Origin of the sequence: Dethiosulfovibrio faecalis (genome assembly GCF_021568795.1) — a bacterium.
Lineage (GTDB): Bacteria > Synergistota > Synergistia > Synergistales > Dethiosulfovibrionaceae > Dethiosulfovibrio > Dethiosulfovibrio faecalis.
In genome coordinates this window covers 1-57,643 of sequence record NZ_JAKGUE010000019.1, presented here as the reverse complement: position 1 = coordinate 57,643, position 57,643 = coordinate 1, and the positions used below count along the sequence as shown (strand labels likewise).

General features: G+C 56.0%; 48 protein-coding genes. 20 read left to right on the top strand and 28 right to left on the bottom strand.

What is annotated here, in order from left to right; translation table 11 throughout:
* Positions 1-1,107: SEL1-like repeat protein (locus L2W58_RS11345; protein ID WP_236103481.1), on the top strand; the 1,107-nt coding region annotated here is incomplete at its 5' end.
* A gap of 51 nt (positions 1,108-1,158) precedes the next feature.
* On the opposite strand, the gene L2W58_RS11340 is transcribed toward L2W58_RS11345, so the two are convergent.
* The 12 genes from L2W58_RS11340 to L2W58_RS11285 form a co-directional block, all read right to left on the bottom strand.
* On the bottom strand, positions 1,159-1,956 hold the full coding sequence (locus L2W58_RS11340; RefSeq protein WP_236103479.1) for a putative hydro-lyase: 798 nt from the start codon (positions 1,954-1,956) through the stop codon (positions 1,159-1,161).
* The gene (locus L2W58_RS11335; protein ID WP_236103477.1) at positions 1,953-2,726 is read right to left on the bottom strand and encodes a LamB/YcsF family protein; all 774 of its coding nucleotides are present in this window, start codon (positions 2,724-2,726) and stop codon (positions 1,953-1,955) included. The genes L2W58_RS11340 and L2W58_RS11335 overlap by 4 nt, the downstream gene beginning before the upstream one ends.
* 16 nt (positions 2,727-2,742) lie before the next feature.
* Complete coding sequence (locus L2W58_RS11330; protein ID WP_236103475.1) at positions 2,743-3,807, bottom strand: 5-oxoprolinase subunit C family protein; 1,065 nt, start codon at positions 3,805-3,807, stop codon at positions 2,743-2,745.
* Entirely contained in the window at positions 3,804-4,547 is a 744-nt protein-coding gene (gene pxpB / locus L2W58_RS11325; RefSeq protein ID WP_236103473.1) for a 5-oxoprolinase subunit PxpB, read from the bottom strand. The genes L2W58_RS11330 and pxpB overlap by 4 nt, the downstream gene beginning before the upstream one ends.
* A gap of 81 nt (positions 4,548-4,628) precedes the next feature.
* Positions 4,629-5,852 (bottom strand): NRAMP family divalent metal transporter, encoded by a 1,224-nt coding sequence (locus L2W58_RS11320; protein WP_236103471.1) that lies wholly within the window; start codon positions 5,850-5,852, stop codon positions 4,629-4,631.
* A gap of 218 nt (positions 5,853-6,070) precedes the next feature.
* On the bottom strand, positions 6,071-7,126 hold the full coding sequence (locus L2W58_RS11315) for a response regulator (protein ID WP_236103469.1): 1,056 nt from the start codon (positions 7,124-7,126) through the stop codon (positions 6,071-6,073).
* Positions 7,123-11,049, bottom strand: coding sequence for an ABC transporter substrate binding protein (locus L2W58_RS11310; protein WP_236103460.1), 3,927 nt, complete (start codon positions 11,047-11,049; stop codon positions 7,123-7,125). Before L2W58_RS11310 ends, L2W58_RS11315 begins: the two co-directional genes overlap by 4 nt.
* Before the next feature lie 91 nt (positions 11,050-11,140).
* Positions 11,141-12,316 carry an RNA polymerase factor sigma-54 gene (locus L2W58_RS11305; protein WP_236103458.1) on the bottom strand — a complete coding sequence of 392 codons (1,176 nt, stop codon included), beginning with the start codon at positions 12,314-12,316 and terminating at the stop codon, positions 11,141-11,143.
* Entirely contained in the window at positions 12,303-13,658 is a 1,356-nt protein-coding gene (locus L2W58_RS11300) for a sigma-54-dependent transcriptional regulator (RefSeq protein ID WP_236103456.1), read from the bottom strand. Before L2W58_RS11300 ends, L2W58_RS11305 begins: the two co-directional genes overlap by 14 nt.
* Positions 13,655-14,908: a sensor histidine kinase gene (locus L2W58_RS11295; RefSeq protein ID WP_236103454.1), complete on the bottom strand. Its 1,254-nt coding sequence runs from the start codon at positions 14,906-14,908 to the stop codon at positions 13,655-13,657. The genes L2W58_RS11300 and L2W58_RS11295 overlap by 4 nt, the downstream gene beginning before the upstream one ends.
* Complete coding sequence (locus L2W58_RS11290) at positions 14,905-16,296, bottom strand: sodium:solute symporter family protein (RefSeq protein ID WP_236103452.1); 1,392 nt, start codon at positions 16,294-16,296, stop codon at positions 14,905-14,907. Before L2W58_RS11290 ends, L2W58_RS11295 begins: the two co-directional genes overlap by 4 nt.
* A gap of 397 nt (positions 16,297-16,693) precedes the next feature.
* Positions 16,694-18,586, bottom strand: coding sequence for a S9 family peptidase (locus L2W58_RS11285; protein ID WP_236103450.1), 1,893 nt, complete (start codon positions 18,584-18,586; stop codon positions 16,694-16,696).
* A 117-nt stretch (positions 18,587-18,703) separates the two neighbouring features.
* On the opposite strand from L2W58_RS11285, the gene L2W58_RS11280 reads away from it, so the two are divergent.
* From L2W58_RS11280 to nagZ, 5 genes are read left to right on the top strand one after another with little or no spacing between them, the layout of a single operon-like run.
* Positions 18,704-19,771: a hypothetical protein gene (locus tag L2W58_RS11280; protein WP_236103448.1), complete on the top strand. Its 1,068-nt coding sequence runs from the start codon at positions 18,704-18,706 to the stop codon at positions 19,769-19,771.
* Positions 19,768-21,879, top strand: coding sequence for an HD-GYP domain-containing protein (locus L2W58_RS11275; RefSeq protein WP_236103447.1), 2,112 nt, complete (start codon positions 19,768-19,770; stop codon positions 21,877-21,879). The genes L2W58_RS11280 and L2W58_RS11275 overlap by 4 nt, the downstream gene beginning before the upstream one ends.
* A gap of 45 nt (positions 21,880-21,924) precedes the next feature.
* On the top strand, positions 21,925-22,446 hold the full coding sequence (locus tag L2W58_RS11270; RefSeq protein ID WP_236103445.1) for a YeeE/YedE thiosulfate transporter family protein: 522 nt from the start codon (positions 21,925-21,927) through the stop codon (positions 22,444-22,446).
* Between the two features lie 5 nt (positions 22,447-22,451).
* Positions 22,452-22,979: a DUF6691 family protein gene (locus tag L2W58_RS11265; protein WP_236103443.1), complete on the top strand. Its 528-nt coding sequence runs from the start codon at positions 22,452-22,454 to the stop codon at positions 22,977-22,979.
* A 2-nt stretch (positions 22,980-22,981) separates the two neighbouring features.
* Positions 22,982-24,598, top strand: coding sequence for a beta-N-acetylhexosaminidase (nagZ, locus tag L2W58_RS11260; protein WP_236103483.1), 1,617 nt, complete (start codon positions 22,982-22,984; stop codon positions 24,596-24,598).
* Here nagZ and L2W58_RS11255 read toward each other — a convergent pair.
* Entirely contained in the window at positions 24,559-26,745 is a 2,187-nt protein-coding gene (locus L2W58_RS11255) for an HD-GYP domain-containing protein (protein WP_236103440.1), read from the bottom strand. The genes nagZ and L2W58_RS11255 overlap by 40 nt on opposite strands.
* A 177-nt stretch (positions 26,746-26,922) precedes the next feature.
* Between L2W58_RS11255 and L2W58_RS11250 the strand changes: the two genes are divergently transcribed.
* The 3 genes from L2W58_RS11250 to L2W58_RS11240 all read left to right on the top strand — a co-directional run bounded on the left by L2W58_RS11250 (position 26,923) and on the right by L2W58_RS11240 (position 31,875).
* Entirely contained in the window at positions 26,923-28,710 is a 1,788-nt protein-coding gene (locus L2W58_RS11250) for a coiled-coil domain-containing protein (RefSeq protein ID WP_236103439.1), read from the top strand.
* A gap of 176 nt (positions 28,711-28,886) precedes the next feature.
* A complete protein-coding gene (locus tag L2W58_RS11245) occupies positions 28,887-29,888 on the top strand; it encodes a TAXI family TRAP transporter solute-binding subunit (RefSeq protein ID WP_236103438.1) in 1,002 nt (333 codons plus the stop codon).
* 76 nt (positions 29,889-29,964) lie between these two features.
* Positions 29,965-31,875 (top strand): TRAP transporter permease, encoded by a 1,911-nt coding sequence (locus L2W58_RS11240; protein WP_236103437.1) that lies wholly within the window; start codon positions 29,965-29,967, stop codon positions 31,873-31,875.
* Between the two features lie 62 nt (positions 31,876-31,937).
* Here L2W58_RS11240 and L2W58_RS11235 read toward each other — a convergent pair whose 3' ends face one another.
* Complete coding sequence (locus L2W58_RS11235; RefSeq protein WP_236103436.1) at positions 31,938-32,900, bottom strand: SLAC1 anion channel family protein; 963 nt, start codon at positions 32,898-32,900, stop codon at positions 31,938-31,940.
* Entirely contained in the window at positions 32,893-33,288 is a 396-nt protein-coding gene (locus tag L2W58_RS11230) for a 4Fe-4S binding protein (RefSeq protein ID WP_236103435.1), read from the bottom strand. Before L2W58_RS11230 ends, L2W58_RS11235 begins: the two co-directional genes overlap by 8 nt.
* A 194-nt stretch (positions 33,289-33,482) precedes the next feature.
* Here L2W58_RS11230 and L2W58_RS11225 point away from each other — a divergent pair, with 194 nt between their 5' ends.
* The 5 genes from L2W58_RS11225 (at position 33,483) to L2W58_RS11205 (ending at position 40,847) form a co-directional block, all read left to right on the top strand.
* The gene (locus tag L2W58_RS11225) at positions 33,483-33,776 is read left to right on the top strand and encodes a DUF3870 domain-containing protein (protein WP_236103434.1); all 294 of its coding nucleotides are present in this window, start codon (positions 33,483-33,485) and stop codon (positions 33,774-33,776) included.
* 145 nt (positions 33,777-33,921) lie between these two features.
* Positions 33,922-35,010, top strand: coding sequence for a dipeptide epimerase (locus tag L2W58_RS13180; RefSeq protein ID WP_236103433.1), 1,089 nt, complete (start codon positions 33,922-33,924; stop codon positions 35,008-35,010).
* A 42-nt stretch (positions 35,011-35,052) separates the two neighbouring features.
* Positions 35,053-36,213: a DUF819 family protein gene (locus L2W58_RS11215; RefSeq protein ID WP_236103432.1), complete on the top strand. Its 1,161-nt coding sequence runs from the start codon at positions 35,053-35,055 to the stop codon at positions 36,211-36,213.
* Positions 36,214-36,409: 196 nt separating this feature from the next.
* Positions 36,410-38,413, top strand: coding sequence for a methyl-accepting chemotaxis protein (locus L2W58_RS11210; RefSeq protein WP_236103431.1), 2,004 nt, complete (start codon positions 36,410-36,412; stop codon positions 38,411-38,413).
* A 109-nt stretch (positions 38,414-38,522) separates the two neighbouring features.
* Positions 38,523-40,847, top strand: coding sequence for a hydratase (locus L2W58_RS11205; RefSeq protein ID WP_236103430.1), 2,325 nt, complete (start codon positions 38,523-38,525; stop codon positions 40,845-40,847).
* 4 nt (positions 40,848-40,851) lie between these two features.
* Here the strand turns inward: L2W58_RS11205 and L2W58_RS11200 are convergent, their stop codons facing one another.
* Positions 40,852-41,736, bottom strand: coding sequence for a LysR family transcriptional regulator (locus L2W58_RS11200; protein WP_236103429.1), 885 nt, complete (start codon positions 41,734-41,736; stop codon positions 40,852-40,854).
* A gap of 161 nt (positions 41,737-41,897) precedes the next feature.
* Between L2W58_RS11200 and L2W58_RS11195 the strand changes: the two genes are divergently transcribed.
* The 3 genes from L2W58_RS11195 to L2W58_RS11185 all read left to right on the top strand — a co-directional run bounded on the left by L2W58_RS11195 (position 41,898) and on the right by L2W58_RS11185 (position 45,898).
* Positions 41,898-42,779, top strand: coding sequence for a phosphate/phosphite/phosphonate ABC transporter substrate-binding protein (locus tag L2W58_RS11195; RefSeq protein WP_236103428.1), 882 nt, complete (start codon positions 41,898-41,900; stop codon positions 42,777-42,779).
* Between the two features lie 22 nt (positions 42,780-42,801).
* Entirely contained in the window at positions 42,802-44,250 is a 1,449-nt protein-coding gene (locus L2W58_RS11190; RefSeq protein ID WP_236103427.1) for a GGDEF domain-containing protein, read from the top strand.
* A 163-nt stretch (positions 44,251-44,413) separates the two neighbouring features.
* A complete protein-coding gene (locus L2W58_RS11185; RefSeq protein ID WP_236103426.1) occupies positions 44,414-45,898 on the top strand; it encodes a sensor domain-containing diguanylate cyclase in 1,485 nt (494 codons plus the stop codon).
* A gap of 7 nt (positions 45,899-45,905) precedes the next feature.
* On the opposite strand, the gene L2W58_RS11180 is transcribed toward L2W58_RS11185, so the two are convergent.
* The 10 genes from L2W58_RS11180 to L2W58_RS11135 form a co-directional block, all read right to left on the bottom strand.
* Positions 45,906-46,655: a sulfite exporter TauE/SafE family protein gene (locus tag L2W58_RS11180; protein WP_236103425.1), complete on the bottom strand. Its 750-nt coding sequence runs from the start codon at positions 46,653-46,655 to the stop codon at positions 45,906-45,908.
* Positions 46,656-46,727: 72 nt separating this feature from the next.
* The gene (locus L2W58_RS11175; RefSeq protein ID WP_236103424.1) at positions 46,728-47,567 is read right to left on the bottom strand and encodes a uroporphyrinogen decarboxylase family protein; all 840 of its coding nucleotides are present in this window, start codon (positions 47,565-47,567) and stop codon (positions 46,728-46,730) included.
* Positions 47,564-49,333 carry an ASKHA domain-containing protein gene (locus tag L2W58_RS11170; RefSeq protein ID WP_236103423.1) on the bottom strand — a complete coding sequence of 590 codons (1,770 nt, stop codon included), beginning with the start codon at positions 49,331-49,333 and terminating at the stop codon, positions 47,564-47,566. Before L2W58_RS11170 ends, L2W58_RS11175 begins: the two co-directional genes overlap by 4 nt.
* Entirely contained in the window at positions 49,330-50,361 is a 1,032-nt protein-coding gene (locus tag L2W58_RS11165) for a uroporphyrinogen decarboxylase family protein (RefSeq protein ID WP_236103422.1), read from the bottom strand. Before L2W58_RS11165 ends, L2W58_RS11170 begins: the two co-directional genes overlap by 4 nt.
* Positions 50,351-51,445: a uroporphyrinogen decarboxylase family protein gene (locus L2W58_RS11160; RefSeq protein ID WP_236103421.1), complete on the bottom strand. Its 1,095-nt coding sequence runs from the start codon at positions 51,443-51,445 to the stop codon at positions 50,351-50,353. Before L2W58_RS11160 ends, L2W58_RS11165 begins: the two co-directional genes overlap by 11 nt.
* On the bottom strand, positions 51,432-52,106 hold the full coding sequence (locus tag L2W58_RS11155) for a corrinoid protein (protein ID WP_236103420.1): 675 nt from the start codon (positions 52,104-52,106) through the stop codon (positions 51,432-51,434). The genes L2W58_RS11160 and L2W58_RS11155 overlap by 14 nt, the downstream gene beginning before the upstream one ends.
* A 97-nt stretch (positions 52,107-52,203) precedes the next feature.
* Positions 52,204-53,028, bottom strand: a complete 825-nt coding sequence (locus L2W58_RS11150; protein ID WP_236103419.1) for a substrate-binding domain-containing protein — start codon at positions 53,026-53,028, stop codon at positions 52,204-52,206.
* Positions 53,029-53,031: 3 nt separating this feature from the next.
* Positions 53,032-54,048 (bottom strand): sugar ABC transporter substrate-binding protein, encoded by a 1,017-nt coding sequence (locus L2W58_RS11145; RefSeq protein ID WP_236103418.1) that lies wholly within the window; start codon positions 54,046-54,048, stop codon positions 53,032-53,034.
* A 21-nt stretch (positions 54,049-54,069) separates the two neighbouring features.
* Positions 54,070-54,972 carry an ABC transporter permease gene (locus L2W58_RS11140; protein WP_236103417.1) on the bottom strand — a complete coding sequence of 301 codons (903 nt, stop codon included), beginning with the start codon at positions 54,970-54,972 and terminating at the stop codon, positions 54,070-54,072.
* A 20-nt stretch (positions 54,973-54,992) separates the two neighbouring features.
* A complete protein-coding gene (locus L2W58_RS11135) occupies positions 54,993-55,730 on the bottom strand; it encodes an ATP-binding cassette domain-containing protein (RefSeq protein ID WP_236103416.1) in 738 nt (245 codons plus the stop codon).
* 123 nt (positions 55,731-55,853) lie between these two features.
* Here L2W58_RS11135 and L2W58_RS11130 point away from each other — a divergent pair, with 123 nt between their 5' ends.
* Positions 55,854-55,970 (top strand): helix-turn-helix domain-containing protein, encoded by a 117-nt coding sequence (locus L2W58_RS11130; RefSeq protein ID WP_236103415.1) that lies wholly within the window; start codon positions 55,854-55,856, stop codon positions 55,968-55,970.
* A 41-nt stretch (positions 55,971-56,011) separates the two neighbouring features.
* Positions 56,012-56,206 (top strand): DUF2000 family protein, encoded by a 195-nt coding sequence (locus L2W58_RS11125; protein WP_236103414.1) that lies wholly within the window; start codon positions 56,012-56,014, stop codon positions 56,204-56,206.
* A 215-nt stretch (positions 56,207-56,421) separates the two neighbouring features.
* On the opposite strand, the gene L2W58_RS13105 is transcribed toward L2W58_RS11125, so the two are convergent.
* Both L2W58_RS13105 and L2W58_RS13100 read right to left on the bottom strand, forming a co-directional pair.
* A complete protein-coding gene (locus L2W58_RS13105; RefSeq protein WP_255700525.1) occupies positions 56,422-56,691 on the bottom strand; it encodes a tyrosine-type recombinase/integrase in 270 nt (89 codons plus the stop codon).
* A 19-nt stretch (positions 56,692-56,710) separates the two neighbouring features.
* The gene (locus L2W58_RS13100) at positions 56,711-56,977 is read right to left on the bottom strand and encodes a site-specific integrase (protein WP_255700524.1); all 267 of its coding nucleotides are present in this window, start codon (positions 56,975-56,977) and stop codon (positions 56,711-56,713) included.
* A 223-nt stretch (positions 56,978-57,200) separates the two neighbouring features.
* Here L2W58_RS13100 and L2W58_RS11115 point away from each other — a divergent pair, with 223 nt between their 5' ends.
* On the top strand, positions 57,201-57,581 hold the full coding sequence (locus tag L2W58_RS11115; protein WP_236103413.1) for a hypothetical protein: 381 nt from the start codon (positions 57,201-57,203) through the stop codon (positions 57,579-57,581).
* The last annotated feature ends 62 nt before the right edge of the window (positions 57,582-57,643 follow it).

The following is a 57,643-nucleotide window of genomic DNA, read 5'->3' as shown; positions in this document are numbered from 1 at the left end:
CATTATGTCCCCCTCTTTCTGAGACCTATGATACAGCAGCCTGTTCTTGACCTTAACCTAGCAACTTACTCGGTGGTCCATTTTTCCGGGTCCACTATAGAGACTTCAGCGGAAAAAGGCGAGCTTACTGCTCAATATAAAACTGGAAAATGTTACCAGATGGGTTATGGCACAGCAAAAGACGAGGAAAAAGCTGTCAAATGGTACAGTGAATCGGCAAAAGGTAACTGTAACGAAGGACAATTCTCTTTAGGAAAGTGTTACTATAGCGGTTTCGGGGTAGAAAAAGATTACGAAAAGGCTGTCCGTTGGTTCCGCAAGGCCGCTGATCAAAAAGATAGTAGGGCAGAAATTTTGCTGGGATTGTGCTACGAATACGGCGACGGTGTGACAAAAGATCCAAGAGAGGCTGTGATGTGGTACCGCAAAGCGGCTGAAAACGGATATGCCACGGGACAATGTAACCTGGGATACTGTTATTATTGCGGCTTCGGGGCAGAAAAAGACTATGAAAAGGCTGTCCGTTGGTTCCGCAAGGCCGCCGATCAAGGACACAGTAGGGCAGATGCTTGGCTGGGAATGTGCTACGAATACGGCTACGGTGTGACAAAAGATCCAAGAGAGGCTGTGATGTGGTACCGCAAAGCGGCTGAAAACGGATATGCCACGGGACAATGTAACCTGGGATACTGTTATTATAACGGTTTCGGGGTAGAAAAAGATTACGAAAGGGCTGTCAGTTGGTTTCGCAAGGCCGCTTATCAAGAAGATAGTAGGGCACAAAATATCCTTGGTATATGCTGTGAAAATGGTCTCGGATTAAAGAAAGATTATTATATGGCCTTCTACTGGTATCGTAGATCAGCTAAAAACGGAAATGCCTGGGGACAATATAACCTGGGGGAATGCTACAGAGACGGAAAATGGGTAGATAAAAACGTTGTGCAGGCCTATAGGTGGTTTTATCTGGCCAGTAAAAACGGTGATGGTAGGTGTATAGAGAGTAGCCGCGAAGCCATGGACGGTATGTTGGGCAAGGGGCTCTTGAGCTTTAGATCGATTTCGGACGAACAGGTCCAAGAAGCGATGCGTCAAGCAAATCAATGAATTAGATAAATGCTGAGGGACCTCGCTTGCGAGGTCCCTCTTTTCAAGAGATCAGAACACCGCCAGATCGGCGTCCTTGGGGTCCAGTATCATCATGTGTCCCGGAGCGTGGGTTATCGCGAAGGGAGGTTTGCTGGCCATCAGCGCCGCCTGGGGCGTCACTCCGCATCCCCAGAATACCGGGACCTCGCCGGGACGGATCGTGACCGAGTCGCCGAAGTCGGGCTTGGAGATGTCCTTTATCCCTATCGCCTCAGGGTCTCCTACGTGAACCGGGGCTCCGTGTACTTCCGGGAAGCGTCCTGTGCACAGAACCGCCTTGGGAACCTGTCTCGCCGGGATGGGTCTCATGCTGACCACCATAGGCCCCGACAGCCTACCGGCCGGACGGCACTTCATGGAGGTGATGTACATGGGGACGTTGCGGTTTTCCTCGATGTGCCTTATCGGAATATCCGCCTCCATTAGGGCGCTCTCGAAGGAGAAGGAACAGCCCAGAAGGAAGCCGACCAGGTCGTCCCGCCAGTAGGAGCTGACGTCGGTGGGCTCGTCGATATTGACGCCGTTTTCCCAGACCACGTATCTCGGAATATCCTTGGATATGTCCGAGCCGGGGGCCATTATCCTGGCCTCGGTGTCGCCCGGTTCGGTGATGTCCAGTATGGGGCAGGGGGTCGGGTTTCTCTGGGCGAAGACGAGGAAGTCGTAGGCCCAGTCCTTGGGGAGGACTATCAGATTGGCTTGAACCCTTCCCTTGCACATCCCCGGGGTGGGCTTGGTCCATTCCCCTCTTCTGATTATTTCCCTGACCTCTTGAGGCGTAGATCCGCCGTAGTCCGTGGCTTTCATAGTTTCAGCACCTCCCTGAGATTGGCTATCTCTATTCCCTCCGCCTCCAGCGTCTTTCTGAGTTCTCTGGACATCTCCACCGCCTCGGCGGTGTCGCCGTGCAGACAGATCGAGTGGGGGCTAAGCTCTATATCCTCTCCGGACAGGGTCGTGACGATGCCCTCTTTTATCATCCTGACCACCCTGGACGCCGCCTCGTCGGAGTCGTGTATGACCGCTCCCTCCATGCTCCTGGGGACGAGGGTCCCGTCGGCCATGTAGGCTCGATCGGCGAAGGCCTCCGAAGCGAAGGGAACGCTTGTTTCCTCCGCCGCCTTCTGGAACAGCGATCCCGACAGCCCCATGAGAATCAGGTTATCCCCTCCGTCCTTCACGGCGCAGGCTATGGCCCTGGCCATCTCTAGATCCTTGGCCGCGGTGTTGTACATGGCTCCGTGGGGTTTGACGTGCTGTAGCGAGGTTCCCGTAGCCCTGCAGGCCGCGGAAATGGCCCCTATCTGGTAGAGGCAGTCGGCGTAGACCTGGTCGGGGGTGCACTTCAGGTTTCTCCGTCCGAACCCGACCAGGTCGGGATAGCCCGGATGGGCCCCTATGGCGACGCCTCTGGACGAGGCCATCTTCACGGTCTCGACCATGACCGACGGGTCTCCTGCGTGAAAGCCGCAGGCCACGTTGGCGGAGGAGACGCTTTCCAGGACCTGGCCGTCCTTTCCCATGGTGTAGGCGCCGAAACTCTCGCCCAGATCGCTGTTCAGATCTATCTTGTACATCTACGTCATGCCTCCTCTAGATTTTCTCCCATTGGACCTCGTAGGTTTCGCCGTCGACGGTGATGCGACATTGTCCCTCCGTTGCCGGTTCGACCCGTTCCTTTTCGTCTTTCGTCGGATCGGCTATCCAGCTTTCGAGGGCCAGTCTGAGGGACTCCAGTCGACCTCTTTCCTCCCTGGCCTCGATTATGGCCTGATCCTGGCTCATGGCGGAGAAGCGTACCGGTTGTCCCGGGAGCCTCTGGGCAAGTCTTGCCACCGAGTTGGCTGTGAGGACCGCTATCTTCGTGTAGCCCCCGGTGGTCTGTCTGTCCGCCATCATCACGATCGGTTGACCGTGTCCCGGAACCTGAACCGCCCCGAGACATATGGCGTCGGAGACTATGTCCGCTCCGTCGACGTGTTCTATGGTCGGTCCCTCCATGCGGTAGCCCATTCGGTCCGCCGCGGCGGAGACGACGTATTCCTCGGATAGGAAGGTCTTTATTCCCTCGTCGGTGAAGAGGTCGTCCTGAGGGCCGGGAACCACGTCCATCGGTCGGGAGGGAGAGTAGTCCGGCCTGAGATCCTCGGGACACACGAAGCCGACGCATCTCTCTCTCAAGATGTAGGGGGACCCTGTATCCAGCTCGTCTCCCGCCTTGAGGGCTCTGCCCTGAAGGCCGCCTATCTTCCCCCTCAGGTAGGTGGAGCGGCTTCCCATGAGAGGCGGTACGTCTATTCCTCCGGAGACGCATAGATAGCCTCTGCACAGGCCGTCTTTCATGCCGGAGAATGAGATAACGTCGCCGTCCTCAACCGCATGGGTCGTCCAGGGTTGTACGTCGGTTCCGTTGACCGTCATGCCCAGGTCTCCCCCGGCGAGGGCCACGATTCCACTTCCCTGAACCGCCAGCTTCGGGCCCACGACGGTTATCTCCAGGGCGGCAGCCCCGGGGTCGTTGTGGACCATGATGTTTCCTCTGCGAAGCGCCATTGGGTCCATCGCTCCAGCTACTGGCATGCCTATGGCCTGATGTCCCCATCTGCCCAGGTCCTGCACGGTGGTCAATATGCCCGGAGATCGGACGAGCAGCTTCATAGTGTCCCATCTCCCTTCTCGACTATCTCCAGCTCGTAGGCGTTTTTAACCGCCTTTTCCCTGATGTCCAGATATTCGTCCTCTCCGACCGGGCGGAATCGAATCCAGAGCCCTGCGTCGAGAAGGGTGGCGGGCTCTCTGGTCGGGTCGTACATCACCAGGGGAGTGCGCCCTATGAGCTGCCAGCCTCCGGGGCTGTCTATGGGGTAGATCCCGGTCTGTTTGCCCGCTATGCCGACGCTGCCCGCCGGTATCAGCTCTCTGGGGGTCTCCAGCCTGGGGGTGGCTATGGATTCGTCCATGCCTCCCAGATAGGAGAATCCGGGGGTGAAGCCCAGCATGTAGCAGTAGCAGCTGTTGGAGCAGTGACGGCGTATGACCTCTTCCTCGGATATCCCGTGGTGTATCGCCACCGATTCGAGATCCGGTCCGTATTCGCCGCCGTAGCATACCGGAATGACGGCCTCTTTGGATCCTATCTCTACTTGCTCGTCTATCGATCCGATCCCGGCCGAGATAACCGCTCGGAGCCTCTCCAGGTCCGTCTCCACTGGGTCGAAGTAGACGGCCAGAGATCGATATGTCGGCATGAGCTCCATGATGCCGGGAACGGGACGGGCCTCCAGACTGGATCTGAGGGCCTGCACCTTGGCGTTTATCTCCAGAGCTATGGCGTTTCCGAAATCGACGACCAGGCAGGAATCTCCGGCCGGTCGTATCCTTGGTTCTGTCTCTTTCATCGGCGTCTCCTCCTAATCGACGTGGCCGGGAGCGTCGTCGGCTCCCGGCTTCATTATAGTCCTACGGTCGATTGCGTCCTATCAGGAGAACAGCGCCATGATCTTGCTGAGGGATTTGACCCCCATCCACATGGTGAAGGCCGCCATGATGTAGCCTATGAGGGACATCCACATGGGGTGTCTGTAGGTTCCTACGATGTCCTTTCTATGCGCCGCAAGAAGCACCGATATCAGGGCCAGAGGCAGTATGAGACCGTTGATCGATCCGGCGAAGATCAACAGAGCCACCGGTTTGCCTATCGTAGCGAGTATGGCGGTGGAGAACACTATGAACCCTATCATCCAGGCCCTGTAGTGATCGCCTACCGATTTGAAAAGGGTCCTAAGGAAGGATATGGACGTGTAGGAGGCCCCTATGACAGAGGTGATCCCGGCGGCCCAGAGGATTATTCCGAAGATCTTGTAGCCCAGATCTCCCGCTCCGATCTGGAATGCCGACGCAGGGGGATTGGTCGGGTCGAGGGGGTGCCCCATCATGACGACTCCCAGGATCGCCAGGAAGAGGAGGAACCTCATGATGCCGGTTATGGCGACGGCGTTGATGGAGCCCTTGCTTATGGCCCCGATGTTCTCCTCGCCGGTGAGGCCGGCGTCTATTATCCTGTGGGCTCCGGCGAAGGAGATGTATCCTCCGACGGTTCCTCCGACAAGGGTGAGGACGATCATCCAGTCGATATGGGAGGGTAGCACGGCCTCTTTAAGAGTGGCTCCTACGGGAGGATGAGTCCTGAAGACCATGAACAGCACCATGGCGATCATGACGAAGCCCAAGATCTGGGTGAACTTGTCCATGGCGTTGCCCATCTCCTTGCGGAGGAAGATGAATATGGCTATGAGGGCGCTGATACTGGCTCCGACCGGTATGGGAAGGCCGGTCAGGACGTTGACTCCCATGGCCGCCCCTCCTACGTTGCCTATGTTGAACACCAGACCGCCCAGGGCTACGGCGAAGGCGATGAAGTATCCCAGACCGGGCAGCACCTTGTTCGCCACGTCCTGGGCCCTCATTCCCGATACGGCCAGTATCCTCCAGATGTTCATCTGGACCACTATGTCGATCAGCACCGACGCCAGAATGGCGAATGCGAAGGCCAGCTGCATCTTCTCCGTGAACACCGCCGTCTGGGTCAGGAATCCCGGGCCTATGGCGGAAGTCGCCATGAGGAAGGCCGCCCCCATCAGTACGCTTAAAGTGCTGCCCTGTTTCGCCTTTTCGTCTCCTAAAGTGATCTTTTCCGTGGACATAAAAGCACCTCCGATATAAAGATAATGGCTCTCTGTAAAAGATAAAAGCAAAAAAGTTGCCAGATGCTACTTTTTTCTCAAGATGAAAAAATGTGGCTATTCCAGCGTTTTTCCGTCTTCTGCTCTGTGTGCCCGAGATCCGTTCGGTTCGAGTGGGTGCGAAAAGCGCACCGACCGTGCGTTTTTCGCACGGTCGGTCTATGGCTGGGGGGGTGAAGCTATTTCGTCTGTCTGGAGATCCTGTCGAACTGATCTTGCAGCTCGAAAAATCTCTCTATCAGGACGGGGTCGAAATGTCCCTCCGATTCCTCTGTCATTATGCATACAGCCTTGCAGTGTGAAAAAGCTTCCTTATAGGGGCGAACGCTTCTCAGTGCGTCGTACACGTCGGCGACGGCCATTATCCTCGCCGATAGCGGGATCTGCGGTCCGGACAGACCTCTGGGATAGCCCGATCCATCCCATTTTTCGTGGTGATTTTCCGCTATTTCCCTGGCCATCACCAGAAAGGGCACGGAGCCCATTTCCCTCTCGACGTTTCGCAGGATGTCTCCCCCGTATATGGTATGTAGTTTCATCTCGTCGAACTCCTTGGGGGTCAGTTTGCCCGGTTTCAACAGGATTCTGTCCGGTAGGCCGATCTTACCTACGTCGTGTAGGGGAGACGCCTGGGCCATTAGGTCGACCTCTCTTTTCGTGATCCGTCTATCTATCCTGTTCGTTTTCACAAGGTCGTTGCCCAGAAGCAGGACGTATTTTCTAGTTCTCTGTATATGGGCTCCTGTGTCGCTGTCTCTCGCCTCGGCCAGAGTCGCCATACAGTGGACCGAGGCAAGCTGAGCTATCTGAAGGTCCTTTGTCCTCTCCCTGACCAGCCTTTCCAGGTTGTTTCTGTGTCTCTCCAGTTCCAGATGGTTTCTTATCCTGGCCATCACGAGAGGAGGGCTGAAGGGCCTGGTTATGTAGTCCACCGCGCCCAGTTCCAAGCCCCGGGCTTCGTCCATCTCCTGGTTGAGGGCGGTCACGAAGATCACCGGTATTCGATCGGTCCTTCCGTCGGCCTTGAGTCGTCTGCATACCTCGAAACCGTCCAGGTCGGGAAGCATGACATCCAGCAGAATCAGGTCGGGATGGACCTCACGGGCCAGACTCAGCGCAGTCTCTCCGTCCATGGCGACGCTTATCTGGTATTCATCGGACAGGAAGGAGAGCAGTATGTCTATGTTGATCTCCCTGTCGTCGACCACCAAAAGGGTCTTTCTGTCGTCGATCATGGGAGCCCTCCTTCAGAGGGGGCCTTGAGCTTTTCGCTCAGCCTTTCCACCATGGGGATGGCCTCCTCGAAACGATATCTCTTTACGGAACTCGATATCCTTTCGATCTCCTCTTTTATCTCTTCGGGCCAGACGGTTTCCTCCAGTATGGAGAGGGCCGGTTGAGGCTGTCTCCTGTCGAGCAGCGATTTCAGCTCCTCTAGCATCAACGCTCCGTTGGTCGAGGCGTTGTGGTCGCTCTTCTTTTTCCTTTCGTCCGTTTCAGGGGGTATCGCCTTCTGAAGATCCTCTAGAGTTCTTCGATGTACCCCTTCGAAAGCCTCAAGTATGGGCGGTACGTTTTCCCTGTCCTTTCGGATCGCCGACTCCAGCAGTTCCGATATCTCTTGGAGCTCTATCAGCCCCAGGTTGCCGGCGGTCCCCTTTAGGGAGTGAAGTTCCCAGGTGGCCTTGTCGTAATCGGCGGCGTCGATGGCTTTCGCTACGTCGGAGGCGGTGTCGTGGAATTGCTCCACGAACTTTCGGAGGAACCGAACGTAGCCCTCTAGGTCCGATCCCGTTCGGTATATCCCCATCCCTGGGTCTATTCCCTTTATCCGGAGTTTCTCCGGGATCTCCTTGTCGGCAGGGGCGTTGGGAGAGTCCTTCCCCTTAGAAGATTTTCCGAATATCCACCGACAGGACGTGTCTATCAGGATATCCCGGTCTATAGGCTTGGTGACGTAGTCGTCCATGCCTGCCTCTATACATATCTCTCTGTCTCCCGACATGGCATGGGCTGTCATGGCCACTATGGGGGTTCTCTTCCGTTCCGTCTCCTCGCTTTCTTTTTCTCTGATCCTCTCCGTTGTCTCGAAACCGTCCATCTCCGGCATCTGAACGTCCATGAGTATCAGGTCTAAGTGGTCTTTCGAGAAGATCTCAATCGCTTTTAGTCCGTTCTTAGCGGATATTACCATCGCTCCCGCCTGTTGAAGAATTCCGGCGGCGACCTCCAGGTTCAGATCGTTGTCCTCCACCAGGAGAATCTTGGCTCCCCGGAGTTTTTCCTCGGAAAAGTCCGCCGGTCCTTCATCGTTGCCGTAGGTTCTGTCGGGGTGCCCTTTCGATATGGACTCCATTATGGAGTCCAACAGGGAGGAGGGCTGGACGGGCTTGGACAGGACGTCGATGAACCCATACGATCTGGCCTTTTCCACTATCTCGGCTCTACGATGACCTGTCACCATGAGAAGCTTCGGAGATTTGTTCAACCCGGATTCCGATATTTTTATGGCCGTCTCTATTCCGTCCATCCGGGGCATCTTCCAGTCCATTATTACTACGTCGAAGGAGATGTCCTCCTCTTCGGAGGCTTTAAGTCTGGCTATAGCGTCCTCTCCGGAGGAGACCGTCTCAACGTCGAAGGTCATGGACTTTAGCATTTCCCGGAGGATCTTTCTCGCTATGGGGTTGTCGTCCACGACGAGTATCCTAAGGTCCGTCAACGCCGACCGGGTTTTATCCTGAGGCCTGTATATCGTTCCGTTCTCTCCGTCCGTAATGCCTACCGTGACGGAGAATGTGAAAGCGCTGCCCTCTCCGAGACGGCTCTCTGCTCTTATCTTCCCTCCCATGAGCTCGCATAATTTATGGGATATGGAGAGGCCGAGGCCCGTTCCCCTGTATTTCCTGGTGGTAGAGCTGTCGGCCTGTATGAACGGGTCGAAAATTCGATCCAGCTGTTCGTCCGTCATGCCGATCCCTGTGTCGGAGACGGAGAATATCAGCTCCATCTCGTCCTCATATCGGCTGCCCTTCTTTAGGGATACGATAATGTCTCCCTCTTCGGTGAACTTGATGGCATTGCTTATGAGGTTGTTCAGTATCTGTCTTATCCTGAAGGGATCTCCCAGGACGGACGACGGGAGGTCCGGAGAGATCTCCAGGTGTAATTCCACCCGTTTTCCCTCCGCCTCCACTGAGAAAGCCTCCACCGTCTCGGAGACGGTTCTCTCCAGGGAGAAGGGAATCCTCTCTATCTCGAGCTTGCCCGCCTCTATCTTAGAGAAGTCCAATATATCGTCTATTATGGCCAGCAGAGTCTTGCCGGACGAGTCTATCTTGGCTATCCTGTCTCGGTGTCTCTCCGAGATGTCCTCCCTTAACAGGAGTTGACTGAGGCCTATGATGGCGTTGAGAGGGGTCCTTATCTCGTGACTCATGGTAGCCAGAAAGTCGCTCTTGGCCCTGTTGGCCTCGTCGGCGGCGTCCTTGGCGTCTATGAGCATCTTTTCCGATCTGGCCAGTTTCTCCAGGGTCTCGTTGGCCTTTATGTTCTCTTCCTGAGCTCTGGCGGCTAGAGACAGCGCGTCCACCTTGGCCTGCTCGAGTTCCGTCGTCCTCTCCTTTACCGTCCGTTCCAGTTCGTCTCTGTGTTTTCTAAGCTCCTCGTCAATCCTGCGTCTATCCGTGATGTCCGTCACGAATCCCAGAAGGGCGGGTTTGCCGTCGATGGCTATCTTGGTCCAGTTTTCCTCGGCGACGAATACCGATCCGTCGGATCTCATGAAGTCGATCTCTGCTTTGCCGGGCTTGCCGTGAGGGTCGACTCCGGTTGAGCGGTCGGGGTGGATCTCCGATTCGTTTTTGCCCCTTATTCCCATGTAGGGGTAGCCCAACATCTCGGTCATGGCAGGGTTAGCGTACAGTATCTCTCTGTCCGGCAGGGCCGTCACCAGTATTCCCTCCGAGGCGTTCTTTATGAGTGATCTGTATCGTTTTTCGCTTTCCCTCAGAGCTAGTGAGTCCTTTTTGCCTTTTAGAAACAGATAGGTGGTTAGAAGCGAGATAGGGGTTAGTAGACCGGCAAATCCTAGAATAGCCCAGAACACGATGGGCTCGCATTCATAAAACGGAACGGGTTTTCCGATGACGATGGAGTCTTCAGGCAGCCTGTAGGATGGGATGTCGAAACGTTCGAGCTGGGCGTGGTCGAATAGGTAGCTGTTCGGGCTCTCCGTGAGTACCGGTATATCCTTCGGAGAGGTCCCCTTAAGTATCTGGACGACCATCTTGGCGGCGTTTCGGCCCTGTTGTTTCTGGGAGATTATCCGTCCGCCCAGAAGGCCCTTCCCTATGCCGTGGGCCCAGAGGTGGTAAACGGGGATATTAAGTCCGTCCGTGAGGTATTCAAGGCCCTCCTCGAAGGATTTGGAGATCCCTTCGGAGTCGAGGTAAGCCGACAGGAGCAGGACGGCAGTCTCGTCGTCGAAGGACCTCAGCCTTTCGCGGGCCTCTTTCCAGGACAGGTCCTTGAGGGAGATAAGGGAGAACTCCACCCCTTCCAGGGCGAAGCCTATGGGGCGGAATTTCCTGGCGTCCGCGATTCCCGATACCGTTCCGTCCGATATGGCCACGATCTCCTTGACCTCCGGCTGTAGGAGTTTGGTCAGTTCCAGCGTACCCCTCATGGAGACGTCCTCGACGACCCCTGTGACCATGGGGTCTGAGTTTTGCTTCAAGGCCAGGTCGATGTCGTTGACCCCGCAGAACACCACGGGGATCTCCGGAAAGAGGTCTTTCCCGTGCTCCAGGACGAACCTCAAAGCGGCGTCGTCCGCGGTAAGGACCGCGTCATACCGGGGAAGCCGCTCCAGTTTTGCCTCGATGAGAGAGCGGAATCTCGCCAGGTTCCCCTCGTCCTCGAACCTTTTTGTATCCATGAATTCGACGTCCAGGGCGATCCCTTCCGGGTCCAACACGGACTTGACTCCCTCTACCTGGGGGAAGAATGTGGTGAAACCCGGATGGTAGGAGCTTATCATCAGCACTCTTTTGCCCTCCAGGTAGGGATCTCCCCTTGTCTGACCTGGAGAGGGGCAGGTAAAACTCAAAATTGACGCGAGACACAACGCCAGATACAGCATGAGAGCTTTTTTCATGGCACCCTCCGTGATCCTTCCGTATGATTAAATCTTGTACTTTGATCATACATCAAAGGGAGGGTTTGTAAAGCGTCCGTTCCGGTCCGTCCTATCTTTGTCTCTGTCTATGCCATGTTATCGTCCTTCTCGGTATTCCCAGGGTTCGAGACAGCTCCAAGTCGGACATTCCTTCTCTATTCGCCTCCTCTATCCTCGACCTCAGCTGTGCCACCGACATGTCCGGACGGGATCTCAGAGGACGGCTGAAGAGACGGTCCAGAGGCAGGGTTCCCACCGGGGTCACAGCCCAGGTGGTGGAGGCGATTCTCTGCACCGTCGAGACCGATCTGTCCAGTCTGTCGGCCATCTCCGTCATGGTCAGAGGAGAGGGGGCCTGCTCCCGGGACATGAGGTAGCCTCTCTGTCTTTTCGCCACCTCTATGGCCAGGGAGAGTTTGGACGCGTTCCTCCTGGCTATGGACCGGATTATGTGAAGTCCTCTATCCTTCATGGATGCCACTCTGTCGTCCTCCCAGGTCAGAGGGGTCATGTATATCCTGGGAAGGTTTTCGGCCAGGACGACCGCAGGTCTGTCCTGGTCGGGATAGAGTACCAGCTCGGGGATCACTGCCTGTGCCGTCGTGCGGCGGCCCGGGGCTGGGTCGAGGTGCGATAATTCCTCCATGGCTCGGTCGAATCTGCTTCGGTTCCATCCGAGTCTCTCCATCGCATCCTTGGGGTCTCCCTTTCCCAGCAGGTCCACCGCCATCTCAAGGATCTTCGCTCCGTCCGACTCTCCTTTTCCCGATCTGATCAGCTGCAGCGACAGGCAATGGATCAGATCTCTTGCGAACAGCCCAGGGGGTTCCACTATATTCCTGACTCTCTCCAGCAGGAGGTCGAATCTCTCTGCGGTCAGATCCAGCTGGTCGGCAATGGCCTCCTGGTCGTCGGTCAGATAGCCTCTGCGATCCAGGTAGCGGACCAGTTCATACGGCAGAGAGTCCCTTTCCTCCCGAAGGGGACGACACTGGGCCATCTGACGGATAAGGTCTTCCTCCAGGGACGGTTCTTCCGAGAGGTCGTCCAGTATGCCCGACTCCCGCCACGATCGGGGAGGGCTCACCTCGTAGAGGGGGTTGTCGGTCAGTTCGCCTATGGCCGTGTCCACCAGCTCCTGTACCGGCATGGTCAGGAGCCTGAGGTTTTGGATGAGGACGGGCAGGTGAAGCAGCTCGGTCCTTAACTGCTGGGTCAGCCTCGGAGAGTCGTCAGTCCAGGCCATGTTTCTGAAGTCGTCTCAAAAGGGCGTATCGGGACAGTCCCAGAGAGGAGGCCGCCCTGGTCCTGTTGCCCCCCGAGTCGGACAGCGCCTGGGTCAGAAGCTCTTTCTCCACGTCGTCCAGCTGTCGTTGAAGGGGCCTGCCGTCGGTCTCGTGCCTCGATTCGGCCTCCCTGTCGGTGGGCATGGCGTCCAGCATCTCTTGGGGAAGGTCCTTCAGAGATATGGTGCGGTCCCTCTGGTCTTTTAGTATGAAAAGCCGCTCCACCAGGTTCTTGAGCTCCCTGACGTTTCCCGGCCATCTGTAGGACAGGAAGACTTCCTCCACGTCGGAGGAGGGGATCAGAGGCGCCCGCCCGAGCCTGTCGCTGTACAGGACGATGAAGTGTTCCAGGAGCTCCAGAGCGTCTCGGCCTCTTTCTCTAAGAGGGGGGAGCTCTATCGGTAACATGGCTATCCTGTAGTACAGGTCCTTTCTGAAGGCTCCGGAGGATATCCTGTCCTCCAGGTCTGCGCAGGTGGCGCACACCACCCTCAGGGATACCTGGATTTCCCTGGAGGATCCCAGAGGCCTGAGGGACCGGGAGTCCAGAAAGCGGAGCATCTTGCTCTGGAGAGAGGTCGGCATGTCTCCTATTTCGTCCAGAAAGAGGGTGCCTCCGTCGGCCAGCTCCACCAGCCCTCTCTTGTCGGCGGAAGCCCCGGTGTAGGCTCCTTTTCTCGACCCGAACAGCTCCGCCTCCAGAAGGCTTTCCGGTATGGCGGCGCAGTTTATGGCGACGAACTCGCCGGAGCTTCCCGAGGCGCCGTGGATCATCCTGGCCACGACCTCCTTCCCCGTGCCGCTTTCTCCCCTTATCAGGACGTTGACGTCTTCGTGTCTCGAGACTTTTTCGACGAAACCGCCGATCTCTTGAACCGCCCGGGACGAGCCTATCAGGGAGACCGCCCTGGACGTCTCCATTCGGGAGACCCTCCTGGCAAGGGCTATGGCCTCCGACGCCCTTTGGGCCATGTTCATGGCGGCCTCCAGGGGGAAGGGCTTGTCCAGATAGTTGAAAGCTCCCTCCCTTATGGCCCGTACCACCAGGGCAGAGTCGCCGAAGGCTGTCATAACTATCACCTTGGCCTCCGGAGACGCCTGAAGTATGTGGGGAAGTCCCTTGAGGCCGTCCCCGTCGTCGAGCCTGACGTCGAGGAAGACTATCTCCGGGGATTCCTGCTCCATCATGGAGTTCAGCCCCTTGAGCCCCGATGCCGTGCGGGACTCGTAGCCCTTTCTCTCGAAGGCGGTCTTGAGTCCCTGGGCCAGGGCTCTTTCGTCCTCTATTATCCAGACTTTCATATTTCATCCTCCTCGTTGTCCTTATCGGTCGGACCGGGAAACCAGAGGTCCAGTCTGGTGCCATCGGGGGATGTCTCCAGGTCCATTGTCCCTCGATGGTCCTCCACTATCCTGTAGACGACCGATAGGCCGAGCCCGGTGCCGTCCGGTTTCGAAGTCACGAAGGGGTCGAAGATCCTATCCGCCACACGGTCCGGCACGCCGCCGCCGGTGTCCTCGACGGACATAGAGGTACCTTTGCCGGATCTACGGCATGAAACGTACAGATCTCCCTCTTCGTCCATGGCCTCTATGCCGTTCAAGACAAGGTTCAACAGCAGCTGCTGCATCTGCCCTCTGTCTCCCCAAAGCTCGGTGCCGTTGTCGACCGCTTCATGCCAGCCGATCGATTTTCGGGAGAGTCGGACCCTCACCATACTGTGACACCAGCGGAAAAGCTCCCTCGGTTCTATCGGGCCCGGCACGGTCGGGGTAGGTCTGGCGAAGGATAGTAGCTGGGTCACCACACGGTTGAGTCGGTCCAGCTCCGAGCTGAGGACCTGTAGGGATTCCTCGTCCTCCGTCTCTCCGCTTCTTGCGCCGCTCAACAGGTCCAGATGAATTCTCATGGCCGCCAGGGGGTTCTTTATCTCGTGGGATACCCCGGCCACGACCTGTCCCAGGGCGGCCAGCCTCTCCATCCTGGAGATCCGACGCTCCAGGCTCTGCCTTTCCCTCAGACCTCTGACCATTGCGTTGAACGCGTCCTGAAGTATCTCCAGTTCGTAGGAGCCGGATCTCTCGACGGGAAGATCCGATAGGTCTCCTCTGCCGACCTTGGCACATCCCCAGGCAAGCCTCTTGAGGGGCCTCGTCAGCCAGTAGGCCAGAAAGACGGCCATCTCCGCCGAGAGGAGCAGGCATATCATCCCCGCCACCAGAAGATGGCGTCGTCTGTGCAGTATGGCGGTCAGAACGTGTTTTCCGTTCAGGCTCACCTTCCAGCTCGCTCCGTCGGAGGTCGTCACGGAGGTGCCGTCTCCCTCGGAGGTTATCCGCCAGGCCTCTCCCTCTCTGTCTATGATCTCCATGACCTGTCGAGACGTCAGATCGCTCGATCGACCGGATAGCTCGTCTATCTTTCCCTGTTCGGACATGTAGGTTTCGTGAAAGTCTATCGAGAGGGACATGGCTATCAGGATGACCGTGAGGCAGAAGGTCAGGCCAGTTACGACCGCCTTTACCCTGGTCTCCAGATCTGGGCCTATCATCGTCTGGCTCCCAGGATCCACCATAGGATCCCCTCTATCAAAAGGGACGGAAGCATCGCCGTCTCGGGGGACATGCCGGAAAACCATACCAGGAGGTTGTAGACGATCAGGGCGGTGGACATGGCTCCGAACAGCCCTCCTCTGCCCTTCGTCCTGGGAAGGTACAGGGGAAGCAGAAAGCACAGTGCAACCATACTCCAGCTGTAGCGACCGAGCTGGAGTATGCCGGGAAGGGGCATGTAGCTGAGAAACAGCGTCACTGTGGCTATTATCGCCACCGCGATCCTGTTCTTGAAGAGAAAGCCGTCCTCCTCCAGGGGGTCTTTGGACGGTATGCGACCCTCTCCCTGAAGGTCGTAACAAAAGGAGCAGGCGGCCAGCAGCAGCTGGGAGTTGGCGGTGCTGACGGCTGCGGCGAGGACTCCCACCATCAACAGGGCCAGAGGAAGAGGCGAAAGGCCTGCCTCCATGAGACGAGAGAACAGTATCTCCTGAGATCCTCCGGTTACGAAGGGATGAAGGGTCTTGGTCCCCAGCCCCAGGGCGGTGAGGCAGATGTAGATCCAGGATACGGTTAAAGAAGTTATCGCCAGGGTCAGCCAGGCGGTCCATCTGTCTTTGCAGGATATTATCCTTATGCAGTACTGAGGGTTGGCCGCCACCCCCAGCCCCCAGCCCAGGGCCATCGCCATGGAGGCCAATATCCCCTCTTTCGGCCAGGGCTGGAGCAGCTCCGGCCTTAGGTCCAGCAGCCTCTCGTGTATGGAGGGAAAGCCTCCGGTCTGAGATGTTATGCTCCAGGCCGCCACGGTGACGGAGGCCACTATTACCATGAGGTTGAGGCCGTCGCTTCTTACCACCGACGGAAGGCCTCCGAAGGTGGTGTAGAGCACGAAGAGGTAGACCAGGATGGAGGCCATGAAGCCCTCTATGTCCAGCATGGAGCCGACGATGGCTCCGAAGGCCCTGAACTGTATTATCAGGTAGACCGTGTAGACCACCAGAAGGCAGAGGGCCGACAGGGATCGGAGCCTGTCGTCCGAGTAACGTTCCTCCAGCCACTGGGGAAGGGACAGGGCCCGGCTCTTTCTCAGCCTTATCACCGCCAGAGGGAGCAGGGGAAGTCCCAGCATCCACCCTATGACCGATCCTGTGAAGGCGGCGTATCCCTCCTGATACAGCAGCACCGTGTAGCCCAACAGCGACGCCGCGCTCATCCAGGTGGCTCCGAAGGTGCCTACCGAGGGCCAGAGGGCGATTCCTCTGCCCCCCAGGTAGAAGGATCGTCTCGTCTCGTTCCACTGGAAGGCTCGACCGGCCAGCAGGATGAGGGCCATCCCGTAGCCTCCGAAGGCCACCAGCCGGTACAGAAGGGATTGCAGGGTCATCTTCCGTTCCTCCTGCGGCAGTAGAGGTAGATCCAGGGCAGAGCGGCGAGGACCGCGAAGGCCCCCCATACCAGTAGATAGGGGCGACGGGACAGTGTCTGAGCGAAGAACATGGGCAGTTTTCCTCCTCTTCGGTAGTCCCGTCACTTTATCACAAGTCCTCGGCGAGGAGCCCGACGGGGCCCTGTCTCGCCCGAGCGTATTTTCGACCTGCCTGTTCCGAACGGACCGCCTCGGAGGGCACGTCCTGTGCCCCCTCGGCTTGGGGCGACGTCCTGTCGCCCCATCCATTCTACACGACGGCAGGTCGAAAATACGGGCTCAAACGGGCCCCGTCGGACTCCTCGCCGAGGGGACTCGGATGTGAGTTTTTAGAGGTTCTATCTTGTCGGTCTTTTTACTCCAGCTCGAGGTGTTCCGTCAGGAATTTTTCCATGGCCCGATAGAAGTCGAAGCGGTTTTCCTGGTTGTGAAAGCCGTGTCCCTCGTCGCCCTTCACCATGTACTGTACCGTGACGCCCCTTTTCTTCATCGCCTCCACCATCTGGTCCGACTCGGCCTTCTTCACCCTGGGATCGTTGGCTCCTTGAGCTATGAACAGGGGGGCCTTTATTTCGTCGGCGTGGAAGACCGGGGATATCTCTTTGAATAGCTCTGCGTCCTTTTCCGGATGCCCTATTGTCTCGTACATCTTCTGTCTGGCGAGTTCCCAGTAGGGAGGTATGGATTCCAGAAGGGTGAATAGGTTGGCGACTCCGACGTAGTCTATGCCGCAACGGTACAGGTCGGGGTTCCGTATCAGCCCCATTAGGGTGGCGTATCCTCCGTAAGAGGCGCCGTATATGGCTATCCTGTCGGGATCGGCGATCCCTCGATCTATGAGCCAGTTTACTCCGGCGGTTATGTCGTCCTGCTGCTTTCTTCCCCACTGTTTGAAGCCCGCCATCCAGAACTTCTTGCCGTATCCGGTAGATACCCGGTAGTTTACTTGGAGCACCGCCACCCCTCGGTTAGCCAGAAACTGCACCTCCGGGTTGTAACCCCAGGTGTCCCGGACCTCCGGTCCGCCGTGGGGGTTGACCACTACGGGAAGCCCCTTCTCCGGCAGTCCCACCGGCAGGGTGAGGTAGCCCTGTATGGTGAGGCCGTCCTCGGTCTCGTAGCTGATCGGTTTCATCGGAGCCATCTGTTTTTCGTCTATCCATGGGTACAGGTCTGCCACAAGCTCGAACTCTTCCGGTTTGTCCAGGTCGTGATAGTAGAGTTTTCCTGGCATTCTGTCGCTTGCCACGGCTATTATCGTTTTTCTCTCGTCTTTGCTCATGCTGGAGATCCCCACCGAGTAGTCTGGAAAGCGCTTCTTCAGTCTGTCGAAGAGTCTCTCCGTCTCCTCGTCGAAGAAGTGGCGCTGCCTTTTGTCGGTGTAGTAGGAAACTCCAAGCAGCTTCTTTCTGGCCCTGGACCAGATTATTCCCGAGAGGTCCACGTCGTCTCTCTGGTAGATCATGTCCTCGAAGTTCCCGCTTTTCGGGTCGAATAGGTAGAGGGCGGTGGTGTTTCTATCCAGGTTGGACATGACGTAGAGTTTTTCGTCGTCTCCGGTGAATCCCGCCGGAATGACCGAGTCGGTGAAGTCGGTGGAGAATATGGGACGGAAGGGATCTTCCTCGTCGTCTCTGTAGAGGATGGTCCGCTTCAGCCCCTCCATGGCGTAGGCTATGCGGATTCTTCCCCTGTGGTCTGTCATCCACCCTCCTACCGTGCCGGGGTTTTCGGCGACCATCTCCATCTCGCCGGATAAGATATTTACCTTGTAGACGTCGAAGAACCTGGGGTCCCTGCGGTTCATCTCTATCAGGACGTGGGTATCGTCGTCCTCCAGATCGTCCAGAAGGCCCGCCCTGACCCCTTCGAAGGGAGTCAGGTCTCTGACGTCCGTTCCGTCCGTAGACAGGGAGTAGACGTGGTAGTTTTCGTCGCCCCCCTTGTCCTGAAGGTAGACCAGCATGTCGTCGTTTACCCAGGTGTAGGCCCGTATATCCCTCTCGGTGGAGGAAGTTATCCGCTTTGCCTCGCCTCCGACCGGGGCGACGTGTATATTGAGCCTGTTCTTCCAGGGCTGGAGAAAGGAGTAGCGTTTCCCGTCGGGAGAGAGGCGGTAGGCCGTTTTGGTGGGAAGCCTGAAGAAGTCCTCCATCGGAATTTTGGGCGGTCGTCCATCGGCCCATAGAGGGGAGGTCATAAGTATGGCTGCCGTGGAAGCCAGAGCCATGGCGATAGATGCTTTCAATGTGGTATCCTCCTTATGTAGAGTGTGTTTTTCCTCGCCATTATATGCTATGTCGTTTTCACTGGCTCCCGTGAAATTGCCTATTCCGATCTGTTTCGGTCGAGGAGGAGGTGTATCGTGAAAAAGGGCCTTTGGATGTCGATCGTAGGGGTTGTCGCGATCTTCGGACTTTTGTTCTATAAATTCTCGACCCCCGTGGTGATTATAGGCGTGGCGGTCAACGAGAAGGTCGCTTTTTCCGCCCCGGAAGGGGTGATGCTCTCGGTCGTAAGGAGCTACGTTCTCTGGCATAACTCCTCGAAGGACCGAGCCTACCGCCTTCAGGTCGAGGTCGCGACCTTCGGCGACGACGTCGCCGAAGCGATGGCGGATCTGTCTCGAAGAGGAGCCGCCGTGGTGGTGGGGTTCCCGCTTTCTTGGGAGGCGGCCGCTGCGGCAGAGGCGGCGGAGAGGTTCGAGATCCCCGTGGTCTCTCCCGCAGCCTCGTCTTCAGTTATGTCGGGAAGGGACGATTGGTTTTTTCGTGTGGTAACGGATACCGACGAGGAAGGAAAGGCCATGGCCATGCTGATGTCCTTCTTAGGCGTGGAAGAACCTATCGTCTACAGGTCTCCCTACAACGATGCCTACGTGAACAATCTCGTGGGAGATATGAAGAGGCTATCCGATTCGGTCCCATCCGGCTTGATCGTTTATCCCGAGGTGGCAGGAGACTATCTGTCCGGGGACGGGGTGGTCATAATAGCCGAGCCATCCAGGAGTTACTGGATATTGCAGGATGTCCTGCTTCACTATCCTCCTGTGCCCATATTCCTCTCACGATGGAGCCAGGTCTCCGATTTTCATTACTTTTTCGATATCGCCGGGGCGGATTTCTATTTTTCATCGGCCTACGATCCGACATCGATACCGGAGGACGATTTCGTTCGATTCCTGTTGAACGAAAGAGAGGTGGATATGGGTGTCTTCTCCCGCTACACCGTCGCCGCCATGACTTATCTTGCCTCCGTCCTGGATGAGGATCCTAGGGCCAGGGGCGAAGAACTTCGTGTCATGCTCTCCCGCCCCAGGACGGTGGAGGGGCCCGGGTGGACCCTCAAGCTGAACCGCTATGGCGACGTGGAGTCGGAGATCAGGGTCTACCGCTTCAACGACGGTTCGGTGGAAGAGGTGATCCTGCCTTGAGATCGTTGAGAAGCTACGGACGCCTCCTAGGCGCCATAATGGTGGGGCTCGCCCTGATCGGCGGAGCCACCGCCTTCTGGTTTCAGTTGAACTCCTTTCAAGAGATCTACGAGGATTCGATAATGAGCCGGTTCAACTACCTCTCCCAGTTTCTGGATGATAAGCTGTCTACCTACAGGAACACGATGCGTTACTGGGGAGTCTCCGGCATGACCAAGGGGGTGGAGGATTTTATGATGTCCTCCCCGGAGCTCAGAGGGCTTCTGTTCTGCGACAGGAACGGTACGGTCCGTTGGAGCAATCTTCCCTACGTCCAGGGCGGCATGTCAGTCTCCCCTAAGTTTCTTTCTGGCGAGTGGGTTCCGTCGGTTCTTTTCGGAGACATGGATTCCCCTGGGTTCATGTTGTCCGTGCCCCTTCCGGACGGGTGGCTTCTGTGCGATGTTAATACGTCTATATTGCTGGAGTCCGTGAGGTTAAGATCCAAAGGCAGAAGCGTAATGGCCCTGGCCGGTGCCGACGGCAGGGTCATCCATAACTGGGGAAAAACCGAACTCGCCTCCGTCGGCATGGTGCTCCCTAAGGTCTTGTTGAGGGACAGATATCAGGAGGTCGTCCTATCCATGGGGAAGGTGAATGCCTTCTCCAGGCGGTTGGTGGGAGCCCTTTTCCTGGTCGCCTTCTACCCACAAAAGGTCCTTATAGAGAGCGCCCTTTCCCAGGCCGTCGTCGTAGCTGCTCTGATTTTTTTGGGAGGTTCGGCGATGTTTCTGGTCTTTTGGATAGGACACGATAGGATCAGCCGATCCTTCGGGAGGTGGGTCGACTTTCTGGCCGGTGCCTCCGACAGGATCGGATCCTGCCAATCCTCCTTCACCCTTGCCGAGTATCTGGTGGATTTCGAGGGACAGATGGGTGCTCTGGACCATCATTTCGAGGAGGAGGCTCGTCTGGGAGACGCCTTTCAGCGGCTCATAGGGACCATCGGCGACAAGGAAGAATCCCTTATGGCCCTTCTGGAGGAGACCACCGCCATGGAGGAAAGCCTCAAACAGACCAACGACGAACTGGAGCTCGTCATGGCCCAGCTGGAGAACATAATGAGCCTTGCCGAGGGGGCCTCGGACGGTAAGACCCTTCAAGGGGTTGCCGAGTCGATAGCCTCCAACCTGCGTAGAACCTTCCGCTGCGGTTACGTGGCTTTCGTCGCCTTCAATAGATCGTCCCCCTACATATGGGGGGAATCGGGAGAGCGCCGTTCTCCGTTGCTTTCTACCGATTTGGCATACCTTAGGGAGGACCCCTTCTTCGAGGAGGGCCGCCTTTCCATGCCGGTATCCTTCATGGGAAGGGTCCAGGGTTACGTTGTCATGGAGGGAATATCGAGCTACGGGAACGAGAAGGTGGTGGAGGTGCTGAGGAGGTTCGGTCTTACCCTGGGAGGGCTTCTCCACGCCAACGAGCTGCTCATAGAGGTCAGATCGTCCTTTCACTACTTTGCCCTCAGGATGCAGGCCTTCACGGAGATATATCACGAAGAGACCGGGGAGCACATAGCCAGGGTTGGGGAGTTCGCCGCCTTCTTTGCCAGACAGCTGGGATTTTCGGAGGGGTTCGTGGAGGATATAAGGATATACGCCCAGCTTCACGACATAGGCAAGCTGAGGGTCCCCAAGGAGATACTGGTAAAGCCTGGATCTTTATCGGATTCGGAGTTCGAGGAGATAAAAAAACACACGATCTTCGGTGCGGAGGTTATTGGCGATTCCTCGTGGCTCGATATGGCTAGAAACATCTGTCTCTGCCATCATGAGAGATGGGACGGAACCGGATATCCCCGTGGGTTGGTCGGAACGGATATCCCCATAGAGGGGAGGATAGTGGCCCTTTGCGATGTTTACGATGCGCTCAGAGGGGAGAGATGCTACAAGCCTCCCTTTTCCCACGAGAAGGCCCGGAGGATAATGTTGGAGGGAGACGGCAGGGTCATGCCCGGGCATTTCGATCCGGAGGTACTGGATATCTTCAGGGAGAACGATGGCTTTTTCGAGAGGATCTACGGGGCTTTTTCAAACGAGGAGTTCAGTGGGTCCATGAGGTCGTCCTAGATCAACGTCTAAAAAACGACGGTTATAACGGAAGGAGGTCTTTTTGTGTATTCATTCGAGAAGGGGCAGCGTCCCCTTAACCCCTATCTGGCCGGAGCTATCACCGGAGGTCTGGTGGCCTTGTCCGTAGTGGCGACGGGAAAGTTCTTCGGGGCTTCCACTACCTTCGCCAGGGGCGGAGCGGCTTTAGTAAATATGATTTCCCCCGAGCACGGCGCGTCTTTGGATTATTTCGCTAAATATCCCTTCGCGGTGGACTGGCAGTTGTTTTTTCTCGTGGGGATCTTCATAGGGTCTCTGCTTTCCTCCACGGTCAACGGAACCTTCTTCGTAGATGCCGTCCCCGAGCTCTGGAGAGAGCGTTTCGGGGCCAGAACATGGCCCAGGCTCTGTACCGCTTTTCTCGGAGGGATCCTGGTGGCTTTCGGGGCCAGAATGGCAGGCGGCTGCCCCTCGGGGCACGGCCTCAGCGGGATGATGCAGCTCTCCATGAGCGGTTTCGTATCGTTGGCGGCGTTCTTCGTAGGCGGTGTCGCCATGGCTCGGATAATATACGGAAGGAGCTGAGACGCATGTTCGTGTCGATAATGGCGCTGGTGACCGGAGCGGTCTTCGGTGTCCTGATGCAGCGGTCGGAGGTGCTCAGATACGACCGGCAGCTGGGGGCTCTCCTGCTGGAGGACATGACCATCGTCAAATTTATGCTGTCCGCCATAGTGGTGGGGTCCGTCTGTATATACGCTCTTCTCGGCATGGGGCTGGTGTCCCTGTCGATAAAATCAACCGTACTGGGGACAAACCTAGTCGGCGGGGTAGTGTTCGGCATAGGCTGGGCTTTTCTTGGTTACTGTCCCGGCACGGCGGTAGGAGCTCTCGGCGAGGGGAAAGTCGACGCGTTGGTCGGTATGATAGGCATGGTCTTCGGAGCGGTTCTTTTCGCCGAGCTCTATCCTTTCACCAAGTTGTCCCTCTTTTCCTGGGGAAACATAGGCAAGGTAACGATGCCGGGATTCACAGGTACCGGCCCGTGGATATGGATAATCGGGCTTGCGGCTGTGGCGGCAGGTCTGTTTTTCCTGTTCGAGAGGAACGACCTGTGACGATGACGTTTCGGCGAATCGTCGCGGCGTTGGGGGCCTTGGCCTTGCTGGCGTCCTCTCCTGTCTTTGCCATGACCCTGGAGGAGAAGGCGGGGCAGGTTCTGGCCCTTTCCTTTTCGGGAACCTCCCTCGACGGGGAGACCAGATCACGATTGGAGGAGATTAAGCCCGGAGGTCTCATTCTGTATGGGAAAAACGTCGAATCCCTTTCGCAGGTCAGATCTCTCCTGTCCTGCATCAGGGAGACTATCCGCTTGGACGTTCCCTTGATGGTCGCAGTGGATCAGGAAGGAGGAACGGTCGCCAGGATAAGGGGACACGGTGCGGACTTCCCGGGGAACATGGCTCTCGGGGCTACCGGCGATCACGATCTGGCGGAAAGACAGGGTTTTATCATGGGGCGGCAGCTCAAGAGCCTGGGGATCGACCTGGACTACGCTCCCGTCGTGGATGTAAACAGCAACCCCTCTAACCCCATAATAGGGTTACGTTCCTTCGGCGACGATGTCGCCGTGGTCTCCTCAATGGGAGCCTCTATGATAAAGGGTTTCTCGAGGGCCCAAATGGGATGCAGCGCCAAGCATTTCCCCGGGCACGGAGACGTCGATATCGACTCCCATCTGGGGCTTCCGGTTCTGGATCGTTCGCTCGACTCGATGAGGGCTCTCGAGCTTCCACCTTTTCGAAACGCCGTCGAGGCCGGAATTCCTGCCGTCATGACCGCCCACATAGTGGTTCCCTCCCTGACCGGAGAGCTTCCGGCGACACTGTCTTTCGAGGCGATATCGCTTCTTCGAGAAGAGTTGGGCTTTGAGGGAGTGGTGCTGTCTGATTCCATGGGAATGAGGGCTATCTCCAACGGATGGGGAGTTCCCGATGCTGTGGTGATGGCTCTGAGGGCCGGTGTGGATTTCGTCCTTCTGGGGGCGGATCCCGCCTTCCCTCCCGAAGGGCATAGGGAGGTTCGAGACAGGATCGTAGAGGCGGTCCATTCCGGCGAGCTGGATAAGGCCAGATTGGACGATGCGGTGGAGAGGATCCTGCGCTGGAAAGACGATATGGGGCTATCCTCCGGGGAGGATCGTCCCGATTGGGTGGACGGCTCCGCCCTGGCGGAGGAGATAGCCTCCAGGAGCGTGACTCTTATCAGGTCGGATGGCCCCCCTCCCCTGAGGAAGGGAGACCATGTCACGTTGATATGGCCGGAGAAGAAGGCCGTTGCGGCGGAGATCCTTCTGAAACGGCTGTCCGACCTGGGTGTGTCCGGTCGGATCGTTAAGTTTGGAGGTCGGATACTTCCAGAAGTCGAGGCGGATGAGATAAGGGGCCCAGTGTTGATGGGCTGTTACGACCTCGTCAGGGACGAAGCTTCCGCTTCGTTTCTGAGGGAGATCCTCGAGGAGAGGCCCGACTGCGTTTCCCTTTCGATGAAGACTCCCTACGACCTCACGGTGTTGCCCGAGGCAAAGACGGCCCTGGCCTGTTACGGAGATACCCCACCTACGTTGAAGGCTCTGGCCGCTATACTTTTAGGGGAGATCCGTCCTTCCGGACGGTTGCCGGTGGAGTTGCCCGGCCTCTATCCCAGAGGATGGGGCGCCTCCTGGTCGTCCAGATAGGGAGCGACCTTTTCGAGAAAGGTGGAGACGAGCCCCGGATCCAGCTGGGTTCCGGCGCTCCTCTCCATCTCGAGGCTTGCCTCCTCGGGGGTGAGCCTTTTTCTGTAGGGTCTGTCGTCGGTTATCGAGTCGTAAACGTCGCAGACCGAGATTATCCTGGCCAAAAGGGGGATGTTGGCTCCTCTCAGTCCCTCGGGGTATCCCTTGCCGTCCCACCTCTCGTGGTGATATCTTATGGGCTCCGCCATGTCGGAGAGGGTCTTCGACTTGGTTACGGCGGAGGCTCCCGCCTCGGAGTGTCTCTTCACTATAGAGTATTCCTCCTCCGAGAGAGGTCCCGGTTTCATTATTATCTCTCTGGGGATTGCGAGTTTGCCGATGTCGTGTAGCAGTCCGGCCCAGTAAAGCCTGGTGATCTCCTCCTTGGAAAGGCCTATGGCCTCGGCGGTCCTTCTGCACAGGTTCGCCACGGATTTCGAGTGGTCCCTCGTGCAGGAGTCGTAGTCGTCCATAAATTCGGCCAAAACCATGATGACCTGTTCCAGAAGGTCTTGGTTGGCCTTGTACACCCTCCTCATGGAAAAGAACATTCCGGCTATGTGTCCCAAGGACTCAAGTGTCTGAGCTGTCGACTCGGGGAACTTCGCGTCGGTCTTTCCACATATGTCCAGGGTCAGGTGTCCCACCACCTCTCCGTCGCAACGGATGGTATAACGGCAGGAGCTCGTCGCCGGTAGGGTCAATCGCCTCATCTCGTCGGCTATCTCCTTGGGAATTCCGATAAGTCTGTCCGAGGGACGGTTCACCACGATAGGCCTGTCCTCCGTCGACACGTAGCGGCTCTGCAGTTTGAGCCTGTTGAGACCTTCCAGGTCGTGCCCCACCGCGTCGACGAACCTCCAACGGTCGTTCTCTATCACCGATATGCAGCCGGCGTTTGCCTCCGGTATCAGAGACATGGCGCTTCTGAAAAGATGGGACAGAAAGGACTCGTCGTCCTTCAGGGCGCTTTCGGTCAGCTCCGTCCCTAGAGATATGATCCTGTCCAGGGTCTCGCTCAGGGCTCTCTGGGAGGAGTAGAGTTCGTCTATCTTCCCTCTCGTGTAATTTTGGTCGCTTATGGACTTGGATACCTCCCGAGACATATGATCGAAGCTGTCCGACAGACTTTCGATCTCATCTATATCGGTGTTCACCGGTTCCGTCTGTTCCTGTTTTTTCGTGGCAGCGAAGTTGTCGATCCTTTTCGTCATGGCGACGATGGCTCTCGATATACCGTCCGAGGCCCTGCCAGCCGCTGAGAAAGCCGCCCATACTATGAGAGCCATAGACGCTATTATCGAGAAGATCATGATTCCGACCAGTGCGAATATCGGTCTGAAGTTCAGAAGGATGGACAGCACCAGGTTGGGGCTCAAGGATTTTTCGGAGCTTCCCCTGTCGTCCACCAAGAGCCTTTGAACCACGGCCTTTTGGCCCCATGCCGTCTTCGTGCCGGTCCCCTGTATAAGGGAAGGGTCGTCTGGGTCGATCAGGTGGACCTCCTCCACCGAGGGCAGAATGGTTAATCCCCGGACGATGCTTCTCAGATCTGAGACTCCCCCTATGGCCGCCTCCTCCGTCTCTATGATCAGATATATACCGTCCCCCATAGAGGTGGCTATCGTGAGGTGCAGCGGGTCCATCAGGGTCTCGCCTTTGTCCAGAAGACGCAGCCTGGACGAGAATCGAGATGACATGCGAGGGGACGAGTTGCCCTTTTCTGTAGAGGCTACGGTGTTTTCTTTGTGCAGAATCCAGGCCTTTATATCGGCTCCGTAGGGGAACAGATATGGGTCTTCCGAGATCTTCTCCCTCAGGATGTCCCTCAGTCGTAGATCGCCGTAGTCCCCGGAGTCCAGTTCGTCCGAGACGGAACGGATCAAGGCCGAAAGGTGCATGCCCCAATGGGCTTCGATGAAGGCGTATGTCTGGTAGGCCAGGTCGGAGTAACCTGAGATCGACTGGGAGATGAGATTTTCCCTCTCCTTCATCAGGTGCCCCGTCAGTCTGGAAAACATAAAGACGGCGAGAACCGCCAATATCGCAATCGCCGGGACGCATCCTCTGAGAGCTTTTTTTCGGATTTCTTTTCTCATAGACGCCATATCTAGACACCTCCCTACATCCCGATAATACCACCTCCTCTCGCCGTTTTTGGAAAATTTCTTCTTAGCCCGGAGGTGGTAAGGTTCGAAATGGTAAAATAAAGCGTATAGTGGTAAGCTGTACGGGACGTTTTAGACAATCATCTGTAGCAGAGGACGGAAGGAGGAGAGTTCTCGTTGAAAAAGGACAAAAACGACGGTCTTGACGGGAAGAAGGGAACTCAGCAAGAAGGGGCACAGGAAAAGAAAGCTTCTAAGGGCATGTCCAGCGACTCTTTTCAGGAGTCCGTTTGGGAGGAGCAGGATAGCGTCCCCACCTCGCAGGAGAGCGGCGAGGAGGTCTCCCAGGGGGAGGAGTCTCCGCTTGCCTCCATCACTAACTGGTTCAGCGGCCTCAAATGGCTGAATGGCGGTGACGATGGCGAAGGGAAGGGATGTTGCTCCGGCAACTCCAAGGACGACGGAACTGGAGAGAATGGTATGCCTGATTTCAAAAAACATTGGAAAAAATACGCTGTAGTAGGTCTTGTCCTTTTGATTCTTTTCAACGTGGTCTGGACGTTGATGGATAGCCGTATAGGCTCGGTGTCCGGCGATATCTCAAAGCAGTCTGCCGAGATAGAGGCCCTCAAGAAGGACGTGGAGGCCATGAAGTCCTCCATGACCGACAAGATCGCCGCGATGGACGAGGCCCTCAAGGGCGCCGGATCGGCTATAGAGGGAATCCAGGGAGTCGTCTCCGGCTTCGAAAATGATATGGCCCAGCTGGAGGGCAAGGTCAGCGACGACCGTTTCCTTCTGGCCAGACACGAGGAATATCTGCGTAAATCCATCGCGGACAAGAAGAGCGAGATTCGCAAGTACGCCAGGGATCTCAGGGTGTACGAGGCTCTCCTTACCGAGGGCGGTTCCGTGGCTTTGCCCAAGATCCCCGTCGTGACTGCGGCGGTCTCTCAGGGCGACGCCGAGCCGGTCGGTCCGGTCAAGAGCACTCTCCAGCTTACCCAGGACAGTCTCTCCATCACCAGGGACACCTTGGCCATAACCAGGGACTCCCTCGAGAAGGCCCGAGTCGACCTTGTGAAGAAGGAAAAGGACAACGCCGCCCTTACCTCCGATCTCAGGATGGCTAGAAAAGAGCTGCTCGAGATGGAGGCCAAACTCGCCGAGATGGAGAGAAAGTACAAGGATCAGTCTCTCGACCTGTCTCAGACGAAAGCCGACCTTGCGGTAAGCCAGAAGGCGGCCTCTGACCTTAAGCTAGAGATCTCCAAGACCCAGGGTTCTCTGAGGGAGGAGATCGAGAAGACCAAGAAGGTCCTCACGGAGAAGACCGCCGAGCTCGATCGTTTCCGCGCTTCCCTGGCCGAGAAAGAGCAGCAGGTCAAGGACCTGGAGGCCAAGGTCGCCGGACTTGAGAAGTCTCTCGAGGAAAAAGACGGTGTTATCTCATCTGTCAAGGAAGAGCTGACCAAGGTAAAGAACCAGGCGGTGATCAAGGCCAAGGAGCTTTCCGAGAAGTCCGGTCTTCTGGAGGGCGCCAGAAAGACCCTTGAGGAGATGAAGGGCGCTTCCGCCAAGATGAAGGAGCAGCTCGAAAAGGCGGTCGCCGAGAAGGACAAGCTTATCGCCGATTCCAAGGCCAAGATAGACGCCTTCGCAGGAAAGCTCAAGAACGCCGACGAGCTCTCCGTAAAGGCCGGTGACGAGATCGAGGCTCTCAAGCAGGCCGTGGAGGCCAAGCAGGCAGAGCTCGTGGAGGCGGTGCACAGCATCAAGGCCCACGAGGAGAGGCAGAAGGCTCTCGAGCAGAAGCTCGTGGTCATGGAGAAAGAGGTTGCCCAGGCCCGTGCCGAGCTGGAAGAGGTGAAGTCCGAAGCTGTCTCCTCCGACGTGGAGAAGCCCGCCGTCGAAGAGGCTGTATCCTCGGAGGACAAGACGACCGAAGAGGCCAAGACGGAGTAATCGGTTTTTTTCCCGAAAGACAGACCATCGTGAAGGTGGGCCCTTGTGGCCCACCTTCGTTTTTTATCGGAAGACCTTGGTATTCTTTATAATGGTTGACATCCCATACGACGGGAATGTATCATAAAAACAGGGTGTTTCACCCTGTGAGATCAACTTCAAGGAGGGGTTTCATGATGAGAAAGGGAATCATTGCAGCGGTGCTGGCCGTCTTTGCGTTGTCCGCCGCCGTAGCGGGAACGGCTCAGGCCGTCGAGTTCGTGACGATCGTCACCGGTTCCACCGGCGGCACCTACTATCCGGTAGGGACCATAATCGCCAACAGCATGAACAAGGAGATGATGTCCAAGGGAGTCAAGGCCTCGGCTCAGAGTTCCGGCGGTACCATCGAGAACCTCAAGATGCTCAAGAACGACGAGGCGGAGATGGCGATAGCCATGTCCAACCTCACCGGCTTCGCCTACAAGGGCGTAGGTACCTACGAGGGAAAACAGATCCCGTCCCTTCGCTACGTTATGGGGCTCTGGCCCGACGTCACCCAGATCGTTGTCCGCAAAGAGGCGGGGATCGAGACCTGGGGAGACCTCAAGGGCAAGAGGATGGCGGTAGGACCTCCCGCCTCCGGGACCGAGTTCACCAGTAAACTGGTGTTGAGAGCCGTGGCGGGATTGACCTTCGAGGACATCCAGCCCGAGTACATCGGCTACAGTGAGGCCGCTCAGGCTCTTCAGAACGGCAGACTCGACGCTTTCAACGCCGAGACGGGATATCCCGTTTCCGCCGTGTCCGAGCTCTACGCCGGACGGGTTCCAGTGGGGATGCTGGAGTTCTCCGACGACGAGCTTGACGAGCTTCAACTGGAGGCCCCCTATTACGCCAGGGTGGTCATCCCCGCCGACGTGTATCCCAAGCAGACCAAGCCTCTGAACCTGGTCGGAGTCAAGTCCGCCCTTATAGTCAGCGAAAAGGTCAGCGACGAGATCGTCTACGAGACCCTTAAGGTCATCTACAACGATCGCGAGGCTATGAAGCAGGCTCACGCCGCCTTCACCAAGGTCGACTACGACCACCCCATGGCTGGACTCTACGGCGCTCCTCTTCATCCCGGTGCCGTCAAGTTCTTCAAGGAACAGGGCTTCGAGATTCCCGGATCCCTTCTTCCGCCCGAGGCGAAATAGGTCCCACGTAGACAACACCGTGCGGTGCCGGCTCACGCCAGCACCGCATTTTTGGATTTTGGAGGGAGTGGTTTAGTTGAATATTCTGAGTGTCTTCAAGCCCGGGGAGCATATCCCCAACAGGGATTTCTCCGGTCATGTCAGGACCTTCGCCGTCGCACTGGCGGTTTTCACGTCTCTTATACACTGCTGGATGAACAGCGTAGGTCTGATGATAACCATAAAGATGAACGCCATCCACCTCGCCACTATGATGGCATTGGTGTTCCTCTATTTCCCCGGAACAGCCAGGTCCAGACGAGATCAGCCTACCGCCCTTGACTGGCTGTTTACCGGGCTCGCTTTGCTGGGCGGTCTTTACGTGGTCATGTGTTATGACCGTCTTTTGGCCACCAAGCTGGAGGTCACCCAGCTGGACCTCATAATTTCGGTCATGACCATGTGTCTTCTGGTAGAGGCGTCTCGCCGGGCGGTCGGCTTGCCTCTGACGGTGTTGTGCGTTTTCTTCCTGGTCTACACCAAATTCGGTCCGTATTTCCCTGGTCTTTTCGCCCACAGAGGTTTCGACTGGAGCAGGATAATAACCCGTATGGCTCTCACCGACCAGGGGATATACGGCGTCACCCTCATGGTCTCGTCGTCCTACGTGTTCATGTTCATACTGTTCGGATCCTTTCTGGCGGCCACCAAGACCAGCGAGTTCTTCAACGACTTCGCCCTGGCCCTGGCGGGGCGCTACAGGGGCGGTCCTGCCAAGGTCGCGGTCATAGCGTCAGCACTTATGGGCAGTATCTCCGGCAGTTCTCAGGCGAACGTTGCTACTACTGGAGCCTTCACCATACCTCTAATGAAGAAGGTAGGATATAAGCCCTTCTTCGCCGGAGCGGTGGAGGCTGCCGCCAGTACCGGAGGAATTTTAATGCCTCCGATCATGGGTGCCTCCGCCTTCATAATGAGCACCTTCCTGGGGATTCCCTACGTCAAGATAATGTTGGCCGGCGTCTTCCCCGCTTTGCTCTACTACGGCGCCATCTTGACCATGGTCGATCTCAGGGCCAAGAGCAACGGCCTGGAGGGGTTGCCCAAGGAGGAAATCCCCTCCATGAAGACCACTATGTTGGACAAGGGGCACATGACCATACCTCTCGTCCTGATAGTCTATTTCCTGGTCGCCGGTTACACCCCGCTGTTCTCCGCTTTTCTGGGGTTGATCGCTATAATAGTCCTTTCTTCCTGCCGTAAATCCACCCGAATGGGTGTCAAGGATTTTATAGGGGCACTGGACGGAGGGGCCAGAAGCGCCGCTCCTGTCGGAATAGCCTGCGGGATAGTAGGTTTCATAGTCGGAGCCGTCGGCATGACCGGCGTGGGACAGGTCATAGCTATGAACATAATAATGTTCGCCGGAGGCAAGCTCTGGGCGGCCTTGATACTGTGCATGTTAGCGGCCATCGTCCTGGGCATGGGGCTTCCCGCCTCTGCCTGTTATATCATAACCGCCACAATCGCGGCTCCGGCCCTGCAGCAGATGGGGGTTCCCGCTCTGGCGGCTCACTTCTTTGCCTTCTACTACGGGACGATGTCGGCTGTTGTTCCTCCTGTGGCTCTCACCAGCTATACCGCCGCCGGACTGGCCAAGGCGGCTCCTACGAAGGTGGCGGTGGTCGGTTTCGGTCTGGCGATGTCGGGGTTGCTTCTGCCCTTCCTGTTCGTCTACAACCCGGTGCTGCTCTTCGTCGACTTCACCTGGGGCAGGTTCCTTCCGACCATCCTCTGTGCCGTGGTGGGAGTCTTCTCTCTCTCCGCCGGGCTAATAGGGATGTTGAGGGCCCACATGCCCCTGTGGGAGAGGGTTCTTTTCGCCGCCAACGGTATAGCTTTGGTCAACCCTCTTAAGACGGTTCGTCTGATGAGTCTCGCCTTTTTCGCTTTCCTCTTCCTCCAGCATTGGATGAGAAATAGGGCGTTGAGAAAAGAGACGGCCTAACAGTGACAAGAGGGAGCAGAGCCTAGGCTCTGCTCCCTCCGTCGTTCCAAGTCTTTGTTCGGTTATTCCTCTATGCAGATTTGCCCCTTCGTCATGTCCTTCGCCGTAAGCGCCGTCAAGAAAACTACCAGAAGTACCAACCCAAAAAAAAGAGCCAAACCGAAGGTCTTCAACGCCGGATTTCCTGTCTTGTGAAAGAGTAGCACGGTGGCCAGATCCAGGGCCGCCAAGGGAAATGAGTAGGCCCACCAAGATAGGTAAAAGCGGATTTTCCGAAAGAGCTGCCATTGTGCGCAGACGACTAGAAACAGAAATAGAGCCAACGAGTAGAGTCCCATGGCGAAAAGATCGATCTCCCCTGTGAGTTTTACGTAAGAGATAAATCCGATCGCCGGAGGTGCCATTAATATGGAAAAAGTTGGCACCAACTTGTCCTGGATTGGTTCGTGAAAGATCAATCGATTCAGCAGTACGGCGAAGAGCAGCACCCAGAAAAAAAGCCCGACACAGAGGAAAAACCAATTCACGAAGACCGGAGCGTGTGCGGCGCCCGCCACAGGAACGACCAGATTTCCCAGGATCGGTATGAACCAGGACGGGTTGGCGTGATGTATCTTGAAATGGCTGTGTTGAAGCCAGATCGTCAACGTGTAGAGCGTCAATACAAGGTGTGCTACAGTGCCGATCGTCCAGAAATAACGTGAAAGTATCGGCATAGGCTCCATGGTAGCTATGGCAAGAAGCAGAAGACTCACCGAAAAAGTAGGCAGAAAGTGCATCCTGACCGGATGGTTTAGGTCCGCTCGGAAGGCCGAGAAATTGATCGCTATCTTGCTTGAGTAAGCTATAGCGATGATAGAGAAAACGACTAAAGCCACGTCAAGCAGGATCTTAGCCACGACAAGAGGTAGCCCCAGTATGGGGCCGACCTTCTGAAGTGCGATGAGACAGCCAGTCAGTCCCATGGAAACGGCAAAGAACGAGACTGGGAAGTTGCGGATTCGTGCTTTAAGAATACTATTCACTTGCTGTCTTCTCCCTGTATTCCTCGTTTTGATAGGCCAATACATGTTGGAGGCGTTCGAGGGTCTTTTCCGCCACCAGTTTCTGCCTCTTATAGTGTTTGATATGTCGTTCCAAGCTGGCCAAGCTTTCCAGGGTGTTCCCCTTCAGGTCGGCACAGGACTGTGCGTGCTGTATCGCCTCCTGTAGGTTTGCTTCTACCTCTCCGTCGGTCAGCTCGCTGTCATGGCGAATGCTTTCGGTGGGGCATACTTCATGACAGCTTCCGCAACGGATGCAGTTTTCCATATCTAGAACTGCCAGGTTTTCAGCTATAGAGATGGCTTCCGCGGGACAGTTATCTACACAGAGACCGCATCCGGTGCAGCGGTTTCGATCGATCCATGGCATTTTTATCATCCTTTCCGTTGAATGCACGGCTCAGGTTATACCCCCCGAGGGCATTTGTCAATCTTCCTAAACTATCTATGGGATATGTCGTAGCTTCTCGGAATTCGCGGAAAGGTCTTGAGATAATGAGCTGAAGGAGTTATAATAATCCGACGAATGGGGGTGGCGACCTGGGGTGCGATTATCCGGTATGCGTGATAGGCAACGCTAGGAGCGCCAGCGATAACCCGATTACCCATACTTACTCTCATTTCTTCATCACCTTCATCGCCGATCTCGATACGGGGGAGATACTCGACATGGAGGCCTCCTTTACCCTGTCCTTGACCAACAGGTTTTTGAGAGACCTGTTCCTAGGCAGATCTCTGGCGGCCGTGGACGAGGGGCTTCTCGAGGCGGTGAGGAAAAGATATCTGGGGTCATCTCAGAAGGCCATAGCCGTGGCCTACAGGGATGCGGTGAAGAAATTCGTAGCCGCGTTCAGGTAAAGCGAAAGACAACTAAATAGCTGCTTTGCCTGTCGGCCTGATCGGTGTTCCCGGTCAGCGAGGAAGGCGAAATCCAGCGGACATAGACCTCTAGCGAGGTCCGTGTCCGCTTTTTGTTTTAAACGAGATCGGAGGAGATGATCAGGTGAGGATAACCGGAGTTAAAACAGGGACCATATCGGTCCCCCTCAAAAAACCTTTTAAGACGGCGGTAAGGTCCGTCGATGCGGTCAGAGACGTCATAGTAGCGGTAGAGACCGATTCGGGTGTCGTCGGTTACGGCGAGGCCCCCCCGACGGGAGCCATAACGGGCGACACGACAGGAGCCATCCTTGGAGCCATCGACGACCATATAAGGCCGACTTTGCTGGGGCGCGACGGAGAGGACCTTGAGGGGAACTTAAAGGTTCTTCAGAGCTGCATGGTAGGCAACACCAGCGCCAAGGCAGCCCTCGACATTGCCCTTCACGATCTTTGGGCCCAGTCGATCGGTTCCCCTCTCTACAGGCTTTTCGGAGGTAGTAGAGAATCGATCGAGACCGACGTCACGGTTAGCGTAAACGAGCCGGACGAGATGGCCCAGGATGCCTTGAACGCCGTGGAGAGCGGCTACAAGGTGATCAAGATAAAGGTCGGGAAGGAGTCTTCCAAGGACTTCGACCGCCTCAAGGCAATAAGAGAGGCAATCGGACAGGACGTTGAAATAAGGATAGACGCCAACCAGGGTTGGACCCCGACCGAGGCGGTGAATATTCTCGATCGGATGGAGAAAGCCGGTTTCGGTCTGGAACTGGTGGAACAGCCGGTTAAAGCCAAAGACCTGGACGGGATGGCCTACGTCACTGCCCATACGTCCATCCCCGTCGTGGCCGACGAGAGCATATGGAGCGCCTCGGACGCCCTGGAGATCTTCCGTCGCAAGGCGGCGGACATGGTCAACATAAAGCTTATGAAGTGCGGTGGAATAGCCGAGGCCAGGCGGATAGTGGCTGTATCGGAGATATTCGGGGCCCAGGTCATGCTGGGAAGCATGCTGGAGGGGAAAATATGCGCCTCCGCGGCGGTGCATCTGGCGGCGGCTTATGGGGCGATAACGAGGATAGACATAGACGGTCCTCTGCTCTGTGCCTCCGATCCCATAGTGGGTGGGGCGGACTTCAAGGGACCGGATATCAGGGTGTCCGACGCTCCCGGTCTGGGAGTGATGTCCTTCGACGAAATAAAGTGGCATTGATACGGGCCTAGGCCCTATTTTAATCTAAGAGGAGGGAATTACGTGATCACCAACGGTTTTTCTTATCTGGCTTTTATCCTGTTTTTTGCGGGGCTAGTGGTTTTGGCGGAGCGGCATTCGAAGGGGAAATTTTTCGAGTACGTTCCTGCGGTCGTCCTTATCTATTTCGTGTGTATGCTTTTCTCCACCTTCGGTTTTTGGAGCAAGACGGACAGCGTCAACGCGGTTTACAAGGGAGTAAAGGGCAATCTGCTTCCTGCGATGATCTTCCTCATGCTCCTTCGTTGCGATTTGAGGAAGATCATGAAACTGGGGCCGAAGATGTTGCTAGGCTTTTTCGCCGCCTCCACAAGCATAGCTTTCGGTTTCGTCGTCATGTATCTGCTTTTCAAGAGCAACCTGCCCGCCGATAGCTGGAGAGCCTTTGCCGCCCTCTGCGGAAGCTGGATGGGTGGTACCGGCAACATGGTGGCCATCCAGGGAGCCTTGAGCATAGCCGACGCCGATATGGGCTACACGCTTCTTATCGACTCCATCGACTACTCGATCTGGGTCATGGTCCTTCTGGGCATGGTCCCCTACGCTATGAAGTTCAACAAGTGGACCAAATCTGACACTAGCGCCATCGATCAGGTGGGAGCCGAGCTCTCCAAGCATCACGAAAGTCTGCGCAAGGAGACCACCTTCAGCGACATGATCTTTCTCCTCGGCGCCGCTTTGGCCGTATCCGCCGTCTGTCACTGGGCTTCCGGTTTCCTTCCGAAATCGGCCTTCATGTCCGGTACCACCTGGACGGTGCTTCTGGCTACGGTGATAGGCGTGCTCTGCGCCATGACCCCCATGTACGGTCTTCCCGGTGCTTCTCAGATGGCCAACACCATGCTTTACATGATCGTCGGTCTCATCGCATCCAGGGCCAACTTTGCCGAGCTCACCGAGGCCCCCATGTATATACTCGCCGGATTCGTCATACTCGGCATTCATGCCATAACCTTGGCGATAATAGCCAAGCTCTTCAAGCTCGACCTGTTCACCTGCGGTGTGGCGAGTCTGGCCAACATCGGAGGGGTGGCCTCCGCTCCGATATTGGCCGCTGCCTACAGCGACGCCCTTGTCCCGATCGGAGTCCTCATGGCCATGATGGGCTACGTGGTAGGAACAGGCGGTGGACTTATTGTAGGAAAGATTTTGTCCATACTGTAGAAAACAACGACATCTCGATCTATAAAAGTCCCCGGTCGTCTCCTTTTGGAGAGGACCGGGGACTTTTTATATCGTAGGATCGGCGGATCATAATAATCTAAAGAATTTTCTTTGTTTATTTTTTGCCTTGGAATTCTTTCTTTTGAGGGTATACTTATAAGGCGAAATTTTTAAAATTCATTGGGGGGGATGGCTTATGACCGTTCGAGGACGTCTCTACACTCTCGCGGTTGGAGTGCTCTTGGCAGTGGTCGTGATGGGGGGGCTGTCTTTTTGGGGAGCCAGGCGGATATTGATGGATCAGCTTATAGAATCGGGGAGGAAAGAATCCACCTTCGGTCGGATCTCCATAGAGAACTGGATGCAGAGTCGAGGTCAGATGGTGAGGAACATCGCCTCCAACGTGGCCTATCTGTGGGAGGACTACGGGACCACCGAGGGGATCCTCATAGGCTACATGGAGACCTTGACGGAGAACAACCTGGAGGACGGTTATCTGGATATATACGTCGGTTTTCCCAATAGCCGTTTTTCCGACGGCACCGGCTGGATGCCTCCTTCCGGCTTCGATCCTACCGAAGAACCCTGGTATAGGAGAGCAGTCGAGACGGGGGGAACGATCTTTACCTCTCCGTTCGAGGACGTTAAGTCGGGAAAGAGGGTCATCACCGTGGCCTGTCCGGCGTACGACTCGGAGGGGGATCTGGTCGGAGTGGTAGGCGCCGATGTGGACGTCTCCGCTTTGGTCTCCATGGTGCTAGGGCAGAAGATAGGCAGCGCCGGAACCGGATATCTGGTGGATGGGGACGGAGTTCCCCTGGTTCACCCGGACGGAGAAGATGCGGACGAGGTCAATATGTTCGAGAGTCTTTCCTCCTCTCGGTCCGACGATGGAGGGGTCGCCTTTTTGAAAGACGGCGACGACAGGCTGATAGCCTTCCATATGCCTTTGTCCACCGGATGGCGTCTGATCTTCACCGTCTCGGAAGAAGTCCTGCTTAGGCCTCTTGGTGCCATGGCCCTGAGATCGGTGATGGTGGGGCTTCTGCTTATCACCATTCTTCTCGTCTTCGTTTTCCTGATGAATCGGGGGATACTCGGTCCGATGGAGAGGCTTAGAGACGTCTCGGTAAGGGCCGGCGAGGGAGATCTAACGGTAAGGGCTCACAGAGATGGAGCAGACGAGATCTCTCAGGTCTCGAACGCCATAGACGACATGATCTCCGGTCTAAGGGAGTTTTTCTCCAAGCTCAAGGAATACGGAGTTCGTCTGGACGATGGATCGGCTTCCCTCGGAGATACGGCGGGGAAAAACGAGGAGATCTCCAGGACTCTCGGTGAGAAGTCCGCCAGGATGACCGAGGAGGCAGGGGAAAGCGCCAGGGCCATAGAGGGCGTCAACGCCGGCATGGAGGAGATAGTCTCGGGAATCCAGGAAACAGCCAGGGCGTCCCAGGAGGTGTCGGAGAAGGCATCGGGGCTCAAGGAGGAGGCTCTCTCGGCTGAACGGGCCATATCCTCCGCCGCCGACAGGATAGGGGAGATGGCGTCGTCCTTCGAGGGCATCTCCGCCTCCGTGTCCGATCTCAGAGGTACGGCGGAGAAGATCGGCGATATAGTCGGCAGGATCTCGGGGATAGCGGATCAGACCAACCTGCTGGCCCTTAACGCGGCCATAGAGGCCGCCAGAGCCGGAGATGCAGGAAGGGGATTCGCCGTCGTGGCGGAAGAGGTTAGAAAGCTCGCGGAGGAAAGCAACCTTGCCGCGTCGGAGATCGGCGATTTGGCATCGGAGATGAAGGAGAAAACGGTCAACGCAGTGGAGGAGGCAGAGGGAGGCAAAGAGGTGGCAGGAGGCGGCATAGAAGAGAGCGATAAGATGAGGCGGAATATAACCTCGGTGCTCTCCGCCGTCGAGGAAATATCCGCCCAGATCCGTAACGTCGCAGCCACCACCGAGGAGCAGTCGGCCGGAACCAGGGAGATAGCCCTCTCGGTTGACAAGCTTACCGTCGGGATCTCCCGAAACAGAGAGGACGCCGCCTCGGTGGAGGAGGACATCAAGGTCCTCGCCGGTGGAGTCGAAAAGTTGGTAGATCTCTCCGAAGTTCTGGGAGAGCTCTCCCAGGCTATGAGGTCGGAGCTCGGCAAATACAGCATAGAGGCCCGGGATAAAAAAGCCCTGGCTCGGACGGAGTAATAACTTTTTTGCATCGATCGGCATGAGAATACGGCATTAGATGTGATGGCTTGCAGGGGATATACTGAAATTAGGAAGACAGACAATTCCCGGAAGGAGCTGGAGCATTTTGATTTCCCTGGTGGATAGGCCGGTATATCTTTTCAACGGCGATGTGCTTTGCGAGAGGTCGGAAAAGGTCGGGAAGGCAGAGATGGAGGGCCTCATGTCGAAGGCGGGGCTGACGCCTGATGCGAAAGCTCTGCCTACCGTGCCGGGAGTCGGGACCATGTCTTACGGCATCATCGATTCTCACGACACTAGCGGTGGAAAGGGCGGTCTGCGGCTTCGCTTCGACAAGCTGACCTCTCACGACATCACCTACGTGGGGGTGGTTCAGACCGCCATAGCCTGCGGACTGACCGAGTTTCCCGTTCCCTACGTTCTTACCAACTGCCACAACAGCCTGTGCGCCGTGGGGGGGACCATCAACGAGGACGATCACGTTTTCGGCCTCTCCGCTTGCAGAAAGTTCGGAGGCGAGTACGTCCCGGCCCACGTGGCGGTGATCCATCAGTACATGAGGGAGATGATGGCCGAGAGCGGGGCCATGATCCTAGGGACCGACAGCCACACCCGTTACGGAGCCCTCGGGACTCTAGCCGTAGGCGAAGGCGGGCCGGAGCTTGTCAAGCAGCTTTTAGGTCGGACCTACGACATGGCCCGGCCAGGCGTGGTGTGTATATATCTGAAAGGCGCTCCCAGGCCGGGAGTGGGACCTCAGGACGTCGCCCTTGCCATCATAGGAGCGGTCTTCGAGAACGGCTTCGTAAAGAACAAGGCCATGGAGTTCGTCGGGCCCGGCATCGGTTCTCTGAGCGTCGATTTTAGGCTGGGTATCGACGTCATGACCACCGAGACCGCCTGTTGGAGCTCCATCTGGCGTACCGACGAGGCCATAAAGGAGTTCTACTGCCTCCATGGTCGTCCCGAAGCCTATAAAAGGATCGATCCGGACGACGTGGCCCTCTACGACGGAGCCGTGGTGGTGGATCTGGACAAGGTGGAACCGATGATAGCCCTGCCTTATCACCCGAGCAACGCCGTCACCATAAGAGAGTTCGTCGAGAACCCCGTGGATATGATAGAGGCCGTCGAGACGGAGACCGCCAGGGTGATGGAGAACAGCTCGCTGAGGTTGGGGCTCGTGGATAAGCTTGTGGACGGTCGTTTCACCGTGGATCAGGGGATCATCGCGGGGTGCTCCGGAGGAACCTTCGAGAACGTCGTCGCCGCCTCTCAGATACTGGACGGGGCCGACACCGGGGCCGGTAAGTTCTCTCTGAGCGTCTACCCGGCCAGCCAGCCGGTAAACATGGAGCTGGTGGCGAACGGTTCCATCGGAAAGCTCATGGCCGCCGGTGCCATAGTGAAGACAGCCTTTTGCGGACCCTGTTTCGGAGCGGGAGATACGCCATGTCACAGAGGCTTCAGCGTTCGTCACACGACCAGAAACTTCCCTAACCGTGAGGGATCCAAACCCGGAGATGGGCAGCTCTCCGCCGTCGCCCTGATGGATGCCCGATCCATAGCCGCCACGGCGGCAAACGGCGGAGTCCTGACCCCCGGAACGGCGTTTGCCGACAGGTTGACTCCAGTTCCCTATCGTTTCGACGGCGAGGTCTACGACAAAAGGGTATATCGCGGCGTGGGCAGGCCCCACCCCGAGGAAGAATTGGTCTACGGTCCCAACATCAAACCCTGGCCGGAGATATCGCCTCTTCCAGAGGATCAGCTGCTTTTGATGGCTGCCGTTATAGACGATCCCGTCACGACAACCGACGAGCTGATACCGTCCGGCGAGACGTCGTCGCTTCGTTCCAACCCGATGAAGCTGGCCGAGTTCACCCTATCCAGAAAGGAGCCCCGTTTCGTAGGCCGGGCCAAGGTGGCTCAGGCCCTGGAGGATTGCCGCAAAAAGTCTGTCTCTGACGGAACTTCCCTGTCCGACGATCTTGCCGAGATACTATCTCTGGTGGGAGAGCATGTCGATGTCGGAAGGATCGGTATCGGGTCGGCGGTTTTCGCGGTTAAGCCCGGCGACGGTTCCGCCAGGGAACAGGCGGCTTCGTCCCAGAAGATGCTGGGAGGTCAGGCCAACGTGGCGGTGGAGTACGCCACCAAACGGTATCGCAGCAACCTCATAAACTGGGGCATGGTCCCCTACGTGGTCGAGCCTGAGGAACAGGGCAAATTCCGTGCGGAGGACTGGCTTTACGTGCCGGGAATACGAAAGGCCATGAAAGAGGGTGCTACCGAGATTCAGGCGTTTCTCCTAGGGGATCACGACAGAGTGCCCGTGATTTTAAAACTGACGGCTTTGGAGAAGGAGGACAGGGATATAATCCTGTCCGGATGTCTGATGAACTACTACAGAGACTGTTCGGATAGATAGTAGCCTACCGGGCGAGGTGGCGTTTAAACGTTACCTCGCCTTTGACGAATTCCACGAAGGCCGCCAGGGCCTTGAGCCCTACGGCGTTCTTTCGGCAATACAATCTGGTGTCTCTCCGGAGCGGATTTCCGTCGGGGAACACCAGCCTCTCTCCGTGGAGTTCCGTCGCCTCCTCCAGGCAGAGAGCGGAAAGTATCGCATATCCCAGCCCTTTCCTGACCATCTGTAGGCATATATCGACGGTGTCCACCTCCATGGAAACGGTGGGAGGGACGGAGTAGAGACTCTGCCACCAGTTTCTTATGTCGGTCTCCAGCGGTCCGTCGGTGCGGTTGTGGATTCTCGGCATTTCCGGCAGTCTGTCCATGTCCAGCGGTTCGGAGCTTACGACGTAATAGAGGCCGTCGTCGTCCATTGGATAGCTGAGCTCCGGCCACTTGAAATCTCCCCTGGCGATTACCAGTTGAGCCTCGTCGGACAACAGCATGTCGTAAACCCTCTGGCTGTGGCCGGTTCGAACCTTTACCTCCACGTCGGGGTACTTGCCGCAGAAGGACTTCAGCAGATCCGGAAGCCTGTATTTGGCGAAGATATTGGCGCATCCTATGCGGAGCGTCCCTCTGACTCCGTAGTCGTCGCCGTCCAAGGAGTCCTTGAGGTCTCTCAGATCTTTCAGTGACTTTCTGGCGTAGTCCACCAATCTCTCTCCCTGAGGGGTCAGATCCACCCCCCTGCCTCTTCTGATCAGGATGCGACAGCCGAACTCCCTCTCCATATGCTGTATTCTCCTGGTCACGGCGGGTTGAGACATATACAGTCTCTTCGCCGCCTGGGTGATGTTTCTCTCCTTCCATAGCGACTCTATAAGAAGCCAGTCCTTTTCGTCCATCTTCGTGCCTCCTGAATTTGCCTGTGTCTACCTCTAAAAACTCAGGTTCGAGGGCTAGCGTTTTTAGAGACTCCCTTACTGGAGTCCTCTATATAGGGTATCCGTTCCGCGTTTTTCTCTTTTCCAGGTGCTAGAATGTATTGGTTTAAGGAGGAGAGAACATGAGCCTTACCAAGGGAAAGGTCGCGATTGCGGCGATGTCGTTTGTTTTCGTCTTTATTTCTTCCATACTTTCTCCGGCCTTCGGAGCCCATTATCGTTTCGGTGTCTTCCCAGGGTCGGATCCTGCAAAAATAGAAAAAGCCATGGGCTATCTTGCGGATTGCATGAACCGCGTAGGAGACGACGATATATCGATAGTAGTGACGAGAGACTACGGTGAGCTCCTGAGCCGAATGCTGGAGGGATCCCTCGACTTTGCCTTCATCAACACCGTAAATTATGTCGAGCTTAAAAGCAAGATGCCCGGTGTCAGGTATATGGTAACACTTATGAAGAGGACGGATGCGAAGAATATCGCTGAAGGCTACTACTATTCCTACATCGTATCCTTGAGGAATCGAGGTTTTTCTTCCGTTCAGGATCTGAAGGACGGAAGTTTCGCCTTCGTGGACAGGAGTTCCAGCTCGGGATACGTCTATCCCCGATATACTTTGGACAAGATGGGAATCGTCCCCGACGATTTTTTTAAGAAAGTATATTATCTGAGCCGTCACGATAGGGTCGTGAAAGCCCTGTTGGCCGGATCCGTAGACGGTGGAGCTATCTCGGACGGCATGTACTCTAAGGCGGTGGAGATGTACGGCGATATGTTTTCCGTGCTGGCAGTGTCGGATCCCATCCCTTTGGATTTAATGGTAGCCTCGGACAGGGTGCCTGAGACTAAGGTGGAGGAATATGTAAGGGCCCTGCTTCGATTATCGTCGAATTCGGATTTCCGTATCGAGATGGAGGCGCTTTTCGGTTGGTATGTAGAGGGTTTCTGCGTTCTTGACGATTCCGTTTACGATAAGGCCCGAGAGGTTCTGGACTTTGAAGGTTAAAAGGCGATCCTTAAAAAGGGATGTGCTGGTAATCGTGATGATTTCCTTCGGTTTTTTGAGCCTGATGTACGGGGTCATGTTGAAGCAAGTCGTGGACGACTATCAAACGGCGAGGGCGAATGAGCGGGGTCGAATTTTCGATACGGCGACCGATAGACTTCAGGCTACTTTGGATAACCTCGTTATATTGAGCACAAACCTATCTCTCCCTAAGGATGTTTCAAAAGCCGTGACCTCGATGAACAACGAATTTCTCTCCGACTGGGGAAAGGCATTCTGCAAGACAGTTAGCTCCGTATTCTTTATCGATATAGACGGGGTCGTCATAGCCAGGGCTCCCGATGAATATCGTTTCGGAGATTCCGTGAGCTCTGAGCCGTTTTTCGACGAGGTCCTAAAAAAAGGGTCATACTCCGGAATAACGACAGTGGACGGACGAGACAGCTTTCTGTCCTGTAGTCCCATACGTAAATACGACGATTTAGTCGTGGGTTTTGTGGCGGTATCTCAAACGATAACCCCTTCCCTTCTGGAGAGCCTTTTACCGGTCGGGCATATGACTCTGACTTTTCAAGGAAGACGGGGCTTTTCTGAAAGACGGAGGGAGCTCTCTCCTTCTGGAAGATATCGATCTATAATCGTCGACGATGGTGTGTTTGACCTCTATTTTCTCTCTGACGATAGCGAAAGGGAGCTTCTAAAGCTTCAAAGGAATCTGATCATAACTTTCACGATAGTTACGATCTCTACGATGTCTTCGTTGATCTTTTTTCTTCGTAGACGATTTGAGCCTTATTCAAAGTTAGTGCAGGGATTGGTCGATTATTCGGATAAACGGATCGATCTGGACGGTCTTCTCGACGTGACCTCCGGTGCCGTTTCCAACGGAGTAGAGGAGATCAGGCACATAGCTGAAGCCTTGACCGATATGATAAAGGTTTTGAAGAACAGGGTAGACGATATCCAAAGCTACAGCGGACAGCTCGAAAATCTGGCGAATTGCGACTCTTTAACGGGGCTTTGGAACCGTAGAAAGATGGATCAGGTCTTGATGGCCGAGACGGAAAACGCCAGGGTTAACGGCACGCCTCTGTCGGTGGTTATGCTGGACGTGGATTATTTTAAGGAGGTAAACGACACTTACGGTCACGAAATGGGAGATGCCGTCCTGAACTACATCTCCACACTGATGAAAGGCTGTCTTCGAAAGTGTGATTCGGCGGGAAGATGGGGCGGAGAGGAGTTTTTGGTCGTTCTTCCCGGACTCGACTCTCAGAGGGCATGGGAATATGCCGATAAGATGAGGTCGACGATGGAGAACCATACCTTTAGAGACGGAATGAAAATAACCTCAAGCTTCGGAGTAACTCTGTATCGTCCGGGTGAGCCGATCAACGAGTTTGTGGCCAGAGCGGACGATGCCCTTTATGATGCTAAAAGAAAGGGAAGAGACAGAGTAGAGGCTCGTTGATCCGCCGTATTTATCGATCAGGCTGATTACGGTTATTTTCCACTGAAACCCTTCCTGGTGTTAGAATGATGGAAAAGTTTATCCTCTAAATCTAAAGGGGGCATGGACGTGAAGACAATAGATGCTTTCTTTTTCACTAACGACGTCCATGGGGTGGCGAACCTTGATCTCTAGGAGCAGATCCTCTCTGAGGAACGGCATCTTGACCATCGTCATGGCCTCTTTCGCCGTCTTAAGCCTGATCTACGGCGTTTTGCTGGAGTTGGCGATAGATGACTATAGAGAATCCAGGATAGCCGATCATGACAGATATACTGCCATAGTGCGCAGGAATCTGACCTATGAGCTCGATCACCTTATGGAATTATCCACCAATCTGTCTCGTCCCAGAGATATCGTGGAGTCCATCGAGAGATTGGACAACGAGGTGTTGTCCGATTGGGGCAAGGCTTTCACTAAGACCGTAGGTTCCGTGGTCTTCACCGACCTGGACGGGGTCGTCATCGCCAGGGCTCCCGATGAATTCAGATTTGCCGATTCGCTTTCCTCCGAGATCTACTTCGAGGAGGCAGGGAATAAGGGCGTTTTCTTAGGGATAGCTCCGGTGGACGGCAAGGATAGCTTCGTAGCCTGTCGTCCCGTGCTCAAGTACGACGACGTCCCGGTAGGCTATCTGATCGTGTCCAAAACCATAACCTCCTCATTTCTGGAAGCGCTGCTCCCGCAGGGTAACATGAAACTGACCTTCTCCGACGAGATGGATTCCGATCTATCCCGTGAAGTTAGCACCTCCTTGGAGGCCCGCCGTATCGTAGAGGTCGGAGGGGGCTTCTTCTCCCTCGACTTTTTGCCCAGCTCCGAATACAGGGAGCTGCTGCGGCTTCAGAACAGCCTGATATTCGCCTTTTTGGCCGTCACGGGAGGAACCGTCTTTTTCCTTCTGTACTTCCTTAGAAGGCGATTCGAGCCCTATACCAGAATGGTAGATGCCTTGGTGGATTATTCGGAGAGAAAGACCGACCTGGATGGACTGCTGGACGCGGTGTCAAAAATCTCCTCGGGGGTGTCCGACGAGATTTCCTACATATGCGAGGCGCTGAAGGACATGATACTGGTGCTGAAGGACAAGATGAAAAACATCCAGTCCTACAGCACCAAATTGGAGTACCTGGCCAACAGGGATTCCCTCACGGGACTCTGGAACCGCAGGAAGATGGACCAGATTCTTCTGTCCGAGACGGAGAGATCAAGCCGTTACAGTGCGTCCCTCTCCGTCGTCATGGTGGATATCGACCACTTTAAAAGCGTCAACGACAACTTCGGACATGAGGTGGGGGATACTGTGTTGAGCTCCATCGCGGCTCTGATGAAGGACTGCACCCGTGCAGGCGACTCTGTCGGAAGGTGGGGCGGGGAGGAGTTTTTGGTGGTCCTGCCGGAGACCGACGTCAAAGGCGCCCTGGAGTACGCCGAGAGGATGAGGAGTGCCGTGGAGTGCAACGTATTTGACGAGGATGTAAGGGTAACCTCCAGCTTCGGGGTTACCCAGTATAGGATCGGTGAGCCGGTAAACGAGTTCGTGGCCAGGGCGGACGAAGCCCTCTACGAAGCAAAGGGAAACGGCAGAAACAGAGTCGAAATGCGCTGAAGTCGCTTCAGCTCAGTATGAGGCGTATCGCAGCGACGAAGGTCAGCGTAGTCACGACCGTTATGAAGAGATTCTGATTGATCCTTCCCACCAATCTCAGACCCGACCAGACCCCTAGGGTGACGAAAGGCGCGGCGATAAGATCAGCCTTAAGGGTGTTCGGGTTTACGATCCCTATGGACCAGTAGAACGGGACTTTCAGGACGTTGGCCACTAAAAAGAACCAGACGCTTGCGGCGATGAAACGTCGTTTAGGCAAACCGGACATTATCATGTGGAGCGATATGATCGGTCCCGCCACGTTGGCCAGGGCCGTCGCCGTTCCGGCGGCGAGCCCGAAAATAAACCTTAGAGACGGGCTCATCCCCCCGGAGGTGGATCCCTCCTTTTTCCGCCGTGACGACAGAATCCTCAGCCCCAGCATGGACAGAACCACCCAGCCTATGACGGATCGAAACAGCTCCCCATCTATCCTCTCCATCAAAAGGCATCCCAGGCCGATTCCTACAACCGCCCCCGCCAGAAGGGTGAGGATCAGTCTCCTTTCCTTGGCGGCCTCGAACCTGTAGCTCGGGGCGGAGACGATATCCGCCGCTATCAGAATGGGCAGAGACAGCCCGACCGACAGTTTGGCCGGGAAGGCCGATGCCATGAGCGGGACCATGAGGATGGCCGTCCCGGGCAGAGCCGACTTGGAAAGCCCCGCTATCAGTCCCGACAGGGCGAGCGCCAATATCTGAAAGCTGTCTAAATGCAAAGGACGCACCTCCCGTTTAACGTCCTTAAAGTATAAAACAGAAATGCCGTTAGGTGCGCCCCGGAGATTTTTTTAGTCCGTCACGTCTATGGTCCGTATCCTACAGGCGTCGGCGGGAGTCTGGGCCACGCAGCCCCCTCCGAACCACCGGATCCCCCGAGCTCTGAGGGTCTCGAGGTGATCTCCGTATCTTCCCGATCCCATCTCCACGGTATCTCCCGATATGGCCCCTATATCCTCCATGGACGACGAGAGCCGTCCGCACAGAAACCCGCTCCACGGTCCGTCCAATCGGTCCATATCCCTCAACAGCCTGGTCAGAGCGGGGGAGACCAGCTTTTCGAACCGTTTCGGGCCTAGAAGGTCGGGGGTGGCGGAGGGCTCCGCCAGGGAGATTATCGAGACATCCCGTCTCGCCGCCTCCTTTGCACAGGCGAGAGAGTAGGCCGAGATCCTCTCCAGAACGGTCTCTATTCTGCCGGGGTCTTTTCTGGCGGTTCGGAACAGGGCCTTTGGATCCAGCAGCCCCATCAGGGTGGAGAAGGGCCCGGAGACCTTCAATATTACGGGGAATCCCTTTCCCCTCAGAATGGACACCGCCTTCATGACCTCACCCATCCTGCCGGAGTCAGGCGACGGGATCTCCTTCGGGATCATGTCGGGGTCGTCCCATGGACACTTGGGTACGAGGGGGGTGGTCCTGTGGTCCCCCATCCTGACCTGCGCCCCGAAGGCCTCGGCCTCCACGGTGGAACAGAAAGGCACGGAACAGTAGACGTCCCCTTCTTCCCGCATCAGTTCCTCCGCCACCTGGGCCATGAGCTCCCCGTCGCGGTGTACCTGGGGGAAGGGATAACGAGCGCCTATGGCGTCCGGCATGGCACCGTTCTTCGACACAGGGCAGCCCTTCATCTCGACACCTCGAACTGGAGACATCTGGAGAAGAGGCGGTCGTAACTCTCCAACACGGACAGCTCGACGTAGTCCACCATGTCGGAAAGCATCTCTGCGTCGTCTCTGGCTTTCCTGGAAAGCAGGCACATGGCGGCTCCGGCTCCGGAGGTGTTGCCGCAATAGGTTATTCGGTCCTTTAGCTCCATCGGAATGAGCCCCGACCCCGTCAGGCTGTCGACGCTCAGATGACGTCCGAACTGTCCAGCCACCAGTACCTGATCTATGTCGGCCATGGTCAGGTCGTTGGCCTCCAGAAGGGATATGAATCCGGAGAGAATGGCTCCTCTAGCCAGCTGAACCTGTCTCAGGTCGCCCTGGGTCACGGTGAGCCTAGGATCCCTCTCTCTCAGGACCAACGCCCTTTTCCCGTTTTCCTCTGCGATCATGGGCCCCGGTTTCAGTCTCCCCGTCTTGCCCACCATCTCGAGACGGACCACCTCGGATAACACGTCCAGTATGGCGCTGCCGCATAGCCCTCTGGGCGTTCCTCCGCCTATGACTCCCAGCTCGGCGAAGGATTCGTTCAGGCGAACCGACTCCACCGCTCCGTCCGATGCCCTCATGCCGCAGCTTATGTTCATCCCTTCCAGAGCGGGCCCGGCGGCGCAAGAACAGGCGCTGAGCCTGCCTCGGTCGGACAGGACGATCTCACCGTTCGTGCCTATGTCTATGAAGAGCCTGATGCCCCGGTCTTCCATCAGCTCGGTAGCCACCATTCCCGCCACTATATCGGAACCAATGTAGGCCGAAACTCCGGGCAGGACGTAGGCCCTGGCTCCCGGAGCCAGTTCTACCCCAAGGTCTACCGAGGGTACGGTCATCCCCCTTCGAAGAACAGGGCTGAAAGGAGCCCTGCCCAATGACCAGGGATGGACCCCCAGCAGCAGAGAGGTCATGGTGGCGTTGCTGCCGATCGCCATCTCGTATATTCTTTTCCTGGAGGTCCCTTTATCGAAACAGACTTTGTCCACGAGGCGGTCCAGGCAAGAGATTATGGCGTCATGGAGGTCCTCCAGACCGGTAGGAAAGGTCTCGCATCTCTCTATTCGGGAGATCACGTCCAGGCCGAAGTCCTTCTGGGGGTTTATCTCGCTGGCGGATCCGACGGTCTCCCCGGTCTTCAAGGATATCAACGATACGACCACCGTCGTGGTACCTACATCCACCGCCAGTCCGTAAAGCTCGGGGTCTCTCTCCGGTATCAGGTCTATCAGGCTGTCTTTGTGGAAGACCGCGGTTACTTCCTTCGATCTGAACGCCTGGGGAATCCTCCTGACCAGAGACGCGTCCGGTTTAAGCGGCCCTGCGACCGATTCGAGATGGTCCAGAAGGGACATTCCGTCTCTTATCTCCGGTCTCGGTATCGAGATAGGTACGGCGCCTATGGCGGGGCATATCCGGAAATCCGGGCGGTTCCCGTCCGTGAGGATGGCCGAACCCTTTTCCTCCTGATCGGACAGGGACACAGCGACGTCGCCGACCGGGCGGCACAGGCAGGACAGTCGGACTCCCTCTGCGATGTCCTCCGACGAGAGAAAGGCCCTCTCCTCGTCCGTCACGGGGCCTCCGTCTCCTTTCAGGGTGACCCGGCATTTTCCGCAGATTCCCTTGCCTCCGCAGGGAGCCTCTGTCTTGACTCCGCCTTCTCGCAATATCTCCAACAGGGTAGGCCCCGGAGAGAACTCCAGGACCTTGCCTCCATCGATGGTAATTCTCGACGTCATGAAGACTTCCTTTCCTTTGCGCTATCCACCAGAGTCCGTACCTGGCTCAGAGCCGTTCCCGCCCCGATGCCGCAGGCGGGGGACAGTATGTCGATTCCATGGTCCATGCACACCTTCGCCATCCGTTTCAGATGTTCGGGAGAGGCAGTCTCTATGGCAAGGGTGCTCACGTTTCCCATAAGGGATTTAGTGCTCAACCTGAGGGCCAATTCTTTGGCGGAGGTTATGGAATCGAAACTGATGCAGTCGCTCCTTATGTCGTCCAGAAGATGGGCCACCCCGCCTAGACGTCCGCATATATGTACTATGGTGCCCTTCACGGAGGGGGATAGTCGGTCCAGTATGCCGTTGAGGGCGGGGATCGCCCATCTTTCGAATGCCTTAGGTCCTAGGATCTCTCCCGTTCCGCTTGGGTCCGATATGGTGAGGACGTCCGCTCCCGCCTCGATCTGGGCCATCCCGAATCGAACGAGCTGTTCCACCACGAAATCCATCAGAATCTGGACTTTCTCCGGGCTCTTTTTCATATCCTTATAGAAAAGCGAGGGATCCACGAGCGATGTGGCGAGGCTTATCGGACCGGTTAGGTTGGCTATTACCGGTATGTCGCCGTTTCTTTTTTTCAGGAGGGAAATCGCCCGACATACCTGGGCCGTACGGCCGGAGGATAGGTCCATCTCCTTCAGGCTGCCCATGTCGCCGGAGTTCGACATGACGTATCCGGTGACCCTTGGTTCGTGGATCCTGTCTCCCATCGATACGGGCGCTCCCATGGCTTCGGCCTCTACGGTCATGCAGAATGGAACCCCGTAGTTCTCGAACCCCCCGTTTTCCGGCTGTCCCGCCGCCAGCTCGGCCATGGCCTCTCCGTCGATATGGGCCTCGGGCCAGGTCCTGTTCGTCAGGTCCATAACGTCCTCTACGATCATGTTCATCATCCCGCCCGGACATATGCAGGGAGGGCGGTCCACCGGCTCCCTCTTCAGAGCGTCGATCAGCCTTTTCAGCTCCGTCATCTCAGTCGTCATACCTGTCGATCGCCAGAGCCTTCTCCTGCTTTTCCTCGGTTATGGGCCATCCGAGCTCCCTGGTTGCGTCCATCATGGCGTCGATATTCCTTATCGGCGTCTCCACCGGAAGACCGCATCCGGACATTAGGGCGAATCCCTTGGGCGATCGATAGGCGTCTCGGATGTCGGACAGGCAGGCCTTTCGAACCTCTTCCCTGGTTCCGGCGAACATAACCGACGAGGGGTCCACCTTGCCCATTATCTTCATCCTGTCTCCCACCTTGGATACGCAATCCGGCAGGGGAACCACGTTGTCTATGCTGAGGGCGTTCAGACCCATGTCGGCCAGATCCTCCCAGATTCCGTCGGTCTTGCCGCAGATGTGCATCGATGTGCCCATGCCCTTGTCCTTGATGTGGTTCAGCAGTTTTCCTACCGCCGGGGCGGCGTAGCGCCTGAAGTGTTTGGGGCTGACGACGGTGCAGGATGAGAGGGGCTCTGCTATGGATATGCCCATGCCCCTGGAGGCGGCGGCGTCCACGTAGCGCAGTGTGCTTTCCAACGAGACCTGACATAGCCTGTCCACCGACTGGGGATCTCGCACCATCAGCCTCGTCATTTTCTCTACGCCTATCAGAAAGAAGGCGGTGGTGAAGGGGCCGACCACCAAGGCGGTGCAGGGGACCTCGGAGCTTATCTCGTCCACCACCATCTCCATCGCTTTCAGGTGGACCGGGATTCTACAGGCCTTCTCCGGATCTATTGGCTCCAGCTCGTCTATCCTGGAGACGTCGTCTATGGCGGGCTCCAGTAGGTCCGCCGTGTCGTCGTCGGGGAACTTGATCTTGGCTCCCATCGCCTCGGCGACGGTGAAGAGGTCGGTGAATACCTTGGCTCCGTCGCCTCCGAATCTCCTGTGGGTGGCGATGACGGCGTCGGCCAGGGCTCTCGGGTCGTGGTTGAACTCGGATATTCTGCATCCCGATATGCGGGCGATCCCGTTGGAGAGGTTGGGGTTGCACTGTAACCGGTCCACCGGCTGTCCCGTCGACATAGCCTTGGCACGTTCCAGCGGGGTCATTAAATCCTTAAACTGCGGCATGGGACATAGTCTCCAGCTTCGTCGTCACCAGCTCCCTGGCCAGTCTGGCTCCGGCGGATGCCTCCGGCTCGTAGCCGTCGGCACCTATCTTCTGGGCGAAGCTCCTGGAGATAGGGCCTCCTCCTACCATGACGATAGTCTTATCCCTTATGCCCTCCGCCTTGAGCAGGTCTATGACAATCGGCATGTTGGGCATGGTGGTTGTCATCAAGGTGGACATCCCTACCAGATGAGCTCCCACCTCGATGGCCTTGTCGACGAACTCCTTGGGGGGAACGTCCCTTCCCAGGTCGTAGACCTCGAATCCTACGGTCTCCAGCATCACCTTGAAAAGATTCTTCCCTATGTCGTGGGTGTCGCCCTCGACCACCCCGACCACCGCCTTGTAGGTCTCGGACGAATCGTCCCTGCGAAGGTGGGGCTTAAGCACGTCCAGACCGGCGTACATGGCGTCGGAGCACAGCAGCAGTTCCGGTATGTAGTACTCCTCCTCTTCGTACAGCCTTCCCGCCTCGTCCATACCTACGGAAAGTCCCGAGGAGATGCCGTCGTAGGCGTCGAACCCCGCTTCGACGTAACTTTTGGATAGCTCCGCCGACGTCTCCTCGTCCATGTCGACCACCGATCTGGCCAGTTCTTTAAGCATATTTTCTTTCTCCATCTTGTAGTTCCTCCCCTTGTAACTATTAAGCATAAAAATTATGCCCAATGGCAGTATACACGTGGAGGATTTACGCGACAAGATCGAAACATTTATGCTATCGAGTTTTCAATATATTGTTCGCAAGAGTTCCCGTGGGGACAAGTTTATCTCTCATAAATAAACCGATCGATTTCAGTATTTCATCTACCAGCTCTGCCGGATCGAGCCCTACGGAGGCGGTCAGAGCTCCCTCCTCTATGGCGGAAAGGGCCTCCGGTATGAGGTCTACGCCGCCTACGGGAATTTCGACGCCCTTTTCGGCGGCGGTCTCTATGGCCCCCAGAGCCATAAGGTCGTTGGCGCAGAATATGGCTCCGGGTTTTAGGGGAATCAGCTTTTTCATCGCCCTTCTGCCGCCCTCTCTGGTGAAGTCGCTCCATTCCACGTCGAGGACCGTTAGGCTTCTTTGCCTTGCCGCCTTTACGGCCCCCTCGATCCTCATCCTGCTCTGCCTGGTGTCGATGGGGCCGCCGATGCAGCCCAGAGGACCGTCGCAGTTTCCCAGTATGGCCTCCGTGCACATTCGGCCCTGTTCCTCGAAGTCGGCCGCCTGTAACGGTATATAACCGGATATGCCGGCTACCATCTCTTGGTCGCACTTGGGGCCTACGTCGAAGACGGGAAATTTTCTGGACGATGACTCAAGCGGGGGCAGGAGGTTTTCCGCCGTCAGGGGGTTTATTATCATGCCGTCGTAGTCCGCCGTCAGGTGTCTTTCCATGAGTTCGGCCTGACATAGACCGTCTCTCGGATCCTCGGGAAAGAGAAAGTCTCCATAAAAACCATGTACCGGGAGGAATTCCCGGTACATGCGTATCGTCTCCAACCAGAACGGGTTGTCCTGATCACAGAAAAGAATAGCTATTTTGCGGAGTTCCATCGATCATTTCCACCCCTGGAATTGCCCGATGTTCTCTCCGTTCACCAGGGTTATCGGAACGGACAGTTTTTCCGGAAGGTCCTCGTCCTTCTTGATCAGCTTCAGAGTGTAGACGAGAGCTCCTCTGGTCCATGCGGCCTGGGAGAATGTGGTCGATCCGGCCAACCTGCCGCTTTTTATTGCCTCTGCCGCCTCAGGGATGAAGTCCGTTCCGTATACCGTCACGTCCTTTATTCCCGCTACCTCGAGGGCGTCCACCGCGGCAAGAGCCATCACGTCGTTGGCGCAATATATTCCCTTGAGTTTGGGATGGGCTTTCACGAGGTTTGTCGTTATGTCGTAGGCCCTGTTTCTGTCCCAATTGCCGGCTTCCACCGCGACCAGTTTGAGTCCGGTTTTTTCGAAGCCCTCGGACGCTCCCTCTCTCCGGGCTTTGCTCTGTCCGGCTCCGGGGATCCCCTCTATTATGGCGACCTCCGATCCGGAGGGCAGCTTTTTACCCATGTCCTCGGCGCAGAGTCGACCCTGGTCTTTGAACGTGGCGGTTATCCATCCGTCCATTACGGCACCGGCCTGCTTTAAACCATCTCTGCTTACCTCGGGGCCGGAACATACGACCGGGATGCCTTTTTCGTCGGCCTTTACTATGCCCGGTATAAGATTGAACGGGTCCATCGGGGTAACTATGATTCCGTCGTATTTCTTGGCCACCATGGCCTCCAGGGTGTTGAGCTGAGACTTGAGGTCTTTTTCGGTCGGAGCCGCCATAACCTCCACCGATATCCCCATCTCCTTTGCCCACTCGCCGTAGCGTTCTTTCATGGTAACCCAATAAGGGTTGGACAGGGTTATCACCAGAACCCCTATGCGTTCCTGGCCGGTTATGTCGGGCAACGACCCCAGCTGATCCTCGATTGTCGCTATCGATTTGGACACCATCGGGTTCGGTTCGCCTGCGAAAGAGGTTGTCGCCATGGCGCAACACAGCGTCGCCGCACATAAGAACTTCGCTATCTTCATTTTCAAATCACCCTCCGCTATCTATTGTTTCGTCCTCGTCGATCGCTCCGAAAGAACTACCGAGATGAGGACGATGGCACCTACGGAAAATCCCTGATAGTAGGACGAGACTCCGAGCATGGTGAGGCCGTTCTTTACCAGCGCCAGCAGAATCCCCGCCAGAACGGTACCTGTCAGGCTGGTTTTGCCGCCCTGTATGGCCGTTCCTCCGAGCACCGCCGTGGCTATGGCGTCCATCTCCATCATCGCCCCCGCCAGAGGTTCCGCGCTGTTGAGACGCGAGGTAATAAGCACGGCAGCTATGGCGGCGCAGCATCCGCAAAGGCAGTATAGGCCGGTCTTCCAGCGCTTTACCCTGATTCCGCATCGTCTGAGGGCCTCCTCGTTGTTGCCCAGTCCGATGGTGTATATCCCGAATCGAGTGAACGAGAAGAAGAACCACAGAGCCAGAAATAACAGGGTGCAGACTATAACCGACACAGGGAGGCCTATGATCCGGCCTCTGCCTATAAACGTGAAAGACGGCGGGAAGCCGTAAACCGGCGTTCCCTGCGTGATTATCAGTGCCAGACCGGACATCAGAGACATAGAGGCCAAGGTCGCTATGAAGGGATTGATCCTCAGAAAAACGACGATACCCGCGTTCCATAGGCCCGCGATCGTCCCCGCCGCCAGGGCGGCCAGGCATACCGTGGACGTCGGTAGCCCTGCTTTCAGCGCGGGGGCTATCATCACCCCTATCAGCGCCACTGCGGAGCCTACCGAGAGGTCTATCCCTCCTGATGCGATCAAAAGGGACATCCCCAGGCCTACGACTATGTTGAGAGTGCTTTGATCCAGCACGTTCCTGATGTTGTCCCAGTTCATGAAGTAAGGCGACGACAGGGCGAAGATCAAACAGGAGATCGAGATGACTCCAGCCAACCGCAGCGGTCTAGTGCTTTTCACGAGATGGCTCCGGAGATCCATCCCGCAAGGGATAGGGGGTCGAGTTCGCCGACGGGAATACAGGCTATGGTTCTTCCGTTGCGCATGATAACAACTTCGTCGGCGGTCTCCAGGACCTGTTCCATATCGTGGCTTATGTAGAGTATCGCCTGTCCGTCCTTCCGTAACTTCTTCACGGCATCGACGATGTGGGATCTTTCCACTATTCCCATGGCAGACGTCGGCTCGTCCAGTATCAATATATCTCCTCCCTGGGCGATCGCCCGGGCCAGGGCTACCGCCTGTCTCTGGCCTCCGGAGAGATCGGAGACGGGGGTAGCGACGGAAGGAAGGTCTATGGCGAATCGTTTAAGCAGCTCGATCGAACGCCTTCTCATAACCTTTCGATCGACGATGCCCCATCTCGAGGGTTCCATCCCGAGCCATATGTTCGACGCTACGTCCAACACGTCCACAAGGGCCAAATCCTGATAGACTGTGGCTATCCCCCTACGACGAGCTTCGGCCAGGGTAAGAGAAGGGGTCGCTTCGCCCCTAAGGGATATATAGCCGTAATCAGGCCGCAGCGCTCCGGTTATGCATTTGATCAGAGTGGTCTTTCCCGCTCCGTTGTTTCCCACCAACGCAGTTATCTTTCCCCTCTCGAGGGTCAGATCTCCCTCTACGAGGGCGTCTACGGGGCCGAAACTTTTCTTTAAAGAACGGACGGTCAGGACGATGTCGTTATATCGCATCTCGGCCTCCTTTGGAGATAAAAATTATAACATACGAGAATATGTCTATCGGCAAAACAGCAAGATTCTACAAGAAAATCCTTTACGACGGTGGTAATTTAGACGAGAGGCTGCGAGAGGGGTATGCCCCTAGCGGAGGTAGCCTGTTCCGCCGGATTCAGCGATCAAAGCCATTTAACCAACTGTTTCAAGAAGATATTGGGAATAACGCCGAAACGTTACTTTATGTCTTTCGGGTAAATACGGTTTTTCAACGTAGACGATCATGGAGGTGTAGCCGCTTGAATGGAAAGAAGCTCGTCCTGTTGCTGAACGAAAACCTCCCTTCGGGAGTGATGGCCAACACAGCGGCCATTTTGGGCGTATCTCTAGGGCGGAGGTTCCCACTCATTATCGCTAGGACTAAAGCCGCAATTGTTGCTCCCAACGAAATAAAAGTGCTCCCGCGGTATTCTATCAAGGAAGATGAAGTATGATGTAGAGAAAGGAACGTGGTTAACATGCATTAAGAATCTTGTTGGGTATGCAATAACAAAAATTTTTGGCGGCAAAATGTGAGCGTATATACGTACCAGTCAGCTTTGCTTAGCGTCCCTCGTGGGTGTCCTGGATTGGTTAGAGGCAGAAGAGGAATCCGGGAAAGGAAAAGCCCCTGCTACCAGACAGGGGCACTGAATCAGAATATCCTCGCTTAGAGGTTCAAGGTCAGGAAGATGTTATCCATCTCCTCTTTGGTTATGCCGATGTACCTTAGTGTGACCGAAGGAGCAGAGTGATTGAGGAGATTCTGAATCATGGACAGGTTATGACCGCTTTTGTAGGCATGATAGGCAAAGGTCTTCCGCAGAATGTGAGTGCCGATGGTATTCTTGATCCTTACTGTTCGTGCTGTACTGTTGAGGATGCGGTAGGCCTGTTCTTTTCCGACAGCCTTGGAACTCTTCCTATAGGGAAGAAGCATGGACGATCCATCAAGGTGCTCATTGATGGCTTCTCTTGTTAACGGTCCAATCGGGAAGTCTTTGGTCTTCCCGGTCGGTCTTGGACTTCTTCAGGGTGATATGGCCCCGAACAGCGCCCTTGTCTGTGGTCACGTTCTTAACCGTTAAGGCGAGGAGGCCAGAGATTCGAAGGGCAGATTTAATGCCGAGGTCGAAGAGCGCGTAGTCCCTCAGACGGCCGTTCTTGAGTACCTTCTTCATAGCCTCAACCTCGTGCTTGTCTTTGATGGGGTGGACGAAGTCCATAGTGGGATGGCTTCCTTGGGGTGATCTCATGAATGTCTTTCGTTAATTTTCACAATAGAGCGAAGTGCGTTTAAAGTCAACGCTGGAAATAGGATAGAGCAAAAGACTGGGCTGAAGCCGTGGTATCATTGGCCCATGAAGATTTATGTAAATGTAACGAATTTTAGTTGAAGCGCATTGGGGGCAGGTCAATTTCATAACATTAAAAAAGGAGTTGAAAGTAATGCCGCAGTTCTATTTTCCTTGTCAATTTCTCGGCCTTAAAGAGGGAGAAGAAGTCCATCATGAAGGGTTCGGAATTACCGGACGAAAACTTAGGTTTGAGATATTTGATGCGGCATATATGGCCAATCACCATAAGCTAGAAACATGTTATCAAAATATGGAAGTATTCTTTGAGCGTGTCTTTTCAGAAATATACACAACGAACTGTGAGACTGATACAGATGCAAAGGATAGCATAGAAATATTGAGGGCAGGGCTTATAATGAATGGTTCAATTAATTTCCCCATCCCCTATGTTTCGAATGTGAGCATGCATAGCTATTGTTTGATAAACACAAGGACAAGTATGGTGGACCCCATTGTCAAGACCATTTTTTAGCCTAGATTAGTTTAGGTCAGACTGCTATAGGTCTTCCTTTCCGAAGTAGATCTCCTGCGGTG

Excerpts from the sequence above, each read along its gene's own strand:
- L2W58_RS11265 (WP_236103443.1), top strand. The coding sequence starts at position 22,452 with ATGTTCGTGTCGATAATGGCGCTGGTGACCGGAGCGGTCTTCGGTGTC.
- L2W58_RS11255 (WP_236103440.1), bottom strand. The coding sequence starts at position 26,745 with ATGGCGTCTATGAGAAAAGAAATCCGAAAAAAAGCTCTCAGAGGATGC.
- nagZ (WP_236103483.1), top strand. The coding sequence starts at position 22,982 with ATGACGTTTCGGCGAATCGTCGCGGCGTTGGGGGCCTTGGCCTTGCTG.
- L2W58_RS11290 (WP_236103452.1), bottom strand. The coding sequence starts at position 16,296 with ATGACCCTGCAATCCCTTCTGTACCGGCTGGTGGCCTTCGGAGGCTAC.
- L2W58_RS11330 (WP_236103475.1), bottom strand. The coding sequence starts at position 3,807 with ATGAAGCTGCTCGTCCGATCTCCGGGCATATTGACCACCGTGCAGGAC.
- L2W58_RS13105 (WP_255700525.1), bottom strand. The coding sequence starts at position 56,691 with ATGCTTCTTCCCTATAGGAAGAGTTCCAAGGCTGTCGGAAAAGAACAG.
- L2W58_RS11320 (WP_236103471.1), bottom strand. The coding sequence starts at position 5,852 with ATGTCCACGGAAAAGATCACTTTAGGAGACGAAAAGGCGAAACAGGGC.
- L2W58_RS11150 (WP_236103419.1), bottom strand. The coding sequence starts at position 53,028 with ATGGAACTCCGCAAAATAGCTATTCTTTTCTGTGATCAGGACAACCCG.
- L2W58_RS11305 (WP_236103458.1), bottom strand. The coding sequence starts at position 12,316 with ATGGCCTGGACTGACGACTCTCCGAGGCTGACCCAGCAGTTAAGGACC.
- L2W58_RS11155 (WP_236103420.1), bottom strand. The coding sequence starts at position 52,106 with ATGGAGAAAGAAAATATGCTTAAAGAACTGGCCAGATCGGTGGTCGAC.
- L2W58_RS11295 (WP_236103454.1), bottom strand. The coding sequence starts at position 14,908 with ATGATAGGCCCAGATCTGGAGACCAGGGTAAAGGCGGTCGTAACTGGC.
- L2W58_RS11175 (WP_236103424.1), bottom strand. The coding sequence starts at position 47,567 with ATGAAGGGCTGCCCTGTGTCGAAGAACGGTGCCATGCCGGACGCCATA.
- L2W58_RS11145 (WP_236103418.1), bottom strand. The coding sequence starts at position 54,048 with ATGAAGATAGCGAAGTTCTTATGTGCGGCGACGCTGTGTTGCGCCATG.
- L2W58_RS11230 (WP_236103435.1), bottom strand. The coding sequence starts at position 33,288 with ATGCCATGGATCGATCGAAACCGCTGCACCGGATGCGGTCTCTGTGTA.
- L2W58_RS11210 (WP_236103431.1), top strand. The coding sequence starts at position 36,410 with ATGACCGTTCGAGGACGTCTCTACACTCTCGCGGTTGGAGTGCTCTTG.
- L2W58_RS11115 (WP_236103413.1), top strand. The coding sequence starts at position 57,201 with ATGCCGCAGTTCTATTTTCCTTGTCAATTTCTCGGCCTTAAAGAGGGA.
- L2W58_RS11310 (WP_236103460.1), bottom strand. The coding sequence starts at position 11,049 with ATGAAAAAAGCTCTCATGCTGTATCTGGCGTTGTGTCTCGCGTCAATT.
- L2W58_RS11195 (WP_236103428.1), top strand. The coding sequence starts at position 41,898 with ATGAGCCTTACCAAGGGAAAGGTCGCGATTGCGGCGATGTCGTTTGTT.
- L2W58_RS11340 (WP_236103479.1), bottom strand. The coding sequence starts at position 1,956 with ATGAAAGCCACGGACTACGGCGGATCTACGCCTCAAGAGGTCAGGGAA.
- L2W58_RS11165 (WP_236103422.1), bottom strand. The coding sequence starts at position 50,361 with ATGACGACTGAGATGACGGAGCTGAAAAGGCTGATCGACGCTCTGAAG.
- L2W58_RS11135 (WP_236103416.1), bottom strand. The coding sequence starts at position 55,730 with ATGCGATATAACGACATCGTCCTGACCGTCCGTTCTTTAAAGAAAAGT.
- L2W58_RS11170 (WP_236103423.1), bottom strand. The coding sequence starts at position 49,333 with ATGACGTCGAGAATTACCATCGATGGAGGCAAGGTCCTGGAGTTCTCT.
- L2W58_RS11335 (WP_236103477.1), bottom strand. The coding sequence starts at position 2,726 with ATGTACAAGATAGATCTGAACAGCGATCTGGGCGAGAGTTTCGGCGCC.
- L2W58_RS11245 (WP_236103438.1), top strand. The coding sequence starts at position 28,887 with ATGAGAAAGGGAATCATTGCAGCGGTGCTGGCCGTCTTTGCGTTGTCC.
- L2W58_RS11130 (WP_236103415.1), top strand. The coding sequence starts at position 55,854 with ATGCCCCTAGCGGAGGTAGCCTGTTCCGCCGGATTCAGCGATCAAAGC.
- L2W58_RS11160 (WP_236103421.1), bottom strand. The coding sequence starts at position 51,445 with ATGCCGCAGTTTAAGGATTTAATGACCCCGCTGGAACGTGCCAAGGCT.
- pxpB (WP_236103473.1), bottom strand. The coding sequence starts at position 4,547 with ATGAAAGAGACAGAACCAAGGATACGACCGGCCGGAGATTCCTGCCTG.
- L2W58_RS11200 (WP_236103429.1), bottom strand. The coding sequence starts at position 41,736 with ATGGACGAAAAGGACTGGCTTCTTATAGAGTCGCTATGGAAGGAGAGA.
- L2W58_RS13100 (WP_255700524.1), bottom strand. The coding sequence starts at position 56,977 with ATGGACTTCGTCCACCCCATCAAAGACAAGCACGAGGTTGAGGCTATG.
- L2W58_RS11300 (WP_236103456.1), bottom strand. The coding sequence starts at position 13,658 with ATGAAAGTCTGGATAATAGAGGACGAAAGAGCCCTGGCCCAGGGACTC.
- L2W58_RS11315 (WP_236103469.1), bottom strand. The coding sequence starts at position 7,126 with ATGATCGACGACAGAAAGACCCTTTTGGTGGTCGACGACAGGGAGATC.